The 57,671-nt window shown below is 37.1% G+C and carries 52 protein-coding genes (2 of these 52 running past the window's edge); 35 read left to right on the plus strand and 17 right to left on the minus strand.

The window, feature by feature from the left end; genetic code table 11:
- Together IPJ80_07320 and radC are read right to left on the minus strand one after the other, a co-directional pair.
- On the minus strand, positions 1-225 hold the start of the coding sequence (locus IPJ80_07320; GenBank protein ID MBK7913295.1) for an ABC transporter ATP-binding protein. Its footprint begins 1,527 nt before the window's first position; 225 of the gene's 1,752 nt are visible here — the first part of the coding sequence; it begins with the start codon at positions 223-225; its stop codon lies beyond the left edge, outside the window.
- A gap of 336 nt (positions 226-561) precedes the next feature.
- On the minus strand, positions 562-1,269 hold the full coding sequence (gene radC / locus IPJ80_07325) for a DNA repair protein RadC (GenBank protein MBK7913296.1): 708 nt from the start codon (positions 1,267-1,269) through the stop codon (positions 562-564).
- A gap of 397 nt (positions 1,270-1,666) precedes the next feature.
- On the opposite strand from radC, the gene IPJ80_07330 reads away from it, so the two are divergent.
- From IPJ80_07330 to IPJ80_07365, 8 genes are all read left to right on the plus strand, one after another.
- Positions 1,667-2,179, plus strand: coding sequence for a hypothetical protein (locus IPJ80_07330; GenBank protein MBK7913297.1), 513 nt, complete (start codon positions 1,667-1,669; stop codon positions 2,177-2,179).
- 7 nt (positions 2,180-2,186) lie between these two features.
- A complete protein-coding gene (gene rnr / locus IPJ80_07335; GenBank protein ID MBK7913298.1) occupies positions 2,187-4,346 on the plus strand; it encodes a ribonuclease R in 2,160 nt (719 codons plus the stop codon).
- Between the two features lie 442 nt (positions 4,347-4,788).
- Positions 4,789-5,592, plus strand: coding sequence for a glycogen/starch synthase (locus IPJ80_07340; GenBank protein MBK7913299.1), 804 nt, complete (start codon positions 4,789-4,791; stop codon positions 5,590-5,592).
- Positions 5,593-5,619: 27 nt separating this feature from the next.
- A complete protein-coding gene (locus IPJ80_07345) occupies positions 5,620-6,987 on the plus strand; it encodes a DUF4270 family protein (protein ID MBK7913300.1) in 1,368 nt (455 codons plus the stop codon).
- A gap of 29 nt (positions 6,988-7,016) precedes the next feature.
- Positions 7,017-8,858 carry a glutamine--fructose-6-phosphate transaminase (isomerizing) gene (gene glmS, locus IPJ80_07350; protein MBK7913301.1) on the plus strand — a complete coding sequence of 614 codons (1,842 nt, stop codon included), beginning with the start codon at positions 7,017-7,019 and terminating at the stop codon, positions 8,856-8,858.
- Between the two features lie 6 nt (positions 8,859-8,864).
- Positions 8,865-9,557 (plus strand): DUF4290 domain-containing protein, encoded by a 693-nt coding sequence (locus tag IPJ80_07355; protein MBK7913302.1) that lies wholly within the window; start codon positions 8,865-8,867, stop codon positions 9,555-9,557.
- A gap of 10 nt (positions 9,558-9,567) precedes the next feature.
- Entirely contained in the window at positions 9,568-10,545 is a 978-nt protein-coding gene (locus tag IPJ80_07360) for a KpsF/GutQ family sugar-phosphate isomerase (protein MBK7913303.1), read from the plus strand.
- Positions 10,545-11,222 carry a rhomboid family intramembrane serine protease gene (locus IPJ80_07365; GenBank protein MBK7913304.1) on the plus strand — a complete coding sequence of 226 codons (678 nt, stop codon included), beginning with the start codon at positions 10,545-10,547 and terminating at the stop codon, positions 11,220-11,222. Before IPJ80_07360 ends, IPJ80_07365 begins: the two co-directional genes overlap by 1 nt.
- A 115-nt stretch (positions 11,223-11,337) precedes the next feature.
- Here IPJ80_07365 and IPJ80_07370 read toward each other — a convergent pair whose 3' ends face one another.
- A complete protein-coding gene (locus IPJ80_07370; protein MBK7913305.1) occupies positions 11,338-13,089 on the minus strand; it encodes a PKD domain-containing protein in 1,752 nt (583 codons plus the stop codon).
- Positions 13,090-13,600: 511 nt separating this feature from the next.
- Here IPJ80_07370 and ligA point away from each other — a divergent pair.
- Together ligA and IPJ80_07380 are read left to right on the plus strand one after the other, a co-directional pair.
- Complete coding sequence (gene ligA / locus IPJ80_07375; protein ID MBK7913306.1) at positions 13,601-15,796, plus strand: NAD-dependent DNA ligase LigA; 2,196 nt, start codon at positions 13,601-13,603, stop codon at positions 15,794-15,796.
- Positions 15,797-15,810: 14 nt separating this feature from the next.
- On the plus strand, positions 15,811-19,461 hold the full coding sequence (locus IPJ80_07380) for a T9SS type A sorting domain-containing protein (GenBank protein MBK7913307.1): 3,651 nt from the start codon (positions 15,811-15,813) through the stop codon (positions 19,459-19,461).
- A gap of 57 nt (positions 19,462-19,518) precedes the next feature.
- Here the strand turns inward: IPJ80_07380 and IPJ80_07385 are convergent, their stop codons facing one another.
- The 5 genes from IPJ80_07385 to pheS all read right to left on the minus strand — a co-directional run bounded on the left by IPJ80_07385 (position 19,519) and on the right by pheS (position 25,102).
- Positions 19,519-20,112 carry a DUF4230 domain-containing protein gene (locus IPJ80_07385; protein MBK7913308.1) on the minus strand — a complete coding sequence of 198 codons (594 nt, stop codon included), beginning with the start codon at positions 20,110-20,112 and terminating at the stop codon, positions 19,519-19,521.
- Positions 20,113-20,919 carry a DUF3108 domain-containing protein gene (locus IPJ80_07390; protein MBK7913309.1) on the minus strand — a complete coding sequence of 269 codons (807 nt, stop codon included), beginning with the start codon at positions 20,917-20,919 and terminating at the stop codon, positions 20,113-20,115.
- A gap of 135 nt (positions 20,920-21,054) precedes the next feature.
- Positions 21,055-22,440 (minus strand): transglycosylase SLT domain-containing protein, encoded by a 1,386-nt coding sequence (locus IPJ80_07395; protein ID MBK7913310.1) that lies wholly within the window; start codon positions 22,438-22,440, stop codon positions 21,055-21,057.
- 289 nt (positions 22,441-22,729) lie between these two features.
- On the minus strand, positions 22,730-24,064 hold the full coding sequence (locus IPJ80_07400) for a histidine--tRNA ligase (GenBank protein MBK7913311.1): 1,335 nt from the start codon (positions 24,062-24,064) through the stop codon (positions 22,730-22,732).
- A 15-nt stretch (positions 24,065-24,079) separates the two neighbouring features.
- Positions 24,080-25,102, minus strand: a complete 1,023-nt coding sequence (pheS, locus tag IPJ80_07405) for a phenylalanine--tRNA ligase subunit alpha (protein ID MBK7913312.1) — start codon at positions 25,100-25,102, stop codon at positions 24,080-24,082.
- Positions 25,103-25,166: 64 nt separating this feature from the next.
- Here pheS and IPJ80_07410 point away from each other — a divergent pair, with 64 nt between their 5' ends.
- A complete protein-coding gene (locus IPJ80_07410) occupies positions 25,167-26,450 on the plus strand; it encodes an O-antigen ligase family protein (GenBank protein MBK7913313.1) in 1,284 nt (427 codons plus the stop codon).
- Between the two features lie 67 nt (positions 26,451-26,517).
- Here the strand turns inward: IPJ80_07410 and IPJ80_07415 are convergent, their stop codons facing one another.
- The 3 genes from IPJ80_07415 to IPJ80_07425 are packed head-to-tail and all read right to left on the minus strand — an operon-like array spanning position 26,518 to position 29,044.
- Positions 26,518-26,811, minus strand: coding sequence for a hypothetical protein (locus IPJ80_07415; protein ID MBK7913314.1), 294 nt, complete (start codon positions 26,809-26,811; stop codon positions 26,518-26,520).
- A gap of 28 nt (positions 26,812-26,839) precedes the next feature.
- A complete protein-coding gene (locus tag IPJ80_07420) occupies positions 26,840-28,147 on the minus strand; it encodes an ester cyclase (protein MBK7913315.1) in 1,308 nt (435 codons plus the stop codon).
- A 27-nt stretch (positions 28,148-28,174) separates the two neighbouring features.
- The gene (locus IPJ80_07425; GenBank protein ID MBK7913316.1) at positions 28,175-29,044 is read right to left on the minus strand and encodes a nuclear transport factor 2 family protein; all 870 of its coding nucleotides are present in this window, start codon (positions 29,042-29,044) and stop codon (positions 28,175-28,177) included.
- 203 nt (positions 29,045-29,247) lie between these two features.
- Here IPJ80_07425 and IPJ80_07430 point away from each other — a divergent pair, with 203 nt between their 5' ends.
- The 18 genes from IPJ80_07430 (at position 29,248) to IPJ80_07515 (ending at position 48,171) form a co-directional block, all read left to right on the plus strand.
- Complete coding sequence (locus tag IPJ80_07430) at positions 29,248-29,664, plus strand: SET domain-containing protein-lysine N-methyltransferase (protein ID MBK7913317.1); 417 nt, start codon at positions 29,248-29,250, stop codon at positions 29,662-29,664.
- Between the two features lie 103 nt (positions 29,665-29,767).
- Positions 29,768-30,844, plus strand: a complete 1,077-nt coding sequence (locus IPJ80_07435) for a hypothetical protein (protein ID MBK7913318.1) — start codon at positions 29,768-29,770, stop codon at positions 30,842-30,844.
- A 29-nt stretch (positions 30,845-30,873) separates the two neighbouring features.
- A complete protein-coding gene (locus IPJ80_07440; GenBank protein ID MBK7913319.1) occupies positions 30,874-31,410 on the plus strand; it encodes an ArsR family transcriptional regulator in 537 nt (178 codons plus the stop codon).
- A 2-nt stretch (positions 31,411-31,412) separates the two neighbouring features.
- Positions 31,413-32,702: a nucleotide sugar dehydrogenase gene (locus IPJ80_07445; protein ID MBK7913320.1), complete on the plus strand. Its 1,290-nt coding sequence runs from the start codon at positions 31,413-31,415 to the stop codon at positions 32,700-32,702.
- 12 nt (positions 32,703-32,714) lie between these two features.
- A complete protein-coding gene (locus IPJ80_07450; GenBank protein ID MBK7913321.1) occupies positions 32,715-34,019 on the plus strand; it encodes a UDP-glucose/GDP-mannose dehydrogenase family protein in 1,305 nt (434 codons plus the stop codon).
- Positions 34,020-34,046: 27 nt separating this feature from the next.
- Positions 34,047-35,177, plus strand: coding sequence for a DegT/DnrJ/EryC1/StrS family aminotransferase (locus IPJ80_07455; GenBank protein MBK7913322.1), 1,131 nt, complete (start codon positions 34,047-34,049; stop codon positions 35,175-35,177).
- A gap of 3 nt (positions 35,178-35,180) precedes the next feature.
- On the plus strand, positions 35,181-35,756 hold the full coding sequence (locus tag IPJ80_07460; protein MBK7913323.1) for an N-acetyltransferase: 576 nt from the start codon (positions 35,181-35,183) through the stop codon (positions 35,754-35,756).
- Positions 35,753-36,688, plus strand: coding sequence for a Gfo/Idh/MocA family oxidoreductase (locus IPJ80_07465; GenBank protein MBK7913324.1), 936 nt, complete (start codon positions 35,753-35,755; stop codon positions 36,686-36,688). Before IPJ80_07460 ends, IPJ80_07465 begins: the two co-directional genes overlap by 4 nt.
- Positions 36,689-36,694: 6 nt before the next feature.
- Positions 36,695-37,696 (plus strand): N-acetylneuraminate synthase family protein, encoded by a 1,002-nt coding sequence (locus IPJ80_07470; protein ID MBK7913325.1) that lies wholly within the window; start codon positions 36,695-36,697, stop codon positions 37,694-37,696.
- Complete coding sequence (neuC, locus tag IPJ80_07475; protein MBK7913326.1) at positions 37,686-38,852, plus strand: UDP-N-acetylglucosamine 2-epimerase (hydrolyzing); 1,167 nt, start codon at positions 37,686-37,688, stop codon at positions 38,850-38,852. Before IPJ80_07470 ends, neuC begins: the two co-directional genes overlap by 11 nt.
- Positions 38,849-39,802 carry a hypothetical protein gene (locus IPJ80_07480; protein MBK7913327.1) on the plus strand — a complete coding sequence of 318 codons (954 nt, stop codon included), beginning with the start codon at positions 38,849-38,851 and terminating at the stop codon, positions 39,800-39,802. Before neuC ends, IPJ80_07480 begins: the two co-directional genes overlap by 4 nt.
- 1 nt (position 39,803) lies before the next feature.
- Complete coding sequence (locus IPJ80_07485) at positions 39,804-40,499, plus strand: acylneuraminate cytidylyltransferase family protein (GenBank protein MBK7913328.1); 696 nt, start codon at positions 39,804-39,806, stop codon at positions 40,497-40,499.
- A complete protein-coding gene (locus IPJ80_07490; protein MBK7913329.1) occupies positions 40,496-42,598 on the plus strand; it encodes a bi-domain-containing oxidoreductase in 2,103 nt (700 codons plus the stop codon). The genes IPJ80_07485 and IPJ80_07490 overlap by 4 nt, the downstream gene beginning before the upstream one ends.
- A gap of 9 nt (positions 42,599-42,607) precedes the next feature.
- Positions 42,608-43,699 carry a UDP-N-acetylglucosamine 2-epimerase (non-hydrolyzing) gene (wecB, locus tag IPJ80_07495; protein ID MBK7913330.1) on the plus strand — a complete coding sequence of 364 codons (1,092 nt, stop codon included), beginning with the start codon at positions 42,608-42,610 and terminating at the stop codon, positions 43,697-43,699.
- A 10-nt stretch (positions 43,700-43,709) separates the two neighbouring features.
- Positions 43,710-45,299 carry an alginate lyase family protein gene (locus IPJ80_07500; protein ID MBK7913331.1) on the plus strand — a complete coding sequence of 530 codons (1,590 nt, stop codon included), beginning with the start codon at positions 43,710-43,712 and terminating at the stop codon, positions 45,297-45,299.
- Positions 45,296-46,480, plus strand: coding sequence for a glycosyltransferase WbuB (locus IPJ80_07505; GenBank protein ID MBK7913332.1), 1,185 nt, complete (start codon positions 45,296-45,298; stop codon positions 46,478-46,480). Before IPJ80_07500 ends, IPJ80_07505 begins: the two co-directional genes overlap by 4 nt.
- Positions 46,467-47,600: a glycosyltransferase family 4 protein gene (locus tag IPJ80_07510; protein ID MBK7913333.1), complete on the plus strand. Its 1,134-nt coding sequence runs from the start codon at positions 46,467-46,469 to the stop codon at positions 47,598-47,600. Before IPJ80_07505 ends, IPJ80_07510 begins: the two co-directional genes overlap by 14 nt.
- A gap of 10 nt (positions 47,601-47,610) precedes the next feature.
- On the plus strand, positions 47,611-48,171 hold the full coding sequence (locus tag IPJ80_07515; GenBank protein MBK7913334.1) for a hypothetical protein: 561 nt from the start codon (positions 47,611-47,613) through the stop codon (positions 48,169-48,171).
- Here the strand turns inward: IPJ80_07515 and gmk are convergent.
- The gene (gmk, locus tag IPJ80_07520; GenBank protein ID MBK7913335.1) at positions 48,152-48,739 is read right to left on the minus strand and encodes a guanylate kinase; all 588 of its coding nucleotides are present in this window, start codon (positions 48,737-48,739) and stop codon (positions 48,152-48,154) included. The two genes, IPJ80_07515 and gmk, sit on opposite strands and share 20 nt — an antisense overlap.
- Entirely contained in the window at positions 48,736-49,641 is a 906-nt protein-coding gene (locus IPJ80_07525) for a YicC family protein (protein ID MBK7913336.1), read from the minus strand. Before IPJ80_07525 ends, gmk begins: the two co-directional genes overlap by 4 nt.
- A gap of 186 nt (positions 49,642-49,827) precedes the next feature.
- Between IPJ80_07525 and IPJ80_07530 the strand changes: the two genes are divergently transcribed.
- The 5 genes from IPJ80_07530 (at position 49,828) to phbB (ending at position 54,888) form a co-directional block, all read left to right on the plus strand.
- Positions 49,828-50,154, plus strand: coding sequence for an integration host factor subunit beta (locus tag IPJ80_07530; GenBank protein ID MBK7913337.1), 327 nt, complete (start codon positions 49,828-49,830; stop codon positions 50,152-50,154).
- Positions 50,154-50,927: a hypothetical protein gene (locus IPJ80_07535; protein MBK7913338.1), complete on the plus strand. Its 774-nt coding sequence runs from the start codon at positions 50,154-50,156 to the stop codon at positions 50,925-50,927. The genes IPJ80_07530 and IPJ80_07535 overlap by 1 nt, the downstream gene beginning before the upstream one ends.
- A gap of 395 nt (positions 50,928-51,322) precedes the next feature.
- Entirely contained in the window at positions 51,323-52,876 is a 1,554-nt protein-coding gene (locus IPJ80_07540) for an Rne/Rng family ribonuclease (protein ID MBK7913339.1), read from the plus strand.
- A gap of 58 nt (positions 52,877-52,934) precedes the next feature.
- Complete coding sequence (locus IPJ80_07545; protein ID MBK7913340.1) at positions 52,935-54,026, plus strand: hypothetical protein; 1,092 nt, start codon at positions 52,935-52,937, stop codon at positions 54,024-54,026.
- A 106-nt stretch (positions 54,027-54,132) separates the two neighbouring features.
- Positions 54,133-54,888 carry an acetoacetyl-CoA reductase gene (phbB, locus tag IPJ80_07550; protein MBK7913341.1) on the plus strand — a complete coding sequence of 252 codons (756 nt, stop codon included), beginning with the start codon at positions 54,133-54,135 and terminating at the stop codon, positions 54,886-54,888.
- A 235-nt stretch (positions 54,889-55,123) separates the two neighbouring features.
- Here phbB and IPJ80_07555 read toward each other — a convergent pair whose 3' ends face one another.
- Both IPJ80_07555 and IPJ80_07560 read right to left on the minus strand, forming a co-directional pair.
- The gene (locus IPJ80_07555; protein MBK7913342.1) at positions 55,124-55,630 is read right to left on the minus strand and encodes a DUF1905 domain-containing protein; all 507 of its coding nucleotides are present in this window, start codon (positions 55,628-55,630) and stop codon (positions 55,124-55,126) included.
- Positions 55,617-56,003 carry a hypothetical protein gene (locus tag IPJ80_07560; protein ID MBK7913343.1) on the minus strand — a complete coding sequence of 129 codons (387 nt, stop codon included), beginning with the start codon at positions 56,001-56,003 and terminating at the stop codon, positions 55,617-55,619. Before IPJ80_07560 ends, IPJ80_07555 begins: the two co-directional genes overlap by 14 nt.
- Before the next feature lie 178 nt (positions 56,004-56,181).
- Between IPJ80_07560 and IPJ80_07565 the strand changes: the two genes are divergently transcribed.
- A complete protein-coding gene (locus tag IPJ80_07565; protein MBK7913344.1) occupies positions 56,182-56,526 on the plus strand; it encodes a single-stranded DNA-binding protein in 345 nt (114 codons plus the stop codon).
- Positions 56,527-57,031: 505 nt separating this feature from the next.
- Here IPJ80_07565 and IPJ80_07570 read toward each other — a convergent pair.
- The gene (locus IPJ80_07570) at positions 57,032-57,520 is read right to left on the minus strand and encodes a gliding motility lipoprotein GldH (protein ID MBK7913345.1); all 489 of its coding nucleotides are present in this window, start codon (positions 57,518-57,520) and stop codon (positions 57,032-57,034) included.
- Positions 57,521-57,531: 11 nt separating this feature from the next.
- Positions 57,532-57,671, minus strand: partial view of a molecular chaperone DnaJ gene (gene dnaJ / locus IPJ80_07575; protein ID MBK7913346.1) — the 3' end only. Its footprint extends 1,027 nt past the window's final position; the window shows 140 of its 1,167 coding nt (coding positions 1,028-1,167); the start codon falls outside the window, past its right edge — the gene reads right to left on this strand; its stop codon occupies positions 57,532-57,534.

Raw genomic sequence — 57,671 nt, forward strand, 5'->3', positions numbered from 1 at the left:
TAAAAATGTCAGACTGGCCAGCGCTCCCAAATACCACAGCGAAATACGCTTTAATCCTTCCAGATCACGTACCATAATGTGATCATCTACCATCACATTGGCCAAATAGGGCAAGTAGGCATTGAGAGGAGCCATGATGATTGCAATAAGTGCAGAAACCCAGAACAGTAGCCTGTAGGGCTTTACAAAAACAAGCAATCTTTTAAGCGTATTGAAACCGGTCATGTCATTGAATCCTATATTAATGCGAATTGGAAGAAATGGTTTAAATATATGATTTGTTGAAAGGTAAAATGTAGAATAATTCTGAGTGATCCTTAATAAACCAGAAAATTTCAAGCAATGGGATGCTCTTTAATTCAATAAACAATTTATATTTTTTGAAAAAGTAGTTTAAAAAGTTGACCAGGATGTGATTTTAATTTATACGATGGGAATCAAATTTCTACATGCGAAGTTAACTTTAAATCTTATTCAAATTTCGTTTTATTAAAAAGAGTTTGGCTAATAAATTTAGTGAGTATGATAGTTTAAGTGGATTTAGAAATTCAGTTCAATTTATTACAACATTCCTTCATCTGCAAAACTATAATACGTATCTTCTGTAACGATTAAATGATCCATAACCTGGATGTCGAGCAATTGTCCGGCAGATTTTAATTTTTTAGTCAGTTCGAGATCCTGATTGCTGGGTCGCGTGGAACCGGAAGGATGATTGTGTACTAAGATCACTCCGCAGGCTTTAATGTCAAGTGCCCGGCTAAAAATAAGTCGTGGATCTGCTACGGTGCCGGTAATGCCTCCTTTTGAAATATTTTCAACGGACATAATTTTATTGGCACGATTGAGGTAAAGGATCCAAAATTCTTCATGACCCAGATCCTGCATTTTTAATCGAATGACATCATAAGCTTGACGACTTGCTGCAATGACTTGTTTATCCTGAAACAAACTTTCCTGTCTTCTTCTTCCCAACTCCAGAGCTGCTTCTATCACCAATGCTTTTACTTTTCCAATGCCTTTGTATTTGCACAATCGATCAACCCCCAGTTTACTTAATTCCGTAAGGTCTTGTTTACAGGAATCCATGATATTTCTGGCTAAATCCAATGCATTTTCACCACCACTTCCCGAACCAATTAGAATAGCAAGCAATTCCGAATGACTTAATGCCGATTTTCCTTTCTCCAACAATTTTTCTCGTGGTCGGTCATCTGTTGCCCAATGTTTTATGGATTGGGTCAAGCTTGTTTTAGGGTTTTTACTCATAATCAAAATGTAAATTTATTTTTAATGAGCTCGCTTGCGTAGTCACTTTATTAAACCAGCATGTTTATTTATTAGATTCGGCATGTTATTTATTTAAGAATTTTAATGGATGCATTGTATGAAAGGAATAGTTAAAAGTTGATTGATCTAAATGGTACAGATTAATTACAATTTAGTTTTACAATTTTTCTAAGGCATCTCGGTTGAGGATTTGAATAAGTAGTTTCCGAAGGCGTCTCGGTTGAGCATTTCTATAAGTAGTTTCCGATGGCGTCCCCGCCGAGGATTTGAAGAGAATTAAATTGAATGAATTTGAAAAAGTTTGAATGGAGCTGCGAAGTCATAATAAAATGAATCTTTAGCAAGCCTCCAAACTTCTTGCTATCTTTGCAATTAAATGAGTCAGTCGATTTCCCCATTTGCAGATTTGTTGAGTTACTTTCCAAAAGCTGAGTTGCCACTTACGATTCAATACTCAGATCATCATCAGTTTAGTAAAGCCAACGACGATTTGCCGGATCCTTTGCTTCAACAATTTATTTTCCCAAATCTGGATTTTGAAGTGGATGAGTTTTCTGAATTCCTGCCCTGTCTGCAATTTGAATCCGTAAAAGGCATACATACCCTGGTTTTGTGGACAGCCCGATTGATGCGGTATTCGTTTTATCTGATCAATTTTGACGAACAGGGAAGGTTTTTACATTTACAGGAAATTGCAGGTTTTTATACCGAAGACGATCAGCTGATTAACAAAATGGCCCATATTGATGTTACTGGTCATATATACATCCTGGAAGGAACGCTCGATGATTCACATCATGAAGTTAATCCGGTTCATACAAAAAAATGGATGCTCGAATTTTTGCCCGATGGAAACCTTCGAAAATCTGAAGTCAATTTAGAATTATAAATAACCCATGAAAAAAAAATCAGGGAAACCCTTAAAATCAAAAAAAGCAGCGAAAACTCCTCAAAATCAATTACGCGAACGTATTTTAATTTTCTTCCAGCTTAATAGCACTAAAAAATTTACAGCTTTTCAAATTGCTAAAAAACTTAAAGTTAAAGACATTCGTTTTTTATTAGAGCAACTGGATACGCTGGTTGAGAAAAAACAAATTAAACACAGCGCCAATCAAAAATACGCTGCCTTAAGTTCGGCCGCATCAAAAGGTGACTCCAAATCTTCCACTAAAGTTTTTTCAGGATATGTGGACATGGCACGTGCCGGATTTGCTTATATTATTTGTCAGGATGAAGTACACGATGTGTATGTAAATCAAAAACATTTAAACGGGGCTGAAGACGGAGATCTGGTTAAAGTAGAATTGCTTCCGGGTCGTCGGGTCAAACCAGATGGTAAAATCATTGAAATCATCACCCGTTCGCGGACACAGTTGATTGGTGTGGTGCGTTTTTACAATCATCGTGCCATAGCATTTGCTCAAGCCGGTAAAAAACTGATAGAGGTTTTGGTTCATATCCCTCGTAACATTCCAGTAGAGGAATTTGATCGGGTTGTGATTGCAATTACCAAATACAAAGAGAAGTCACGTGATTTATTGGAAGGGAATGTTATCCGAAATCTGGGTAAAGAAACTTCCAATGATATTGAGATGCAAAGCATTTTGGTAGACAAAGGATTTCCACTGGATTGGTCAGAAGCTTTACTAACGGCCGCTGATAAAATTTCACCAGAAATAAGCTTGCACAGTTATCGCAAAGATTTTCGTTCGGTGACCACATTCACCATCGATCCATTTGACGCAAAAGATTTTGACGATGCATTGTCTGTACAAAAAAATAAACAGGGACATTGGGAAATTGGAGTACACATTGCCGATGTCAGTCATTATGTTGAAGAACATTCTGCACTCGACAAGGAAGCGTTGCGAAGAGGAAATTCAGTTTACCTGGTAGATCGTGTTTTGCCAATGTTGCCCGAAAAATTATCCAATAATTTATGTTCGCTGCGACCAAAGGAAGATAAGTATACTTTTTCTGTTGTATTTACATTGGATGAAAAATTTAATATCATAGGTCATTGGATTGGGAAAACCTTGATTCATTCAAACCATCGTTTTACATATGAGGAAGTACAGGAAATTTTAGATGGGAAACAGGGTCCCTATCAAAAAGAATTGCATTTACTGAATACCCTGGCAATGCATATTCGCAAAGAACGTATGGCACATGGATCGATAGACTTTGATTCCGTAGAAGTGAAATTTAAACTGGATGCTCATGGAAATCCTTTAGAGTTATTAATCAAAGAACGCAAGCCGGCGCATATGTTGATCGAAGAATTTATGCTGCTTGCCAATAAATACGTTGCTTTATTTATCGCTCAAAAAAACAAGGAAAAACCCATTCCGTTTGTTTATCGGATTCATGATAAACCGGATCCTGGAAAATTGGAAGAACTTGGTCATTTTGCGCTTGAAATGGGATTGAAACTTGACTTTAGCAGTCCCAAAAAAATTTCACAGTCTATCAATAAAATTTCAGAAGCAGCTCAAAAGAATGAAGTATTTAAAATTCTGCAACCGCTTGCAATCCGCTCGATGGCCAAAGCAGAATACAGTCCGCACAATATTGGACACTATGGACTCGCATTTCCATTCTACAGTCATTTTACCTCACCCATTCGCCGGTATGCTGATTTGTTGGTGCATCGCTTGTTATATGCGAATTTAGAAACGAGTTACAGGGCAGAACCCGATCTATTGCATCGTCAATGTTTGCATATCTCCAATCAAGAACGAAAGGCTATGGAAGCTGAACGCGCATCCACCCGATACTTTCAGGTAGTGTTTTTAAAAGATCGCGTAGGTGAGTTGTTTGATGGAAGAATAATTGGAATGAATGAACGTGGATTTTATATTGAATTGGAAGGCAGTCACTGCGAAGGTTTTTTACCAATTAATCAGTTAGATAACGACATAGAAATTCATAAAAGCAGGTTTAAAGCATCCTCCTCTTATATTACCAAGGCTTGGAAAATTGGCGATAAATTAAAAGTTAAATTGGTTGCCGCAGACCTGGATCAGAAAGAACTCTTGTTGTCAATTATTTAAAATTTAAATAGTTGATAGGTGTTAGTTGTTAGTTGATAGGGGGTAGTTGATAGGTGTTAGTAGGAGCAAAATGCCATCAGCCTCCTTCCCCAACAGCTTAACAGTCTAACAGCCTTCCAGCCTTCCAGCCCTCCAGCCCCAAAATTAGTAGTTAGCAGTCAGTATTCAGCAGTCAAAAATTTAAAAATGCTCAACATACCAAGACCCTCCTCCCTAACAGTCTAACAGTCTAACAGTCTAACAGTCTAACAGCCCTCCAGCCCTCCCAGCCCTCTAGCCCTCCAGCCCTCTTCCCTTCACCAATTTTCCTTTTTTTTAATCCGTTTATTTATTATAAAAAATTGAAATTCAATAACTTAATTAATCTAACGGAGTATATTAAGCACTTTTCTGCTAAAAATTTTGTACCTTTGCACTCCTTTTGAAGAATTAAGCTTATCGTATGAGTAAAAACAGGATTCTCTTTATTACCCAGGAAATGGAGCCTTATCTGGATCTTTCAGGCATTGGCTCTTTGATCCAGAAATTGCCGGCTTATGCGCAAGACAGTGGGATGGAGATCCGGATATTAATGCCGCGTTTTGGCACCATCAACGAGCGAAGACATCGATTGCATGAAGTGGTGCGACTTTCAGGAATGAATATTATCATAAATGATGATGATTTTGCCTTAATTATCAAAGTGGCTTCTTTGCCAGGTTCCAGGATTCAGGTTTACTTTTTGGACAATGACGAGTTTTTCAAACGCAAAACCGTTTTTGAAGATGAAGAAGGAAAATTATACGACGACAATCAGGATCGGATGATTTTCTTTTGTAAAGGCGCCCTTGAAACTGTAAAAAAGTTTGGCTGGCCACCGGATGTGGTTCATTGCCATGGTTGGATGACCAGTTTGATCCCGTTTTACCTTAAGACAAGTTACAAAAACGATCCTGTTTTTAAACATTCAAAAGTCGTATTGTCAGTCTACGATCAAATCATTGAAAAAAGCTTTACAGAAGACTTTTTAACCAAAGCAGCCATTAATAATTTAAAACCCGAGCAATTGCTGGCATTTAAAAATGGCACAGGCATTACGCTCGATAAAGGGGCCATTCAATATGCTGATGGCATCATTCAGGGAAGCCAATCTATCAGCGATGCCCTTAGTACATCCATTCAAAGTACTGAAAAACCTTTTATTAAAACAACGGAAGAAGAATTTTTACCTTCTTACATCGATTTTTACAAGAATCTGATTCATTAAACCGTTAATTCAGAATAGCTTTTAATAATGACCGGTAAATTATCTCGAGGATTCATGCTTTTATCCGGAGTATGGATTCTATTAACGTCTTGCAACGAAATCGATCCTTTTGGTTCAGACCTTCTCAATTCAGCATGGATTGATGCAAAAGGTATTGATACATTTCATATTCAGGCAGGACCTGCAGATCCGGATTCAATTATCAGCTATCGTGTGATGTCTACCCTGGGTTTGTCAGGATTTCAAGACATTTCATTTCCTTTGGGCGTAATGAATGATCCATTGTTTGGGAAAGTAGAGGCTGGATTTGGAAGTCAATTGCGCATCATAGCCAGTAAGAACCTGGATTTTTTAACCAGTACGGTGGATTCTGTGGTGATTTCACTCCGTTACGATACCAGTACATTTTATGGTTATAATGCAACTCCGGCTACCGTCAGGGTGTATCCATTAAGCCAGCCGTATTCAACATCATCGACCTATTACAGCAATTACCTTCCGGGTTATGATAAATCAAATGTGCTGGGGGAACTGAAAGACTTCATTCCTAACAAAAAAGATAGTCTCTCGATTTTGGAAGATACTTTCAAACTTCAATTGTATCCGCAACTCCGATTTCGGTTAGACTCTGGAGCGTTCATGAAAATATTGAGGTCCTTTGCCGATACCATTTATTTTACTACGGACAGCTTCAGCAAATCGTTTAATGGAATCGCTGTAGTTTGTGAATCAGGAGATGGAATCATGTCGGTGCTGCCACAGCACGCTGATAGTAAAATAACGGTGTATTATCATTATTCAACTGATACGGTTCAATCAAAGCGTGAATTCTATATGAGCAGCTTTGCTGCAAAAACGCCATTTTATAAAATTGATAACCAGGCAACCGTTGCTGCCAATTGTTTGAATGGAAGTATTTTGGGAGACAGTCTCTTGTGTATGCAAGGATTTACAGGAAGGGATATCCGTTTAAAAATTCCGTATGACAGTGCGTGGAAAGGAAAATTTATCAATTACGCAGTTTTACATTTGACCGTTGACGATCAACCAGGAGATGACCGAACCAACTTTCCGCTTCCAAAATTGTTAGAAGTTTTTGATATCAGCAGTGGTACGAAGGTAGCTATTGATGATGTGGCATTGGGTTTGAATACAACAACAACTTATACCCGTATCTTTGGAGGAAATCCAATTTCGACTGTGCAGGATGGAAAAACGGTTTATAGTTATAAAATGAACATTACCAGACATTTTCAAAAATCTTTAAAGGCAAAGAAAGATCTGGATTTGGTAATTAGCCCATTGTTTAAACTGGAGTCAGCAGGACGCCTCTTTTTTAAAGGCCCCGGAGCGACCCAAAATCCGGCAAAATTGATTTTAACCTATTCTGAATAAGATTAAAACACATTATATTTACATGTAATATGTGTGGAATTATTGCATATCTTGGAGATAAGAATTCCTATCCAATACTTTTGGAAGGGCTGCGCCGGCTTGAATACAGGGGCTATGACTCTGCAGGCATCGCGCTTTTAGATGGCGAATTGTCTGTTTATAAGAAAAAGGGGAAGGTTCAGGAATTGGCCGATCTCACAGAAAATAAAGGCCTCTACGCAACCATCGGAATGGGTCATACCCGTTGGGCTACTCACGGCAAACCGGATGACATCAATGCGCATCCACATTTTTCAGGTAACAATCGCCTGGCCATCATCCACAATGGCATTATTGAAAATTATGCCACACTTAAAGAGGCACTCACTCGATTGGGTCATCGCTTTGAAAGTGAAACTGACACCGAAGTACTCATCCATTTAATAGAAGAATTTCAAAATCGCGACAGTTTGCCGTTGGAAGAAGCTGTTCGCAAAGCACTCAATAAAGTGGTGGGCGCATATGCCATTGTAGTCATTGATAAAAATGATCCCAATAAATTGGTAGGTGCCCGAAAATCAAGTCCGCTGGTAATTGGTTTGGGTGATAAGGATTTATTTATAGCATCGGATGCAACACCGATCATTCAATATACCAACAAAGTCGTCTATCTCAATGATGAGGAAATTGCGGTTTTGACTCGTGACAAAGGATTGGAAATTTCAACCCTCAGCAACGATGAATTACAGGAACCTGTAATCCATGAATTGGACATGAGCATGGATCAATTGGAGAAAGGTGGGTATGAGCATTTTATGTTGAAAGAAATCTACCAACAATCTCAAACCATTTCTGATTGCATGCGGGGTCGACTGAATGCAATTGAAGGTTGGGTGCGCTTGGGAGGACTTGAAGAACACATCAATCGGATCAATAAAGCCAATCGTATCATCATTGCAGCCTGTGGTACGTCCTGGCATAGTGCATTAATTGGAGAATATTTAATTGAAGACCTCGCGCGAATTCCGGTTGAAGTAGAATATGCTTCAGAATTTCGTTATAGAAATCCAATACTCACAGATAAAGATGTGGTTCTTGTCATTTCTCAATCCGGAGAAACTGCAGACACGCTGGCTGCGGCCGAACTGGCCAAAGAGAAAGGAGCCCTTGTTTATGGTATTGTCAATGTAGTTGGCTCGTCCATTGCACGCATCACGCATGCTGGTTCTTACATCCACTGTGGTCCTGAAATTGGCGTTGCATCTACAAAAGCATTTACAGGCCAGGTGACTTTACTTACCTTGATGTCTTTGGTTTTAGGTCAACGCAACGGCAGTTTATCCAATTCCTATTACCACCAGTTGATTGCAGAATTAGCGAGCATTCCAGATAAGGTTGAAAAAGTACTGGCATCCAATGAAAAAATTAAATACCTGGCTGGAGAAATTAAAAATACAAACAACACCCTATACCTCGGAAGAGGATATAATTTTCCAGTTGCATTGGAAGGTGCTTTGAAGTTGAAGGAAATTTCTTACATCCACGCAGAAGGCTATCCGGCAGCAGAAATGAAGCATGGACCCATTGCCCTGATCGATGAAAACATGCCGGTGATTGTGATTGCAACCAATGTCAGTGCTTATGAAAAAATTGTTTCCAATATCATGGAAGTCAAAGCACGTAAAGGCATTGTCATTGCCATTGTTACAGAAGGCGATGTTGAAATTAAACGCATTGCAGATCATTTTATAGAAATTCCAAGCACCATAGATCCTTTGACACCTTTGTTGTCTGTGATTCCATTGCAATTATTATCATATCATGTAGCGGTTATGCGCCAATGTGATGTAGATCAACCAAGAAACTTAGCTAAATCTGTTACAGTCGAATAAAAATTTATGACGAATCCTAATATTCAGTTTGCATACAATACGTCCCAAACCGAACTCATTATGCCGGAGTACGGTCGTAATGTGCAAGATCTGATTGTACATTGTAAAAAAATCGAAGATCCAATTTACAGACAATCTTTTGCAGAAGAAATAATCAACCTGATGCAAATTATGACTCCATACAATCGGAATTTTGATGAACACAGACGAAAATTATGGCATCATTTTTTTCGGATCGCCAGTTATGATATTGATGTTACAACACCTTATGGAGATAAGCCCAGCGCAGATCTTGATAAATTAAAACCTGAAAGAGTACCTTATCCGGTTCCTGCAGATCGTTACAGACATTACGGCAATTATGTAAATACGCTGATTAAAAAAGCCATGGAAATGGAAGCCGGTCCGAAACGCGATGAGTTTTCTCAAATCATTGGTTCGTATATGAAAATGGCATTTAAAAACTGGAACCGGGAACATTACGTCAGTGACGAATTAATAAAAAGTGATTTGTTAAACATGTCAAATGGGCAATTGACCATTGACGAAAGTGTACAATTTAATACACTGGCTAATTCTGCCGTAAAAAGTCAGCGCAGAGTGTATAAAGGAATGAATAAACAGAATTACCGAAATAAGAAGAACAATAACTACCGGGGAAAATCTAACAACAATAACAACAACAAACGCAGGCCTTGATTTTTAAATCATGTTGAATCCCGAACAACAAGATACCGTCCTGCAAGCAGCCCAAAACTGCATTGATATTGAAGCACAAGTTGTAACAGATCTTAAAAAGCAAATTCAAGAATCATTTATTCAATGTGTTCAGCTTATTTATGAATGCAGCGGCCGATTGGTAGTTACCGGAATTGGTAAATCTGCTATTATCGGACAAAAAATGGTAGCCACTTTTAATTCAACCGGTACCCCGGCTATTTTTATGCATGCGGCGGATGCCATTCACGGTGATTTAGGTATGATTCGACCTGAAGACATTGTACTCTGCATTTCTAAAAGTGGAGAAACACCTGAAATTAAAGTTTTATTACCCCTGGTTAAAAATCTAGGTTCTCAATTGATTGCAATGGTTTCAAATGCACAATCCAGTTTAGCACAACAAGCCAATCTGGTTATTTGGATACCGGTCGACAAAGAAGCTGAACCCAATAACCTGGCGCCAACGGCCAGCACAACTGCTCAAATGGTTATGGGCGATGCACTTGCAGTTTCATTGCTTGCCTTGCGCGGATTTACGCCCATGGATTTCGCGCAATTTCATCCGGGAGGATCCTTGGGAAAGCAATTGTATTTAAAAGTAAAAGATGTTTATCCCTTGCACGAAAAACCAGCGGTATTTGAACATACCGGATTGAATGACGTGATTTTGGAAATGACATCCAAGCGATTGGGCATGACGGCTGTGTTAAATCAAGAAAATAAATTGGTGGGCATCATCACAGATGGAGATTTAAGGCGCATGTTACAAAAAACAAGTTCTATGGAATCTTTGCAAGCCAAAGATATTATGTCGGTAAATCCAGTTCGCATTGCACCGGATGCATTGGCCGTAGAAGCTTTTAAAGTATTGAAAGATAGAAACATCACCCAGGTTATCGTTGCAGACGACGATCGGTATTTAGGAGTGATCCACATTCATGATTTAATAAAAGAAGGCATCATCTAATGTTTTTTCCAATTGGTGACGACAATGTACAAGGAGGTTACAAGCCTTTGTTTTCTTATACACTGATCCTGGTCAATGTATTGGTTTTTCTATTTGAGTTTAGCTTGCAGCAAGATGCAGCTGAAGCAATGGTTGTTGAGTTTGGATCGATCCCCCTGGAAATTAGTTCGGGGCAGGATCTATACACCTTATTGACTTCTATGTTTATGCATGGCGGCTGGATGCACCTGATTGGTAACATGTTGTTTTTATGGGTCTTTGCGGACAACATCGAAGCTGTGGTTGGAACCTTTAATTTTATTTTATTTTATATGCTTGGAGGCATTGCTGCTGCGCTCATACATGTCTTGACAAATCCCTACAGTGAATTGCCCATGATCGGGGCCAGCGGAGCGATCTCAGCGGTAATGGGAGCCTATCTGGTCATGTTTCCGGCATCACGCATCCGGGTTTGGATTTTATTTTTGTTTACCTCAGCCTATGTGCCGGCCTTATTTTTTCTGGGTATTTGGATCGCACAACAAATGGTTGCTGGATTTGGCTCATTGGGACTCAACACCGAAGAAGGAGGCACTGCATGGTTTGCCCACATTGGAGGATTTGCATTTGGACTCATAGTGGGTTTATTTGCAAGACGCAATTACAGAAAACGTTATAAATATCATGAGGAAGAATAAGTTCTTATCTCAATTTTAAATACCGTTTTTTAATCTACCCTCAATTCATTTCGTATCTGAGTCAGGTTTATTTGACAAGTGCTTGAATATTTTACATTCATACAACATAGAAGCATTACAATCTATTAATAGTTTTTGTCAATATCAATTTGCCATTTTCGAGGATAGAAATAAAATAGATACCCGGTAACAAATCATCCATTTCTAGTTTGTTTGCGCCTTGATACAATTTAACAGACTTTAGTTCCAAACCCATTTGATTGTAAATATGCGCCGTCATATTTTGAGGATTGTAATAGTTGATTTTGATTTCAAGAAATTCTTTACAAGGATTGGGTGCTAATAAGACACTTGATTTGATATCGATTTGAATGTCGCTTCCTTCAGTTCCAACCGGACCAATTTGAATGTCTTTGCATAAAGTATCTGAACCGTGTTTATTTTTTGCAATCAGACAAACAGGATACAATCCATTTTTTGTAAAAGTATGATCCGGATTTTTTAATCTACTGGAATTATTGCCACTGGCGGGATCTCCAAAATTCCAGGTCCATTCTAAGATATTGGCATAACTCAAATCTGTAAAATCAAAGCGAAGGTAATTACTGCTATCCTGTGCATACCTCCATCGGGCAACTGCTGATTTATTAATGCCCAGGGTATCGCAGGGACTGTCATCCCAATCGAAGATTCTAAAATGTGGAAAATTGGGCATGGATTGAAAATACGTGGAGGGCAATAATATATCGTGTTGTTTTAAGTTGCATGCTTTTCCGGGTACATCCGGGTTGTGAATGACATGTAGGAAATTGGTCTCGCTGTTGGTAATCCCGTAAATTTTATGATCCGGACCGAGCATTAATTGGTAAAATGTTGACTGAAAAGTGAATGGTAATTTATATAAATCAGTGGAATCAATTAAGAAATGTGAATTAGGAATATCATTTGATTCCAGATTGTATTGATATAAACCAAAATTTGCAGCAATATAAAGTAGTTTACTATTAGGAGAGAAACAAACACCACGGGGATAAAATCGATTATCATCGGGAGGAGGATTTAATGCATTATAGTCTGTTAATAAACCGGTACATCTGTCAAACTTAAACAAATTGATTCCATTATATTCTGATACCAAGGCATACCATTTACCATCGGGAGAAAAAGCAGCTTGTGCGGTCCAATATTGATGCGTCCAGGTATTGCCAATGGCTTGTTTTAATGGACCGAATATTCCATCTGGAGTAAATAGGTATTTGATAATATTATTACTAGAAGATTGATGTAACAATATCCACCAATCGCGACCATTACCGTGTCTAATTGCTTGCATACCTTGTGTAACTAAGATTGAATCAACTAATTTGCTTTTATATATTATTTGAAAAGTAGAATCACTATTCTGATTGATTTTTGTTTCATAAATTAATCCTGGGGTAGCATTTTCTAGCCGACCTGTATGAATTAAATGAAATACATCAAAATTAAATCCCGGCAATATTAAGACCGAATTTCTTGAAGGATAACCAGATTTTGAATTCTGACAATAGTCCAAATCGAACGAACCTGGATTTAAATTAGCGCTATTCAATATATACTTATGGTTTTTATCAAACAAAGCACAATTATTTGTATATAATATTAAACTACCCAAATCGTCACTAATTGTTGAGCATTCCTCAAAACTCATATTTAAATTAAAATACTTAGTAATAGGAGGATTATAACTAAAGTCCAATGAACTTCCACCAAAATAATCAGCAGGTCTATTAGGAAATCGTCCAAATAACCAAATATTATCTTGCATATCTTGAGCTAGAATAACATTGCAAAGTGTAAGTAAAACAAATAATCCTGAATATTTCATAAACATTGATTTAATAATGGCTTGTATTTATTTGTATTATTAGCTCGGCATGACAGTAAATTAAAATTATTGGTTCATCAATTTATTTACACGTTGTGTTTCATTGTAAAAATTTGAATTTATTTAAAAATGCACCACAATGCAATTCATTTAAAATTAATCAATGATTTTGAGATTCATTTAAATCATTTAAAATCAATACACGGTCTTGGGAAACGGTACTATTTATAGATTTAATCCTATTGTCAGAACGTATAACCAGGTCATTTGTGATATTTGTCTTTGAAATCGAAACTATTTTAGATAATTTCATTTTCAAAGTTAAACAAAACCCAATTTATTATTTAGGGCTTTCCTAATATTATAAAAAGTATAATGTGTATTGAAAACAGTAATTTTCTTATTGTAGATTATTTCAAGGCAAATCAAATTCCATTTAAATTTTTTCAAGGCTATTGGATTGAATTTTGCATTTCCTTTATTTCCTATCTTTGACCACCCAATTCTTCGTATGCATTATTCAGCAGCAGAAATACAGAAGCTGGTTCAACAAACCAAGCAATTCTTACAATCAAAGTCCATTTCTGAATTAGCAGAACTGGATTCGCTTCGGAACGTCATTCGTTTTCATGAATGGCAGTATTATGTTCAAGACAATCCGCTAATCGCTGATTATGAATACGACCTCCTTTATAAATTACTGGAATACACAGAATCGCAACATCCGGATTGGCTGACCTCGGATTCACCTACTCAAAGGGTATCGAGTGATCTGGTTGATCAGTTTCAGTCGGTAGAACATCTGAATCCGATGTTGTCTTTGGAAAATTCATACAATGCAGAGGATCTTCAGGATTTTGATCAGCGTGTTCGCAAATTATGTGGTCTGGATTCAGAATCTCCCCTGGCATATTTTGCCGAACCAAAGTTTGATGGCGGCAGCATTGCCGTCATTTATGAAAATGATTATTTGGTTCGTGCTGCAACACGGGGTGATGGAATTAAAGGAGAAGAAATTACCAACAATGCACGGACCATTCGTTCCCTTCCATTGAAAGCGGCATTCTCAAAGTACGGAATCTATAAAGCAGAACTTCGGGGTGAAGCAGTTATCAGCAAATCAAAATTTGAAAAAATAAATGCTGCGCGTGAAACAGAAGGACAGGCACTGCTTGCAAATCCACGCAATGCAGCAACCGGTGTGTTGCGTGTTAAAGATTCTTCAGAAACTGCCAATCGTGGATTGGATGTATTTATTTTTCAGATGGCCTACGCTGTAGATTCTAACAATGAAAATGTGTTGTTTAATCAAAAACAACATTCTGACTGGATGCAGATTTTGGATGCACTTGGTTTTAAAGTTTCTCTGCATGAACGGAAAGTTTGCAATCAGATTCAAGATGTGATTGCTTATATCAATCAATGGACGGAGAAACGGGATCAATATGCTTATGACATTGATGGAGTCGTTGTAAAAGTAAATGAACTTCGATTGCAGGACCAATGCGGTGCTACCTCACATCATCCCCGATGGGCCGTTGCTCATAAATTTCAAGCCAAGCAGGCAACTTCGCGTTTGCTTACCATAGAATTTCAGGTTGGAAAAATTGGCAGCATCACTCCCGTTGCAAAAATCGAACCCGTCCAATTAGCAGGAGTGACCGTGTCTTCTGTGTCGCTTCACAATGAAGATTTTATTACCGCCCGGGATATCCGCTATGGAGACCAGGTACTTGTTGAACGAGCGGGTGATGTCATCCCTTATATTGTGAAAGCATTTCCTGAGCTGCGTACCGGACAAGAAAAACCCATTCAATTTCCAAAAGAATGTCCATCGTGCAAAACCACTTTAATCAGGGAAGAAGAAGAAGCTGCCTGGCGTTGTCCAAATTTTTTCTGTGAAGCTCAGATCGTGCAACGATTAATCCACCATGTTTCTAAAGACGCAATGGACATCGATGGATTGGGTAAATCACTCATCGAACGATTTTTTGATTTGAAATGGATTCGCCAAATGGATGATATTTATAAATTGGACTACAAAGCAATTGCGCAATTGGAAGGAATGGGTGAGAAGTCAGCAGAAAAATTGCGGATTTCTATTGAAAAGGCGAAACACAATCCCATTCATCGCTTATTACACAGTTTGTGTATCCATCATTTAGGAAAAAAAGTCAGCAAATTGATTGCGGAACATCTACCCAATGTATTGGACCTGGAACATTGGCCTTTGGAAAAATACATGGCCATTAAAGATGTTGGTCCGGTAGTAGGTCAAAACATCATTCGCTTTTTTGAAAATCCGAAAAATGTGACCATGCTCCGGGAAATGGAATCTTTGGGGGTAAACATGGTTCAAACAGACGAAGATAGACCCAGACAGTTTTCATCGGATTCTCCTTTTGCCGGTAAGACCATCTTATTTACCGGCACCTTGAGCCAAATGGATCGCAAGGAAGCCCAGGATTTGGCTGAAAAAGCTGGAGCCAAGACCTTGTCGGCTGTAAGTTCAAATCTCAATATCCTGGTGGTTGGGGAGAATGCTGGTTCAAAGTTGACAAAAGCCAGGGCATTGGGCACTGTTGAAATACTAACGGAAGCAGAATTTTTAGAAAAATCCGTGCAAACTAGGCGATTTTTTGGGATAAAATTGAAAATCAGCGCCAACGTTTCCCTAATTTGTGCGTTATATAATACCATACAGTAGGTAATCCTTCAACAATGAAAACAAGATTTTTACTCCTCATCAGCTTATTGAGCTTGGCGAGCTTTATTCAAGCTCAAAATACATTCTGGAATCGCTCCAATACGAAACCCGCGTTAAGCAGTGGCAGTGATTGGAATAAATTGGAACATGTCCAGTTTTTTGAATTAAATCACGATGGATTTCGTCAATTTCTAATTCATCAGGTTCCTCTTGAATCCAATGCTTCTCATGCAGTTCCGATTCAATTGCCTTTTCCGGATGGCAGCCTGCATACCTTTTACATTCAGGAATCTCCTGTAATGGAGCAGGGCCTGGCTGATAAATATCCTGAAATAAAAACTTATAAAGGAAGTGATGGCAGCCATTACATGCGGATGTCTATTTCTCCTTACAGTTTTCAGGCGTATATCCTCACAGAGCAAGGCGATGTAGTTATCGAAGCTTATGACAGGAGTAATTTAAATGGTTATGGGGTATTTTATTCCAATGACCTGCGATTAAATGATCCAGTCCAATTGAGTTGTGGTACAAAGGATATCACCGAAGTGAAAGCACCCGTTGATCCACAAGTCGAACAAAAATTACAATCCAGAACCGGGGGCATTTTGGGCACTCCGGTTGAATTAAAAACCTACCGATTGGCTTTAACCTGCACGGGAGATTGGGGAGGACGTGGCGATTTAGGTGGAGGAACCCTTGCCCTGGCATTGGACAAAATGGTTGCTTCCTTATCATTGATCAATGCCGTTTATGAAAAAGATGTAGCGGTGCATTTAAATTTAATTGCATCCAATGATCGCTTGATTTATTTAGACGGGAATGCAGACCCTTACCCACAGCCTACCATGGGGGGGGCTACTTTGGGAATTAACACCAGCATCATCAATGCTAAAATTCCAAGATCAGCTTATGACATTGGTCATATCTATACCATTGGCTGTACTGATGTTGGGGGCATTGCATTTTTAGGATGCGTGTGCAACGACAACAAAGGGGGTGGCGTGACCTGTTGGTATACTTCCGACATTGCATATGTCAGTCAACGAATCACCTGCCATGAAATGGGCCATCAATTCAATGCTTCGCATACCTTCTCCAATTGCAATGGAAATGAATCAGGCACTTCGTACGAGCCTGGAAGTGGTACAACCATAATGTCTTATAGTGGCTTGTGTGGTGCTGGATTGAATGTAGAACCAGGCAACGGACCACATCCTAATTTTTTCCATGTAAACAGCGTCGAACGCATATACAATTTTACAAGAAATGAAATTGGTTCGTGTGGTACTACCACACCTGCAAACAACAGTTTTCCTCAACCAGAAATACTATTTCCTTCCGGACTTTATATCCCAATCAGAACTCCGTTTAAATTGAGTGGAAGGGCTACCGATATGGAAAACGATGCCATGACTTACAATTGGGAACAGTACGATGCAGGAGGTTATGGTCCTATGTTGGGTGAACCCTCTTTGACCGAAGAAGGACCTTTGTTTAAATCCATTTTCCCCAATAATAATCCCATTCGGATTGTGCCGGTTTGGAATACCATTCTTACCAAAGCAAATTTTGAGCGTACTGAAGTTTTGCCTACTGTTGACAGACAAATTACATTCCGGTTTACGGTAAGAGACAATCATCCAGGTGCAGGAGCTACTACCTGGAAACAAATTGGATTTAATGCGTTGGAATCAGCCGGGCCTTTTGCAGTTGTTTTTCCAAATGAATCTACTTTAGATACACTTTATACCGATTTATGCAATAAGGTACGTTGGGATGTTGCAAATACTGATAAATCGTTGGTGAACTGTAAGAAAGTAAATGTTTATTTGATGCCCAACCGAACCAATCCGGATAATTTAATTCCATTGGCATTAAATACGGACAATGATGGAGAAGAATTGGTTACAATTCCTGATTCATTAATTGGTTCTTCACGAGCACGAATCTTGGTTGAATCTGTAGGAAATATTTTCTTTGATGTTTCTGATCAAGATATTCGGATTCGCAGTTCGGTATCTCCAAAACTTTTATTTGGTGTTGCACCCAAATCGTTAAGAGTTTGTGTTCCTACCAAAACTGATATTTTGGTTCAATCATGTGCAGCAAAGATTTCCGGCAGCATGCAGATTTTTGTTGAAAGTGGATTACCGGATAATGCGAGCTATCGTTTTGATCAATCGTCATTTGATGTCAATGGATCAAATGTCTTGCATCTGGATTTTACCAATGTAGTTGCATCAGGAATCAACACATTGGTTATTGCGGCCATCACACCCAATGGAGACACCTTAAGAGAATCCATTGAATTGGATTTAGTCAGCGTGGATTACACAGCGGTAAAAACAATTTATCCTGCTGATGGACTTTCAGGTTTGGCTCAATCTATTGAATTCAAATGGAATCCCAGCGTGAATGCAGAATCCTATAATTTGGAAATTGCCACTTCACCTGTGTTTGGAAATACAATTGTTTACACATTAAAAGGAATTAAAGGTTCGACCTTTAAACCAAATTTTTTCTTTGAAGAAAACAAATTATACTACTGGCGAATCATTCCTGTAAATCGCTGCGGTGATGGTGGACCAACAACACCGGCTGCATTTCATACAATCAATAAAGCATGTATTGAAACGGATTATATAGGAAATGTGATTAGTTTAAAAGCAAACAGAACCGGAACCATGATGCTTACCATACCCGATGCAGGATTTATCAGCGATGTCAACGTGAAAAATTTTGAAGCCACTGCAGTGGGTATAAATAGTGTGAGCCTCACTCTGGTTAGCCCCTTTGGCACTAAAGTAAAATTATTTGATAAAAATTGCGGTGTTACCAGCAATTTTGATTGCAGCTTTGATGACGATGCTTCAGTTACTTTATTGGCAGGAGGTTGTCCGCCCGTTCAAGGAAAACTGATCCAGCCTTTAGAATCCTTAAGTAAATTTATTGGTGAAAATAAAAAAGGAGATTGGCGGATTGAACTGGCAACCGATAATTTTCTATCAGGCTTGGCAGAATTTAATAATTTCAAATTAGATATTTGCTCGGATCTCATTGTAAACAATCCATTCAATTTAAATAATTTGGGTTTGTATTTGAATGCAGGCGAAACCAAAGGCATTGGTTTGGATTTGTTGCAATCACAGGACATTGATAATACCGCAGACCAATTGGTTTATACCATTGTAGCTAAAACGCAACGGGGAGATTTATTATTAAACGGACAGCCTTTGGATTACGGATCCAGGTTTACACAAAAAGATATTGATGATGGCAAATTAAGTTATCATCACCTGGGTGCTGATATGGAAATTGATGGCTTCTTATTTACTGTTGAAGATGGAGCCGGTGGTTGGTATGGCACGGATTATTTTAAAATACAAATTGGAGCCGTAGCAACAGACGATAAAACACTTGATCCGGGATTGCTGGTGTATCCAAATCCAACCCAGGGGCAGTTGCAGATTTCAACCAATGAAATTTTAGATAAAACGGCTCGACTCCGATTGATTAATTTACAAGGACAAGTGATCCTTAATCGTTCGATGGCCAATTCAAAAGCAGAACAAATTAGTATTCAAAATTTAACCGATGGCATTTACATATTGGAAATAAAATCTGATAAGTACTTTGCTACTAAAAAGGTGGTGTTGAAGAAATAGGTTTCAATTTATTTTCTTTATAAAAAAGCACAAGGATTTAATACTTCTTGTGCTTTTTTAATTTAGAGGAACTATTTTTTTATTGGGGTGTAAATTTAATTTCCAACCAATACCTTTTGCCAAATCATCCATAAGTTGGATCATTTCATTTCGTTTTGACGAACAGCGATTGAGTAAATCACTTTGTTGAGCCTTTTGACGGATAAACGATTTTGCATTTTCCTCCAGTCCGCTGAGTTCTTCCGGTTTAAAATAATTGAAGCTGCCTTGTTGCAGATCAAAGTAATCCATGGTATGTTCGATGCTGATAATGACTGGGGTCGTATCCAGATAAAAATGAACCGTCTTCGTGTTTTCGTCCAACACCAATCTGGAGGAATCCATATCGATGCCTGCATGTACGGTGGCTTGTACCCGAATCATAGCAATTTTGCGAAACGGACTTAAATCAAACCAGGTGTAGTCTTTGTGATTGATGATTTCATTAAACTGGGCTTCAACATAAACCACTTTAAAAACGTCTTTGATGCGTTCTAATAAAATGCTTTGATCTGTTTTAGAGATACTGTTTGTGTTCTTGTAATTATTTCCAATGTAAAACCCAAGTCCGACAAGACAAAGGGAAATAAAAATATAAAAAAGGTATTTCAATTATTTGAGTTTCGCTGAAAAGGGATATTTCAGATTTTCGTATGAAGCCAAAATTCCTTTCACTGAACCGACCACGAGTGGAGATTCCATGAGAACGGGTAATTTGTTTGAATCATTAGCCACCCAAAAATTCATTTGCACCCCTTCATCAAATACATTTCCCGAAATCACATCTCCAATTGCATGAATGGTTTTATAAGTTCCACTTTCTTTAACTTTAAATCCCGGATCCTCTTTTTGATATTTCAGGTTTAATTCGTATTTGGTGTTATCCAGGATGATTTTAAAAGCAGTTGATTTATTATTTTGAAATGATTTTAAGTCAATATTTCGCAGATAATACATACTTGAAATCATATCATAATAATTTCCATCTAAATCAATCTCGGAAGTTTTTGTATTGTTAAAGCTTCGACCTGTTGAACTATAGGCTTTATGATTGGGATAATCAAAAACAATTTTTTCATAATGTCTGTAATTGCCCTGATGGATTTCCCGAATGTATAATTTAGGAAGGCCGGTTGTCTTATCTATATACGAGTGATATTTATCCCGCACTTTATAAAACCATTCATAGGAAGCATAGGTTTTACCGGTTACTTCGATGTGATAGGAATCGGGTTCGTCTTTGATTTCAAATACTACCTCTCCTGCTGTCAACCAGACGAAATTCCAGTTGTAGAAAATCTTATAAACCAATTTCTCACCCGTACTAAATGCAAAGCCTGAAGCATCGGATGCTGGCCTGAATGACCAAAATCCGAGGGCTGAAATTATTAAGAGGACTATAAAGATCCGTAGTTTCATTTCAATCAGGGCTTTAAACCATATAACAATAGCAGGCCGTAATAATTGCTTGCGCTATCAAATTTAACAAATAATAAATGAAAAGGCTGCGTTGTAAACTGAATTTCCTGAAAAAAGGATGCACGAATTTGCGTCTTAATCCTTGCTTAAGCTGGGTTCAAGGCCCAAAACATTTGATTTGGACGGGTAGATTTTTAGAACGGTACCCGTTAATAGTTCCTTTGACGGATTTAGTTCATTCCAGCTCAGGAGGTCTTCCAATTCAACCTGATAGAAGTCGGCGATTTCCGAAAGGGATTCCCGTGTCTTTACCAGATGGCGAAGTAATTGCTGGTTTGAATCCTTTTTATAATCGGTCTTTTTTTTAATATCTTTAATAGAAGCAGACTCAAATGCCAGATTTATTGAACTTGGATTTTGAATGGAGATGTTGTCTGGTGAAAAAATAAAAGGCCTGTTGAAGGATATGATTTCATGATCAGGCATTGCATCTTCCATCAGTCGTGCTTCATCCAAAACAGGATTAAATTTATTTTGAAAGCGGTAATAATCTACAAATTCAACCATCAGGCTATCCGGTAAACTGACGGATGAACCGCTGTTTAATCCGGGAATGCTAAATCGTTTGTAGGATGGATTGAGACTTAGAAACAGCTCTTTCTTAATGCTGGTTTTCTTAAATAAATCCCGAAGATTGACTTCCTTATAAATTTTAGCAAAGGTTATTTTTTCGTCTGGAAATTCTTCGATAACCGGTACAATGTTATGTTCCGGGTAATATTTCATAAAGTAACTGGCGCCAATAAAAGCCGGTACAAAGAGTTGTGTTTGGCGTGGTAAAAGCTTTTTAATTCCCCAAAAGTCAGTGGCTTTACTGGATTCGAGTAAATCTTTTACCTTGTATTCCCCACAGTTGTAGGCAGCTATGACCAAAGACCAGTCATTAAACATGGCATACAAATTTTTAAAATACAGGGCAGCTGCCTGAGTTGCTAAAACAGGATCTAAGCGTTGGTCCACCTTAGCATCAACCCGTAATTTAAGGATCCGGGCCGTTGCGGGCATTAATTGCCAGATTCCTGCAGCCCCAACGTAGGATTTTGCATCCAGCTGGAGTGCAGATTCTACAATGGTCAGGTATTTAAGGTCAGTTGGAAGGTTGTTTTCGGTAAAAATCCGGTCAATCAACGGAAAATAGTTTTCAGTCCGTTTAAGGATTTCGAGGGTAGCTGCCTTATTTCGGCCAACAAATCGTTTAACCTGATCCAGCACATCCTCTTCAATACGGAGGGAGACCAGACAGTCCATGGACTCCAGGCGTGAGCGTACTTCCTCTTCGTAAAATTCAGGTTTATTTCCAAGCAAACTCAATATTCCTGTAGCCTTCAACCCCTGATGGGAATTGGCATTGTGCGATAATAGCACAAACAGGAATACAATGAATATGGATGAAAGCTTGTTCATGGAAAAATGCCGTAATTTCTTAAATCGAACCGTAGTCCCTTCTTCGATCGTATACAAATATAATCAAATACATATACTTAACCGCAGAAGGATCACAAAGGTACGAATATTATTGAAAACGAAACGTTAACACGCTAAATATAATGTTAATATATATTATAATTATATTTAATATGTTTTTAGTTCTGCTCTTATAAACTTCAGAATCCGTGGTTTTAGTGTGTTTGAAGAAATATTTAAGACATTTTTAGGAATTCAAAATGTATGTGTTTGTTTCGAGAGAAACCTGCTAGGTTTGAGACCCCGGAAATCCCAATTAAAAATGATTTCGGTGCTTCAAATTAAATTATTGGGCAATGTAATTGGCAAGCATATCAAAAGAAACACGTTCCTGAACTCCAGTGAACTGATTTTTTACAAGGGCTGTGTGGCTTTGGCGTTCTTCTTCTCCAATGATAATCACATAAGGTACTGCCAATTTTTCAGCATGCGAAAATTGTTTTTTAATCTTGGTTGGTTCCGGATAAACTTCAACAGGTATCCCAAAAGAACGAATGCTTCCAGCACATTCAAAAGCTACTTGTAAACAAGCTTCATCCAAACTAATAAAGAGTGCTCGCACTGCCTGGGAAATTTCTATCGGAAATAAATTTTGTTCTTCTAAAACGTCGTAAATCCGATCTGCTCCAAAGGAAATGCCGACTCCGGATACATCTGGCAATCCAAATACTTCGGTCAGATTATCATAGCGTCCTCCACCCCCAAGACTGCCCATTTTGACTGTGGTGGGTAATACTTCAAAAATACAGCCGGTATAATAACTTAAACCACGCGCAAGTGAAGCTGAAAATTTTAAAGTTTGACCGTAGGAATAGTTTGAATTAAAAGCAAGGATTTTTTGAAGTTCGTTTTTACCATGAATGGCAAGCTCATTAAAATTAAAATCTTCTAAATTATCTGATGCGGTAATTTTTAAAATCCAGTCTGCTTGATCCGCTGCAATGCCCAATTGCATCAGATTTTTTTTGACTTCTTCTGGTCCGATTTTATCCAATTTGTCTAATTCAAGCGTCATGTTCATGAATTGATCAATGCAACCTGCTTGACTGGCTACTCCTTCCAATATTTTGCGATGATTAAAAACGATGTTGACCGGAATTTTTAAAGTGCTAAAGACCTGATCATAAATTTGAATTAATTCTGCTTCGTAGAGCAGGGAGTTTGACCCAACGACATCGGCATCGCATTGATAGAATTCACGGTATCGCCCGCGCTGCGGTCGATCGGCTCGCCAAACGGGCTGGATTTGATATCGTTTGAATGGAAAATGAATGCTGTTTTGATTCATAGCAACCACCCGTGCAAAGGGAACGGTTAAATCATACCGGAGTCCTTTTTCTGAAATAAATGGTAGGAGTTTATTTGAATTTTTTTCTTGGACAAATTCTTCCGGAGCATCTTTTAAATAATCTCCGCTGTTCACTATTTTAAATAATAACTTGTCTCCTTCATCACCGTATTTTCCAGTCAGTGTGCTTAAGTTTTCCATGGCCGGAGTTTCCAGAGCCTGATAAGCATAATTTTTAAAAACGGATTCAATCGTTTGAAAAATAAACTTCCTTCGATTGGCCTGTAAGGGTAAAAAATCACGGGTACCTTTTGCTAAAGAAGGTTTTTTCATGTTGATGAATCTTAATTAAAACTGATTTAAAAAGCGTTGATCATTTTCAAAGAAATAGCGGATGTCAGGAATTTTATGAAGCAACATCGCCTGGCGTTCGATTCCCATTCCGAAGGCAAAACCGGAATATACATCCGGGTCAATTCCACAATTGCTCAGTACAGCCGGATCGACCATGCCGCAACCCAGAATTTCCAGCCAACCGGTTCCTTTAGTGATCCGGTAATCGGTTTCGTCTTTAAGTCCCCAGTAGATATCCATTTCAGCAGAGGGCTCTGTAAAAGGAAAATACGAGGGTCGAAGTCGCATACGGACCTCAGGCCCATACATTTCTTTGGCAAAAAAGAGTAAAGTTTGCTTGAGATCGGCCATGCTGATGTTCTTATCAATATATAAACCTTCAACTTGATGAAACTGGCAATGCGAGCGGGCAGAGATGGTTTCATTGCGATAAACCCGTCCGGGAGCTAAAATTCGGATGGGAGGTTGGTTTTGCTCCATATACCGGGTTTGGACAGAGGAGGTATGGGTTCGGAGCAGCATATTTCCAAAATCGCGGAGGTAGTAGGTATCCTGCATATCCCTGGCCGGGTGGTCATCCGGTGTATTTAGGGCTGTAAAATTGTGCCAGTCATCTTCAATTTCACGATCTTCTACGATTTCAAAGCCAATTTTATTAAAAATGCCAACAATTCGTTCCAAAACTTGAGAAATCGGATGCCTGGTACCATTTGACATTAATTGTACCGGCAAACTTAAATCTAACTTGGATGCTTCGGAGGTAGTAGCAGCTGTCTTGAGGTCTTTAAATGATTCAAACCGTTCTTCGGCCAGGATTTTCGCTTCATTGACCAATTGGCCGTATTCTTTTTTTAATTCGTTGGGGATTTTGCCAATTCCGGCAAATAGAGGTTTTATCAAATTTTTTGATCCAAGAAACTGGATTCGGAATTGTTCAAGACTGGCTGCATCTTTTATTTCAAAAGACTGAATAGCTTCGATCATCCGTTTTATTTCTGCAAACCAATCCTGCGACATTGTAATTACATTTGTCGCGCAAAGGTAACTGATAAGCAAGACAATCAAAAGTTTAGCCCTTCGAATGCAAAGCTTCCTCAACTTCTTTAAAAGTCCCCGGTCTATCTCTTATGTATTTACACTGGGAATGTTATTATTTGCCATTGGAATCAGTTGGTCGCCGGCTTTACTTTCAATTGCTGTAATGATTTTAAGTATTTTGATTTTATTTCAATACGATGAAAGCAAATCCAGAATTGGCTGGAATCGTAGCTTCCTCCAAAATTTAGATAAGTTATTTCAAGAACCTTACTTAATCTGTTACCTGCTCTTTTTTGGAACTTGCATGCTGTCCGGACTCTGGTCTGAATCTTTAAAAGATTGGTATTGGTTTTCCAGAATGCTCTTGCCTTTTTTATTATTACCAATTGCATTTTATATGCATGGGAATTTAAGCAAGGATCAATGGTATTTAATTTTATATGTATTTGTGCTATCCATATTTTCTTACTCAATTTCTATTTGCATTGATTACTTCAGGCATTTTGAGGCCTATAATCTTGATTTATTAAAAGGCAAACCCATTATAAACAAGATCTCACACATTCGATTTAGTATGCTGATTGCTATCAATGCCCTATTGTGTTTTCATCTGTATCTAAAATCTGCTGGTTATCGCTATCGATTTGAAAAATATCTTGCACTGGCTTTGTTTGTTTATTTTTTCATCTTCATTCATTTAATTTCAGTCAAAACAGGAATAGCCGGCATGTACCTGGCGCTTAGCTATTATTTGATTGCGGAATTTAAAAAACAAAAAATTTGGAATACCCTCATACCTGCATTTGGAATGATCCTGTTGATCGTCTTGGCATTTATTTTTATTCCGAGTTTGCAAAATAAATTTTATTACAGCATTTGGCAAATAGGAGAATGGTCCCGGGGAAAATGGATATTATATTCTGATTTAGAACGACTGGTTTCCTGGCAAATGGGTTTGGAACTCATTAAACACGATCCATTTTTTGGTAGCGGAATCGGAGACCTCTACCAGGCCACTAGAAATACATATTTGGAATGCTTTGGATTTGAACAAGGAAAACTTCCACACAATCAATTTTTATTTAGTTGGGCGTTTACCGGAATTTTTGGATTGGTTTCATTACTCGGTATCATTTTCTACAGTGTGTTTCAAAAATCATGGCATAAAAACGATTTGATTATGAGCATTCAGGTAGTTTTAATATTCTCCTTTTTGTTTGAATATACTCTGGGTACACAAATGGGATGTGGTATGTTTGTATTTATGAGTCTTGCCTCCTGGGCCTGGATCCGTTTTGAGGGGAATTCAGAAGCAAAATCAAAGTAAAAATAAAATGAGGCCCGTGGACCTCATTTTATTTAAATTGCTTAAAAAATTACAATATGAAAAATCCTTATTTCATTATGTTCATCAAACCTTTCTGAAGTTCTTCCTGATTCATAACCGGTTGAAATTCTACCCGCGCATTAAAATTGGAAAACATGAGTTCGCCAATAGGTGGTATTTCTGATGAATCTTTCATATCAAAGAAAATGTACATGGTGCGTTGACCTCCATCGGCAGTAAAATAGGCTGCTTCTGGTTTGGTAAGTTCCATAAGTTTTCCAACAATAGTTGGTAGGCGTCCTTCAGAAAGGGCTTTATTGGAAGCGTTCACTTCCAGAGAACATCGTAGCATGGTACGCATGGCATTTGAATTTAAATGGTAAATAAAATTATTTTTTGGATTTCATTTTTGGTTTTTGTAATTGCTCGTTAAATGCAGCAGTGTCAAATTCTACTCTGCCGGATTCAATTTTATTATTCTTATCGAATGTATATACAGCCAACCATCCGAGTTTAATCTTGTTATTGGTGGCAGGTTTTCCCATAAATTTTCCTGTATTGGTTCCACTTAAAGTACCGCGAATTGTTAGTTTGTTTCCGGATATTATTATTTCGTCTAAATTGCGGTGAACGTCCGGCATTCCTGCTTTGAATGCTGAGATCCTAAGTTTGGTATCTTCAAGTGAACTTTCGTGATTTCCAAAATAGCTGGTTCCCACCGGATTCCAAAAACTTGCAAATTTGTTTACATCTCCGGCATCAGCAGCTTGCATCAGTTCATGAATGATTCTTTCTTTTTCAGCATTTGAATTGACACCCACCATCAGCTGAGCATCAAATGATTTACCATCAAATTGTACAAAACGGTTTTTAATTTTGCCCATATCATCTAGTTCATCCAAGACTAAAAAAGGAAGATTTACTTTATTTCCGGTTGGAGGACTTCCCATCATACTGCCGGTATTGGTCCCTTTAAAAATACCTTTTGTGGTTACATATTTACCATCAGTAATGAGTTCGGTGATTTCGTGTTTCATATCCGGAAAAGCTGTTTTTTGTGCGGAGAGTATTCCAATAAATGCTTGAATGGGTGAGGGTGCTGCCACAAAAGGATTCATAATCGTAAAATCTGATGCACAATAATCAGAGAATTGTGTGGTATTGCCGGCATCCATTAAAGCAAACAGTTTCCGAACAGTTTTTTCAGCCCGCATTTTGGGATCTGCATTTCCGGCTAAAAGTTGGCTTTCCAAAAGTTTTTGATCAAATTGAGTGGTAAGTGATTTGATTTTTCCTTTTCCGTTTAACTCAAACAATACGGTAATGGGCACATTTACTTTATTGTCTGTTGCTGCTTGTCCAAACATAGCTCCTTTGTTTGTTCCAGTAAATGTTCCGCGCACAGCTACCCAATTGTCATCTGCAAACCAATAACTGATCGCATGTTTCATGTCCGGATAGGCCGCTTTTAAAGTTTGGCCAACTGCTTTCCAGGCCTTTTTCACAAATGGATTTGGAGAAAAAGGAGCAATGGCCTGAAAGTCCTCGGTTAATAAATTTTCAACTGCTTCAAAATTTCCTTCATCAAGGAATGAAAAATATTCACTTACTATTTTACCTGCTTTCTTTTCCTGAGCAAGCATGCTTAGGGTACTTAAAAAAAGTACCATAATCAAATTGACAATTTTTAATTTCATGATATTTTAATTCTTAATTTTTAATTCTTAATTCTTAATTTCAACAGCCATACCATCCATTCCTTTGAAATAGCTCAATTTACCATTAGTGGCTTTGAATTGGTGTGCATAGCTGTCACTGTAATTTTTCTTATTAGATGCATTGGTATAATTTACATCTACTTTTATAAATACGTCATCACCATCTGCTAAGAACCTGCTGGGTTGAAATTTACTATACTTTATTTTGCCATTTAATTCTGTAAAAAATTTACTTACTTCTTCTTTGCCTTTAAAGGTTCTGATTTTAGAATCAAACGTACGATCGTGAATTTCAAACGTGATGTCATCATTGCAAAGGGCTAATAAACCTGGAATATCTCCTTTGCCAAAAGCTTCATAAGCTGCAGTTACCAGCATGGTATTTGGATTGTTTAAAAAGCCATATCCAATTTGACTCAGCGATGCATTTGGATTCGCACTCCAATGTGAATTGCATTTTCCTTCTGCATTTAATGTGATGATATCCATGTCATGAACATCTATTTTTTTATTGGTAGCAGGAAAATTCATAAAATTTCCAGTATTTGTACCTGTTAAATGAATTTGTAAAAAATAGCGATTGGGTCCAGCTGGAACAATAGATTGAATTTCAAACTTGGTATCTGGAAATGCATCCAGGAATACTTTGTATTGGGCGATGCTTGCTTCAATTCCTTTTATGGGTTCCGGGCCCAAAGCAAGTTCGGTATAGTCTGCGCTGCACAAAGCAGCAAATGCAGTAAAATCTTTTTGCATGATCGCGGCATATGCTTTTCGGATATTAGCTTCATCTCTGGTAAGATTGGAAGGTCCGGAACAAGCATTAAACAGTAGTATTCCGGAAATGAAGTAAGCTAAACAAGTACTGGTTTTCATTTTTTTTGTTTTAAATTTATTAGAAATATTAAGGTTTAGATGGATCATTTAAAATGAGCATTTAAATTGAAGGTATTTACGGAGTAATAATCATCTTGGATTTTGGATTTTTAAAACAAGCTTTGGTTTTTTATATTCCCTTGGTTTAAAACACTATTAAATCAATTGGATGTTTGAGTTAAAATTATTTGTAATCTTGCAGCATGTCAGCGCAAAAACTAGGATTATTAAAAGAATTGGAGAGCAATACCTTCGTCCGAATTTTACCATCTGCAATTCACGGCATCGGGGTATTTGCAATCAAGCCCATTCCAAAAGCATGCAGAGATTTTTTTTCTAAAGAGGAAGGGGAATGGACTGAATTGAGTTTCGAAGAAGTTGCAGACTTGCCGGAGTCGTCCCGAACCTTAATTGAAACTTATTGTCTATTTAATGAAACTCATTATTATGTGCCAAGCAAAGGATTTAAAGCTATGGACTTAAGTTTGTTTTTAAATCACAGCACAGAACCCAATATTAAATCCGTTAATGACGGACTTGAATTTGAGTCGCTTCGAGCTATTGAAGTTGGGGAAGAACTATTGATTGACTATGGCACCATTGTAACTTCTGACGAATAATTGGAAGGATCTGTTGAATGGGATAAAGCTACCACTTCATGTGGATAAATAAATTACGGGCTTCTACAAATTAAACTATTTTTGCATATGAATTTACCTATGCATGAATCAAAACAAGCCACAAGCTCCATCAGCTGATTATAGTACGATTAAAGACCTTGTTTTGAATGTTCGGCGCTATTTGGATGAATTTCGGCATCATCGAAAGCTGTGTTATGCATTTTTAGCGGTTGGATTGCTTTATGGTTTTTGGTTTTATTGGTCTAACCCAAAAATTTATGAAGCAGAGCTTAGTTTTATGTTGAATGAAGATCAAAACCAAGCAGGAGGACTCAGTGCCGTTTTAAGTGAATTTGGCGGATTGTTAGGTTCGCATGGAGATGAGGTCAATCTTCAAAAAATATTGGAGCTTGGTAAATCCAGAAATATAGCAGAAAAAGTCTTTTTTGATTCCTGCACTGTATTTGGGAAATCCGATTTTCTTGCAAATCACTTGATTAAAGAATTAGAAACGCATGGAAAATGGGGGGCCAAGGCATATTATTTCATTGAGAACCCATTAAAAGGATTTCAGTTTAAGCATCAACAAGTCGAAGTTTTTACCAGACTTGAAAATGCTGCCTTAAAACAATTGCATGCTTTGTTTTTATCAATGCTCACTACAGCGGTCAGTGAGAAAACAAGCATCATGAAACTTAATGTTCAGTGCACGGATGAGATGCTCGCTTATGAATTGGCAAATCGCCTGTTTGACAAAATGAGCCAGTTTTACATCAATAAAACCATTGAAAAACAGAAACAGACCTACGATGATTTGGCTTCTAAGACAGATTCACTCCGAAAACTCCTCCACAATAAACAATATGGACTGGCAGATTTGAAGGATAGTTACCGCGCAACCTGGCTACTTAAAGAAGAGGTCCCCAAGACAATTCTGGATCAGGATATTAAAATGTTACAACTTATATATGGGGAGGCATTAAAAAACAAGGAAATTGCCTCCTATGCCTTAGATCACAAGACCCCATTTATCCAAGCCATAGACTTACCCATTATGCCATTGAAAGTCAGTCGTTTAATTTTAGTTAAGTCCTTGATATTAGGGGCATTATACGGAATGTTATTGGCTTCAGTCCTCATTTTTGTTCGAAAATTCTACCAAGAGAGTATTCAAAATTAATCAAGAATGAGTAATTTTGTTGCTCAAATATGATTGAGGTTTTAATTTCTTCGAAAACCAGAATAAAGCTGTTGTTGAAGTTTTTTCTCAATAGCAGAAATACCACTTATTTGCGAAGTCTGGAATCTGAATTTGGAGAATCCAGCAATGGCATCCGACTGGAATTAAACCGGCTTGAAAAAGCAGGCCTGTTGTCCAGTGAAACCAAAGGAAATCGAAAGTACTTTAAAGCAAATACGGGTCATCCTTTATTCGATGAAATTCACAATATCTTATTGAAGCATTTAGGTATTGATCAGATTACTGAAAAAGTAATTGAGCGGCTTGGGGCAGTTGAAGAAGTTTACCTGACGGGTGATTTTAGTAAAGGGAAAGACAGTGAGATCATTGATTTAATCATAATGGGCCGTCCGGATAAAGAATATTTAGTTCAATTAGTAGACAAAGTTGAACAATTGATTCATCGCAAAATTCGTTTTTTGCTTTTTGAAAATAGAAGTGATAAAGCCATGTTCAAAATTTTAAAAGATGAAGAACCTTTATTGTTGTGGTCTGCAAAAGTTTAGATATGTATCAGGAATTATTAAATAAAGAAAAAAAATTAGCAGTTATAGGACTTGGATATGTAGGGTTGCCGCTCGCATTGAGCTTTGCAAAGAAATTTAAGGTAATCGGGTTTGATATCAATGAGGAACGGATCGAAATGATGAAGAAACACATGGATCCATCCAGAGAGTTAAGTGCAGATGCATTTAAAGATGCAGATATTGAATTTACAGATTCATTGGATATTCTTCGCCAGGCTCATTTTTATATTGTTGCAGTGCCTACACCAGTTGATGAACACAAAGTTCCGGATTTAAAACCGATACTTGGAGCATCTAAAACGATTGGTAAAGTTTTAAAAGAAGGAGATTATGTTATCTATGAATCTACCGTATATCCTGGGTGTACGGAAGAAGATTGTTTGCCTATTTTAGAGAAAGGTTCCAACTTAGTCTGCGGAATACATTTTAAAATAGGATATTCTCCGGAGCGCATCAATCCGGGTGATAAGACCCGAACACTGGAATCCATTTTAAAAATTGTATCAGGCAATGATGCAGAAGCATTGGATGAAATTGCTAAAGTTTACGGTGCAATTATTCAAGCAGGAATTTATAAAGCATCCAGCATTAAAGTTGCAGAAGCTGCAAAAGTTATAGAGAACAGTCAGCGTGACTTAAACATTTCATTTATGAATGAGCTGGCTATGATTTTTGACCGGATGGGGATTGATACACACGAGGTACTTGAAGCAGCTGGAACCAAATGGAATTTTCTGAAATTTTCACCTGGATTGGTTGGAGGTCATTGTATCGGAGTGGATCCATATTATCTTTTACATAAATCAAAACAACTGGGTTATGATCCGGAAGTTATTTTAAGCGGACGCAGAATCAATGACAGGATGCCTGCATTTATTGCAAAAAAATTGGTTCAGCTTTTAATAGGAAAGGGTAAAAATCCAAGCAATTGCAAAGTACTGATCAGTGGCATTACATTTAAAGAAAATGTATCAGATATCCGGAATTCCAAAGTTGCCGATTTGTATGATGAATTGCGTGGATATTCTGTGCAGGTAGATGTAAATGATCCCTATGCTGATCCAAATGAAGTGAAACATGAATATGGTATACAGATTAAAAAAACGCCTGATACGGATTATGATGCAGTTGTAGTAGCAGTTGCACATCAGGATTACAAAAATCTTGATATGAGTTTTTTTAAAAATCTGATGAAATCAGATCCGGTATTGGTTGACTTGAAAGGGCTTTATCCAAACCCTGGAAATGGGATGACCTATTGGAGATTATAATAAATTATTAAAATGAATATCAGCATCATAGGTACAGGATATGTAGGATTGGTTACAGGGACTTGTTTTTCAGAAACAGGAAATCAAGTGATTTGCGTAGATATAAATGCTAAAAAAGTTGAAGACTTAAAGAATGGCAAAATTCCAATTTTTGAACCCGGCCTGGAGACTTTATTTGAGCGAAATGTGGAAGAGGGTCGATTGAAATTTACGACAAGTCTTCAAGAAGCAGTGCAACATGCAGAAATCCTTTTTTTGGCACTCCCAACTCCACAGGGAGAAGATGGCGCTGCTGATTTAAGTTATGTGTTGCAAGCGAGTTCGGACATTGCAAAACTTATCACAAAATATACGGTGCTCGTTAATAAAAGTACCGTTCCGGTTGGAACAGCAGAAAAAGTGATTGAATTATTGGCAACTCAATTGGATCAAAAGCTCTTTGATGTTGTTTCAAACCCGGAATTTTTAAGGGAAGGAGTTGCTGTAGAAGATTTTATGAAACCGGATCGAGTTGTAATTGGGAGTAGTTCAACTAGAGCCAGAGATAAGATGACGGAATTGTATGAACCTTTTGTTCGACAGGGAAATCCCATCTTTCACATGGATTTACGAAGTGCAGAATTGACTAAATATGCTGCTAATGCATATCTGGCAACCCGTATCAGTTTTATGAATGAAATTGCCAATCTATGCGAACAAACGGGAGCCAATGTCGATATGGTTCGCATGGGCATGGGAAGTGACAATCGGATTGGGAAGCGATTTTTATTTCCGGGAGTTGGATATGGTGGATCTTGTTTTCCAAAAGATGTGACAGCATTACATCAAACTGCTGAACAACATCAATATCCATTCAGGATTTTAAAAGCTGTCATGGATGTAAATAAATCACAAAAGAAAATTCTTAGCAATAAAATTTTAAATCATTTTGAAAATCATTTGAAAGGTAGAAAAATTGCCTTTTGGGGATTGGCGTTTAAACCCAATACCGATGACATTCGGGAAGCTCCGGCTTTAGAGATTATAAGTGATTTGTTAGCTGCCGGTGCAAATATCAGCGTATACGATCCGGAAGCAACCCATCATGTAAAACAGGTATTTGGAGAAAAAATACATTATGCAAAAGATATGTATGAAGCCATTCAGGATGCAGATGCATTGGCATTAGTTACTGAATGGAATGTTTTTCGATCACCCGATTTTGATAAAATGAAGAATGGGATGAAATTGCCTGTCATTTTTGATGGCCGAAATGTTTTTGAACACAGTAAAATGGCCGAATTGGGTTTTAAATATTACAGTATTGGAAGACATTAATATATAAACAAAAAAATATTCGATAGTATGAAATTGCACATGGTAGATTTAGGAACCCAGTATGCTAAGATCAAACCGGAAGTAGATGCTTCCATTCAGGAAGTTTTGGATTCAAGTATATTTATTGGTGGACCGGTAGTAAATGCTTTTAAAACTAATTTAGAAAATTATTTAGGAGTAAAACATGTGATTCCTTGTGCAAATGGAACGGATGCTTTGCAAATTGCATTGATGGCACTTGGTCTGCAACCCGGAGATGAAGTAATACTCCCGGCATTTACTTATGTGGCAACTGCAGAAGTTATTGCCTTGTTGCGATTGGTTCCCGTCATGGTCGATGTGAATTTAAATGATTTTAACATCCAGCTGGATGAAATCAAAAAAAATATAGGACCTAAAACCAAAGCCATTGTGCCAGTCCATTTGTTTGGTCAATCCTCACAAATGGAAGAAATAATGGCCATCGCTAAAGAGCATAACTTGTATGTTGTTGAAGACAATGCTCAAGCTATTGGTTCTGATTATTATAACCAAAACGGAACGAAACAGAAAGCAGGAACCATTGGACATATTGGTTGCACTTCTTTTTTTCCATCAAAAAATCTTGGATGTTATGGTGATGGAGGTGCAATGTTTACCAATGATGACGCATTGGCAGAGCAAATTCGGATGATAGCCAATCACGGTCAGGGATCTGTAAGGTATTATCATGATGTCGTCGGTGTGAATTCAAGATTAGATGCCATTCAGGCAGCCATCCTTAATGTAAAATTAAAATATTTAAATTCCTATGCAAAAGCCCGGGTTGCTGTAGCAGATTATTATGATGCTGGTTTTAAAGAACTTCCGATGCTTATTACACCCTATCGAGCAAAGCATTCAAGCCATGTATTTCATCAATATACCATGCGAATCACCAATGGAAAGCGTGATGAATTAAAAGCTTATTTGGATTCAATTCAAATCCCCAATGCAATTTATTATCCTGTACCGCTGTATGAACAAAAGGCATATAAAGCTTTTAAAGGAAATGTAAACCAATTGGCTATCACAGAAATATTATGCAAGGAAGTACTTTCGTTGCCTATGCATACTGAATTGAATAATGAAATGCTTGATTATATAATTAATCACGTCAAAAAATTTTTAACTTCTTAAATTATGGGAGGCTATTTTGCGCATCCAACTGCAGTAATTGATGCAGATTGCTCAATAGGTGATGGAACCAAGATCTGGCATTTTTCACATATTATGTCCAATTGTATCATTGGAAAAAATTGCAACCTGGGACAGAATGTAGTGATTTCACCCGGTGTCGAATTGGGTCCTAATGTAAAAGTGCAAAACAATGTTTCAATATATACCGGTGTGATTTGTGAAGAGGATGTTTTTTTAGGACCTTCGATGGTTTTCACTAATGTAATCAATCCAAGATCCGCTGTAAACCGGAGGGATCAATATTTAAAAACACGGGTTAAGCGCGGAGCATCTATTGGTGCGAATGCTACCATCGTATGTGGAAATGACATTGGTGAATATGCATTTATCGGAGCGGGCGCAGTAGTAACCAAAGAAGTACCCGATTATGCACTGGTGATTGGAAATCCTGCGAGACAAACAGGTTGGATGAGTTCATATGGTCACAAATTACAGTTTGATCGTGATGGAATTGCTGTTTGTCCGGAATCAGGAGAGCGCTATAAATTGGAAGACCGAAAAGTTATAAAATTATCATGAAACGATTTGCATTGATCGGTGCCGGTGGTTACGTTGCACCCAGGCATATGAAGGCCATTAAGGAAACTGGACACACAATGATTGCTGCTATGGATAAAAATGATTCCGTTGGAATCATGGACTCTTATTTTCCTGAAGCTGATTTTTTTACTGAATTTGAACGATTTGACCGGCATCTCTATAAGTTAAAACGCAAAGGAGAAGGGATGGACTATTTGTCTGTATGTTCTCCAAATTATTTGCACGATGCACACATTCGTTTTGGATTGCGTATGGGAGCAGATGTAATTTGTGAGAAACCCTTGGTGTTAAATCCATGGAATATAGATGCTTTAAAAGAGATGGAATCAGAAACAGGTCAGAAAGTCAATACGATCTTGCAATTAAGAGTGCATCCCAAGGTAATTGAATTGAGAACGAAACTATTAAGCGAAGTTTATAGTAAGAAGCATCAGGTAGATCTAATTTATATTACATCCCGTGGAAAGTGGTATCATTCGTCCTGGAAAGGGGATATCAGTAAATCAGGTGGAATCGCGACTAACATTGGAGTTCATTTTTATGATTTACTTTCCTGGCTATTTGGTGAAGTTAAACAAAATATAGTCCATTTAATAACTGAAGATCGGGTGGCCGGAATGATAGAATACGAACGTGCAAATGTTCGTTATTTTTTAAGTATCAATGAAAATGCATTGCCAGATACAATTCGGGCCAGCGGAAAGAAAACCTATCGTTGCTTAGAAATTAATGGTTCGGAATTTGAATTTAGTGAAGGATTTACTGATTTGCATACATTATCTTATCAGGAAATTTTAAATGGTAACGGATTTGGTTTAGAGGAATCCAGAGCTTCTATTCAAACGGTTTATGAGATTCGAAACAAGCAAGCCATTGGATTGGTTGGTGATTATCATCCATTAGCTAAATAAATTAAAATGAAAACCCAACTCATTGCTGAAATTGCTCAAGCGCACGATGGTAGTTTGGGAATTTTACATTCATTTATTGATGCCCTGGCAGAAACGGGTGTTCAAACAATAAAATTTCAGATCCATAATGCTGAAGCAGAGAGCAGTGAATTTGAAAAATTTAGAATTCCTTTTTCTTATGTTGATAAGACCCGTAAAGATTATTGGAAGCGGATGGAATTTAGTTTCGAGCAATGGCAGGATATTAAAAGACATGTGGAAGAAAATGACATGGAATTTTTAGCAACGCCCTTTTCAATTGCTGCAGTCGAAATGCTTGAAAGGCTCCAAGTAAACCGGTATAAAGTTGGTTCGGGGGATGTTAGTAATTTATTATTGCTTGATCGGATTGCACAAACCGGAAAACCCATACTTCTTTCGAGTGGTATGAGTGATTGGAAGGAATTGGAGCATTCCGTAAATTTTTTAAAAGCATTTCAATCTGAGCTTAGTGTAATGCAATGCACGAGTTTGTATCCTTGTCCACCGGAAAAAACTGGTTTGCATTTGATACCGGAAATGAAACAACGTTTTGGGGTGCCGGTTGGTTATTCTGATCATTCCGGAACCATTTATGCTGGAACTTGCGCAGTCGCATTAGGAGCTGAATTATTGGAATTTCACGTTTGTTTTGACAAACGCATGTTTGGTCCCGATGCAATTGCCTCATTAACTATTGAAGAAGTTGGACAATTGGTGGAGTCTGTAGAATTTGTTGAAAACGCTTGCATACAAACAGGATTAAAAGATGCTTCCGATCAATTCAATGAAATGCGAACTTTGTTTGGTAAGTCGCTTGCAACCAGAAAGCAATTGGATGCCGGCCATGTAATACTAAAATCAGATTTAGAAAGCAAAAAACCTGCAGGATATGGAATTCCAACTTCTGAATTCCAAAAATTAATTGGTAAAAAATTAATTCATGGCTTGCATGCTAATCAATTTATAAACTGGTCCGATGTCGAATAAAGAAATACGCAAAATTTGCGTGGTTATAACAGCAAGACCTAGTTACAGCAGGATTAAATCGGCTTTGACTGCCATTCAAAATCATAAGGATCTTGAATTGCAATTGGTGGTGGCAGCATCTGCCCTACTGGACCGATATGGTAAAGCATTTGAATACATCGAACAAGATGGATTTCGCATTGCTGCTAAAGTTTTTAATGTACTGGAAGGCGAAAATCTTACAGCACAAGCTAAAACAACGGGCTTGGGAATTCTTGAACTTGCAACAGTGTTTGAAAATCTTAAACCCGATGCGGTTGTCACAATTGCTGATCGATTTGAAACTATGGCTACTGCAGTTGCTGCAAGTTATATGAACATTCCTTTAATTCATATACAAGGTGGAGAAGTAACAGGAAGCATTGATGAAAAAGTTAGACACGCAATTACAAAACTTGCAGACCTTCATTTAGTAGCATCTGAAGATGCCTACCAGCGTGTGATTAAATTGGGAGAATCAGTAGAATCCGTAGTCGTAACAGGCTGTCCTTCTTTGGATATTGCATTAGATGTTATACAACAAGAAACATGCATTTTTGATCCATTATCAAAATATGGTGGAGTCGGGACCGATCGGTTTAATCCGGATGATTTTGTAGTTGTATTGCAACATCCAGTCACAACAGAATATCATGAAGCGCGTTCACAAATTGAAATCAGCTTACAAGCCATTAAAGCTTTAGACAAATCCTGTCTGTGGTTTTGGCCAAATGTTGATGCAGGTTCAGATGGAACATCTAAAGGAATTCGGGCGTTTCGAGAAAAGTATCCCGATTCTAAGATCCATTTCTTTAAAAATATGGAACCCGCGGATTTTTTAAGGCTTTTATTATCGTGTAAATGCCTGATTGGAAATTCAAGTGTGGGCATCCGTGAAAGTTCGTTTTTAGGAATTCCAGTAGTAGATATCGGAAGCAGACAAGCAGGACGGTCACGTGGGGCCAATGTCTTACATGTTGAATACAACCAGGAAGAAATAGTAAAGGCAATCCAATTCCAGATAAATCATGGCAAGTATAAACCGGAATTTATTTATGGAGATGGGAAAGCTGGTGTTCGAATTGCAGAAGCTTTAGCGAGCTTGCCGCTTACATTTGATAAAAAAATCAGCTATTGAATTTAAAATTAAAACCGGTAGTGTGGGTAGCTGAACCAAACGAACTAGCTATCAAAAGCAAACAATTGTTGGAATTGAAATTTGACGTGGTTTATCAAAAAATAACTGCTTCAGATTTAAAACAGGTGTTTGCGCAATGCGATGTATTATTTTTTAAACTTGCTTTTAGAATTCATGAAAGCAATTTAGATCCTCATCAACGATGTAAAATTATTGCGACTCCTGTCACTGGATTGGATCATATTGACCTGACAGCATGTAATAGAAATAATATTCGGGTCATTAGTTTAAAAGGAGCAACTGATTTTTTAAAAGGAATTCGTGCAACTGCAGAGCATACAATGGCTTTGATGTTGTGTTTAATACGGAATATTGTTCCGGCAGCAAACCATGTAAGTTCAAATCAATTTAACAGGAATGCATTCAAGGGAACTGAATTATACCAAAAGACTTTGGGCATCATTGGCTACGGTCGATTGGGAAAAATTGTGGCAGAGTATGCCATTGCTTTTGATATGAAAATTTGTTGTTTTGAAATCGATGAATCAAAACACATCCATCATAATAAGATTCAATTTTGTGAATTAGATACTTTGTTAGCCGAGTCAGATATTATTAGCATACACATTGATTTGAATGAAGGAAATGAAGGATTTATTAATAAAGCGTTCTTTTCTAAGATAAAAAAAGGAGCTTTTCTGATCAACACGTCTAGAGGAAATCTTGTCATTGAAGAGGATCTCGTTGATGCTTTGACATCAGGTCATCTTGCAGGTGCTGCATTGGATGTGGTGAGAAATGAACCTGAAATTCAATTCAATGATCCCTTGTATCATTATCAGAAACAGCATGATAATTTGATTATCACACCGCATATAGGAGGATTAACAGTAGAATCCTCGGAAAAAACGGAGGCATATATTATTGATCAAATCATAGCAAGTTTTTGATATGAGTAAAGTATTAGGCATCGTTCCCGCCCGTTCTGGATCAAAAAGAGTCCCTGGAAAAAATATGCGCTTGCTTAATGGAAAACCCTTGTTAAGTTATGCATTGGATGCTGCTTTAAATTCCAAAAAATTGACAGCAATTGCTGTAAGTTCTGATGATGAAACCATCTTGAATTCTGCAGGACAGTATCATTCAAAAATACTTTGCATTCAAAGACCCGAATCTCTATCCACGGATCAATCCACCGCACTGGAATACACGCAGCATGCACTGGATTTTCTGGAAAAACATAATTCCTTACATTTTGATCTTATTGTCATCATTCAGGTTACCAGTCCTTTTACAATAAGTGACGACATTGATTCAGTTATTGAATGCCTTGAAGCTAGCAAAGCCGATTGTGCAGCAAGCGTCAGAAGGGTCCCGCATGACCTTCATCCTATTAAATTTAAACGAATCGAACACGGATTATTAGTTCCTTTGGTGGAAGCAGAAAATGGTCGTATGGCAGCCCATCAATTAGAGCCCGTGTATGTTCGGAATGGGGCTGTTTATGCATCAAGGATTGAGTTGATTCAAAAAAACCAATTATTAAATGAAAACTGTGCCGCTTTTATAATGCCTGACGAACGTTCGTTAGATATTAATACAGAAATGGATTTGCGATTTGCCCAATTTTTAATGCAGTCATTATGAAGTTATTAATGCAAAGTCTTAAATCCGGTGAAACATTTTTTGAAGAAATTCCAAAACCGGTAGCAGGTAAAAATTTTGTACTTGTAGAGTCTGTGTGTTCTTTAGTTTCTCCCGGCACGGAGCGAATGCTGGTACAATTTGGAAAGTCAAATTGGATCCAAAAAATAGCACAACAACCTGAAAAATTTAAACAGTTGGTTCAAAAAATTCAAACCGACGGTTTTCTTAATACGTATAAAGCAGTTGAAGCTAAATTGGACCAGGCAATTCCATTGGGATATTCAAATGTTGGAATTATTCGGGAAGTTGGTGCTGGTGTCCATGAATTTAAAATTGGAGATCGAGTTGTTTGCAACGGATTTCACTCGGAATATAATGTCATTTCTAAAAATTTATGCGCCAAAATACCGGATTCTGTTTCAAATGAAGATGCTGCAATGACCTTGCTTGCTGCAATTGCTTTGCAAGGAATCCGGTTGGCTGATGTTGAGTTGGGAGAACGGGTCGTAGTCATGGGTTTGGGTTTGATTGGCTTGTTGGCGTGTCAGATTCTAAAAGCCAATGGATGTGAGGTAATTGGTATGGATGTTTCTAATGATTCTATAGAACTAGCCCGACAATTCGGCATACGGGCATTGAATAGCAGCATCCACAAACCAGGAGAATTATTTCAATCTGAATTTAAAGGAATAGGAGCAGATGCGGTGATCATAACAGCAAGTGCAAAACAAGATTTGATTAATGATGCTGCAGCATTGTGCAGAATACGTGGTCGGATCATTTTAATCGGTCTTGTTGGAAATGAAATCAGCCGTGATTTGTTTTATAAAAAAGAACTTACTTTTCAAGTAGCATGCAGTTATGGTCCCGGAAGATATGATCCAGAATTCGAGGATAAAGCAATCGATTACCCCATTGGCTTTGTAAGATGGACTGAGAAGCGCAATATGGAAGCAATCCTGCAATTGATGGAACAGGGTCAACTGCAATTAAGTCCACTAGTGAAACAACGCGTTTCCTTTGATCAAGTGATCCAATCGTATTATACGAATTTAGATCAATTGAAATATGCTAATTTAATTGATTACCAAACTGGGAGTCCTTTAAAAGATCGTCAGACAATTTTTTTGAATTCAGATCAAGATCGCAAAGGTCCATTCAGAATTGGGGTGATTGGTTCTGGGAATTTTTGTTCATCCATTATTTTGCCGGAACTTAAAAAATTTCCAGTTGAATTGATCACATTATGCAGCAGTCGCCCCAATGCAGGTCAACTTGCAAAAAAATTTGGATTCCAAAATATCAGTTCTGAACTGGATGCTGTGATTCTAAATCCAGACATTAATTTAGTGATCATAGCAAACAGACACCACGCTCATGCCAGTTTGATTATTAAATGTCTGGAAGCCGGAAAACAAGTGTTTGTTGAAAAACCGCTGTGCATCGTAAGAGAAGATCTTAATAAAATTCAGACTTCCTATAATGACAATAGCAGACTTGCTATAGGTTATAACAGACGATTTGCGCCAACAATTACCAAGGTTTGCAATTTAATTAAAGGAGTCGAAAACCAATTGAGTATAAATTATGTAATTAATGCCGGATATATTGATCCAAAGCATTGGGTACAGGATCCTGAAATTGGAGGAGGAAGAATACTTGGTGAAGTTTGTCATTTTATTGACCTCTGTAATTTCCTTACAAAATCTAATGTAATTGCTTTGAATACAATCTCCATGGGTAGAGAAACAAGTAGTCAGTTAGCAGATACCTTGAGCATCCAATTGAAATATGCAAATGGGAGCATAGCAACCATACAATATCTGAGCAATGGGTCGAAGCAACTAGAGAAAGAAACTATTCAAGTATTTTTTACAAATAAAGTAATTGAACTCCATAATTTTAAACGAATCAGAAATTTTGGAATTAGTTCTCCATTTAATTTATTTCAAACACAAGATAAAGGCTATTACCATCAATTCAAGGAATTGTTCAATCCTGATTCTGATTATTTTAATAAAAAGTATTTTAAAGAAGTATGCCATGTTAGTACCTTGTGTTTTGATATCATTGATCAACTTCAAGGAAAGAATCAATAGATGCGTCCAATGAAAATTATACAAGTGGTGGGTGCACGGCCAAATTTTATGAAGGTCGCTCCTTTACATAAAGCGCTGAAAGCATGGCCTGGCATCGAATCTATTATAGTTCACACCGGTCAGCATTTTGATAAGCAAATGAGCACGGTATTTTTTGAACAACTTGCTTTACCCAAACCTGATTTTTATTTAGGTGTAACAGGAGGATCTCACACCAAGATGACAGCAGAAATCATGCTTGCTTTTGAACATGTTTTGGAGCAGGTTCAACCGGATCTAATTGTTGTGGTGGGAGACGTTACATCTACCATTGCTTGTGCCTTAACAGCCGTAAGATTGGGTATTCCGGTCGCGCATGTAGAAGCTGGACTTCGCAGCAATGATCCTACCATGCCTGAGGAAATAAATAGAATTCTGACAGATCGTTTGAGTGAATATTTATTTACGACCGAGGCTTCTGCAACCATTAATCTGATACAAGAAAACATTCCTCAACAAAAAATTCATTTTGTAGGAAATTGTATGATTGATTCTTTGCATTATTATTTACCTAAAGCAATTTCTTTGCAAACTCCTCTTTCCTACAACTTGGGAAATAAAGAATTTGCAATAATGACGATGCATCGTCCATCCAACGTTGACGATCAAAACGGATTAAAGAAAATGCTTGAATTAATTGTTGAATTGTGCAAGCGTTTTCCATTGGTATTTCCTGTTCATCCGCGGACCCGGAAAAACATGGAACGATTTCAATTGCTTGAGCAATTTAATTCCATTACAAACCTGATTATTACAGAGCCTCTTGCATACCTCGAATTTATTAGTTTGATGAATGCATGTAGTTTGATTTTAACAGATTCAGGGGGAATTCAAGAAGAGTCTACTTATTTGCAAATTCCATGTTTAACATTTAGAAAAACAACTGAGCGTCCAGTGACTGTTGAAATTGGGACTAATATTCTGATAGATGATCTTGATGTAAAAAATGCACTTTATTATGTGGATCAAATTCGTTCTGGAAATTTAAAAAAAGGACAGATACCGGATTTATGGGATGGTCATGCAGCTGAGCGAATTGCAAAGATTCTTGTAAGTGTTTAAATTCAGACGATTGATCAAAATAGCACTTTTATATATTCATACACTTCGCTTTTTAAAATTCAGGCAAATTTATTATCAGCTGCATTATCGCATCAAGTGGACTTTATTTTATAGAATTTCGAATTATAAGAAATGGGATTTATTGAAGTTGGACTTCAAATCCATTTCATACCCTTATGTATATTGTGGAAATCAGTCCATCCGGCATTTAAGCTTTGATTTACTAAATCAAACCAAAGAATTTGAAAGTGCAGTAGATTGGAATTTTTCTGAATATGGAAAACTCTGGAATTATCACTTGCAATACATGGACTATATATTGGATGATTCCATTCCAATAAGTCAGCGAAGCGATTTACTAAAAGACATTTCCAATCATATTCTCAAGGGGAGGTTAAAATTGGAACCTTATCCTGTTTCACGACGTATCTTCAGTAGTTTGCTTTTTATTAATAATTACAGTCAGGACACAGATCCATGCTGTGCTTTGGCATTAAAGCGTCAGGTACATTTTTTGGAGACAAATCTGGAATATCATTTGGATGCCAATCATTTGCTTGAAAATTTTATGGCACTTTGCTTTGCTTTTTGTTATTTGAACGAGAAAGGGAGGTTTGATTTTTATTATATAAAACTATTAGAACAACTTGAGCAGCAAATTTTAAGGGATGGAGCGCATTTTGAGAAAAGCCCTGGTTACCATTTACATATTCTATACCGTCTTTTGTTAATTTATCAAACTGCAGAAGTTTATTTTAATACGCAAACTGATTTAAACAAGCTAAGCAATTTCATTTCAAAAATGGTTTCATGGGCTGATCAAATGATGCTGCATCAATCAAATTTTCCATTATTTAATGACTCTACTTATGGACAAAATCCAGACTACAGTCAATTGCAATCCATTTGGAAACGATTGGATGCTTCATTTAAGGAAATTGAATTGAGTGAAAGCGGATACAGGAAATTGCAACAAGATGATTTTTGTGTAATTGTAAATTGTGGAAATGTCATACCTACTTTTCAACCCGGACATATCCATACAGATATGTTGCATTTGGTCCTCTATTATAAAGACAAGGCGATCCTTGTAGATAGTGGCATTTCGACGTATGAAAACAATTCGATTAGACTGTTTGAGAAATCAACCGCTTCACACAACACAATTTGTTATGAGAATGAGAATCAATCGCAGATTTGGGGTGCATTCAGAATGGCAAAACGAGCAAAGATACAGCTAATTTCTTTTACAAAAAATTCTCTTGAAGCCAGGGTTTTATGGCATAATGGATTTCAACACACGCGTAAAATTTTGTTGACTGAAAATTGTTTATGTATTGTAGATAGTGTTGTACCTTTGAACAGAAAATTTAAATCAACAATAGCCAATTTTCATTTTGATGCAGGGATTCAAATAGTACCTATTGAAACAGAATGGTACATTCAGGAACTTGGATTGAGAATTAATTTTGAAGGATCCCATCAAAGCGAGTTAGTTCCATTTGAACAGGCTGTTGATTTTAATTCGAAATTGGATAGCACGAAGTTAGCCGTTCAGTTTGAGGAAACACTTGTAACATATTTTAAACTAATTTCTTGAAGCATATTCTATATTTGAGTTATTACTATGAACCGGATCTAAGTGCCGGCTCTTTTCGTAATACCTATCTTGCTAAAACGCTGTCAAAGTGTCTCACAGAGTTTACACACATTCATCTTATTTGTACCCACCCCAACCGATATGCATCTCATGATAAAAAAGTCCCGGATGTTGAAGAACATGGAAATTTAACAATTTACCGGATTCATGTACCACAACATCATAACCGTTTTTTTAAACAGTTGATTTCATTTTATTATTATCAGCGGGGTGTTTGGAAACTTTTAAGAAAAATTAAATTTCATACGATTTTTGTTTCGTCTTCTAAATTATTTACTGCGCATTTGGCATATAGAATTTCCAAGAAAACCATGGCACCTTATTATTTAGATTTAAGGGATTTGTTTTCAGAGAATCTGGCTGAATTTATCCCTTATCCGAGGTTAGCAAATGCCATCAGCAAGTTTGTTCGAAATAAGTTTGAAATTCCAACTTTAATGCATGCTAAGCATATCAGCATTAACTCAGAAGGATTTCGTGACAGTATTCCAAAGACCTATAGAGGGAATATCAGCTTTTTCCCAAATGGCATAGATGATCTTTTTTATGGATGGTCTCAAAACACAGAACTATCTACAAAAAGAATGATCGTAACCTATGCCGGAAACATTGGAGAAGCTCAAGCTCTTCACAAGATTATTCCGCCTTTGGCAGACTATTTAAAAGGAAGCCATACATTCCAGATTATTGGTGATGGTTCAGCCAAGCATAAATTGGAAGCTGAAATTGAGCGGTTTGGTTTAAAAAACATAATTATAATACCTCCGGTTGAACGCAAACAACTTCTACATTACTACTGCAACTCACATTATCTATTTTTACATTTAAACGATTATAAATCACTTGAAAAAGTGCTTCCATCTAAATTGTTTGAATATGGGGGTGGAAATGTACCAATCATCGCAGGGGTTTCTGGGGTAGCTAAGAAATTCATGGAAGAAGAACTCAAAGAGAACATTTTTATATTTGAACCTTGCAACTTTCCTATGATTAAAGATTACATGGAAATGCATCCGTACACAATTAAATTTCGAATGGAATTTATTAAAAAGTACAACCGTCAATATATTACCTATATGATGACCGAATCCATCTTAGCTGAATTTTATGGTCACCGATGATAAGCTGTGCGTAGCGGTTCTTGCTAATTCTTCGTGGAATATTTTTAATTTTCGAAAAACACTGATTCAATTTCTAGCAGATCAAAATTATCGGGTAATAGTAATCGCACCGGAGGATGAATATACAAAGTTTATTATAAGTTGGAAGAACATTGAATACATTCCAATTAAGCATCTAAATGCCAAATCGCGCAATCCGTTTCAGGATTTTCTATTGGTATTTGAATATTTTAAACTATTGAAGCTTTATAAACCTGCCTTGATTTTACCACATACGATCAAGCCGAATATTTATTCTAGTTTGGCTGCAAGATGGCTCAACATTTCAACCGTTTCAAGCCTAACTGGTTTAGGCACTGTTTTCATTCGAGATACATTTGTGAATAGGATCATACAGAAGTTTTATCATTGGGCATTATCAGGCAACAAGTATCTTTTGTTTCATAATCATTTAGATCGTAACGAGTGGTGTCAAAGAAGTTTATTTCCAATTTCCAAAACTTTTATTATTCCGGGCAGTGGCGTTGATTTGAATCGTTTTAAACCTGATCCAGTAAATATCAATTCAAGGCAATTTATTTTTTTATATTTAGGAAGGCTTCATCCGGACAAAGGAATCAGAGAATTTTTACTTGCTGCTAAAATTTTATCTCAGGAACAAGCAAACCTGCGTTTTTGGGTTGCAGGTGATTTGCTTGAAGCAGATTATAAAAATGGCTATGAGGAAATTGTCCATTTACTACATTCAATTCCAAAGCTTGATTACCTGGGAAAGCAATCTGAAGTTGCAACTTTATTGAAGCAGGTTCATTTTGTGGTCTTGCCTACCTATCGGGAAGGGATGTCCAGATCTTTGATGGAAGCAATGGCGATGTGTAAACCAGTTATTGCTTCGAATGTCGCAGGAGTCAATGAATTGATTACAGATGGGGTGGAAGGATTCTTAGTTCCCGCCAAAGATATTCAATCGCTTTCCAATGCGATGGTACGCATGTCTCAGCTTGCAGACGAGCAATATAAATCAATGGGTGCAGCAGGTCGCCTTAAAATTGAATCATTTTATTCCAATCAAAAGGTCTGTGAAGCATATTCAGAATTATTTTTGAAAGTATTTCATTAAGGAAAATCAATTGAGCCGCAAGATTTATATAAAAAACCGTCGATACTATCAAAACAGACTCAAACATATTTTGAAATATATTTCTGTTGAAAATGCTTCAGTGCTTGATTTAGCTTGTGGTGAAATGCTTCTATATAAATTGGAAGGTCCGCGAATGAAATCCTATTTAGGACTTGATCAGATGGACTTTCAACAGCATGCATTTTTTATTCAGGCTGATATTCTGGACGAAACAGTGACCACAGATTTAAAGTTTGATCTTATTTTTTTATTGGGATTACTGGATCATATTGATTTCAATCAAAAAATCAAATTGCTAGCTAAATACAAACATCAGTTTGAAAAAACCTTTGTTATTAGCCAATTTAATGAAGCTGCCTGGTTTTTTAAAAAGAGAAATCCTGTGAAAGCTTCTGTAGATTTAAATACCTATTTTCAAAATTTAACAATTCAATCCATTTACTTAGTTAAGCTACCCATTTTGCCCTTGGTTTGGGATGTTACAAATGCACCCGATTGGATTAAAAAAAATTGCACGGAAAAGATTGCACTTATTTCAAGGGAGTCTTGACAAAATCCGAGACAATTTGATGAATTATTGATTGGGCTAATTCCAGTTTATCATTCGAGATGACGTAATCAAAATATTTTGCATATTCAAGTTCATCTTGCGCTTTTAATAAACGCCTTTCTAAACTTTCAGCAGTTTCTGTACCTCTCAAAATAAGACGTTGTTTCAAAGTTTCGATACTGGAAGCTTTAACATAAATAGAAAGAATGTTTTCTTTAAAATTGGATTCTATTACATGAGCACCTTTTACATCGATATCAAACAAGGCGATTTTATTTAAAGACCAGATCCGTTCAAGTTCTGACAATAAGGTGCCATAATATTGACCGGGATATACTTCCTGAAATTCTAAAAATTCCTGTTGCTGTATTGAATTTTGAAATTGCTGTTGTGAATAAAAATAGTAATTAACACCATGAGTTTCACCGATTCTTGGAGGCCGGGTGGTGGCAGAAACCGAAAATACTAATTGATCGAATTGTTTTAATAAATAATTGGCAAGGGTCGTTTTGCCTGAACCGGATGGTGCCGTGAGTATGATAATTTTACCGGCCAATTTTGAAATCATAAAACATTAGCCATTTGTTCCTTTATTTTTTCCAGTTCGTCTTTCATATTGACTACTAATTTCTGAATTGGGGAAAATTGTGCTTTAGAACCTAAGGTATTAATTTCCCTTCCAATTTCCTGAGTAATAAAATTGAGTTTTCTGGATTTTTGTGTAGACTCTTTATTAATTTCTTCTAAAAAGTATTCGCAGTGTTGTCGAAGTCTAACTTTTTCTTCAGTGATATCCAACCGTTCGAGGTAGTAAAGCAATTCCTGTTCAAATCGATTCATGTCAATATTTTCACCTTCAAAATTTGTTCGAAGGGATTTTAACAATTTTTCTTTTAAGATAACAAATCGTTTGGGATCTTCTTTTTCAACTGCTTCTAATTGATCTAAAATACTTTTAATTCGGAAAACCATGTCATTTGCAATAATGGTCCCTTCGATCGAACGAAAATCGTTGAGTTTTTCAATGGCTTCAAACAGTAAATCCAATACATAGTTATACTCTTCTTTACTGATCAGCGTATCCTGTGACATAATGACATTGGGAAATTTCATTATGGCATTCAGAATATCCGAATGGCTCAGGTCGATATGAGTGGAAAGTGCTTGAATTTGATTGTAAAAATTCAGAAACAAATTCTTGTTGATGGCAAATTCCTCTTCACCCCCTTTAGAGTCTACTGAAATACTGAGATCCATTTTACCCCGAATCACCCGGTCATTGAGAATTTTGCGTAAATCGAGCTCATGCTGGCGGTAGCTATTTGGAATTTTAAGTCTAAAATCGTTTACTTTAGAATTGACGCAGCGTATTTCAATAATAATCTCTTTGCCTTGTAAATGGCCTTTCGAATTTCCAAAACCGGTCATAGACATTAACATAAGCAAAAATTGAAGGGCAAAGGTAGCCATATATTTAAAAATACCCCATTTAAGCCCATTTTGCTGGAAAACTTCCCGCTATCTGATTGATATAGAAAAAGTTACAAAATATTTTTGTGAAAATAAACGGGATAAATGTTTCTAAAACCGAAAAAATTGCGAAATTTGCCACGCTCTTTGAGAGCCATTATTCATAACTGTCTAAATATCAAGCAAATGAGAAAAGCTGATCTGGTAGCATTGATCTCTGAAAAATCAGGTGTTCCGAAGGTGGACGTATTAGTTTCACTTGAAATGTTTTTTAAAGAAGTTAAACAGTCATTAGCTCAGGGAGAAAATGTCTATATCAGAGGTTTTGGTTCTTTTGTTGTTAAGAAAAGAGCAAAAAAGATCGGTCGTCACATTAAAAAGAATGTTGCGATTGAAATTCCAGAACATTTTATACCGTCATTCAAACCTGCCAAAATCTTTGTTGACCATGTAAAATTGGGCAAAGAACCGGAAGGACATGAATACGAAGAAGATGAAAACGACGATCATTAATGATCAATACGCCGTTTAGACTGGGAGCCGTTTTTGCTGTGCTGTTACTCCTGGTTTATTTTGGATTCCACACAGTTTCGCCGGATATCCGGCAAGCTTCGAATTCAAGAGACGGTAAACTTGAAATCACAGGGTTTGAAAATATCGAACGTGCGGTATTTCAAAAACTGAACGCCAATCAGAAAGCTGAATTGGAGCAATTGAATAAACAAATAAGTCAAGCTGACAATGAACCTGATCAATTGAATGTTCTCAAAAAAATATCAGGATTTTGGTATGATTTAAATGAATTTGCACTAGCCGGTTCTTATGCTCAAAAAGTAGCGGTTCTGGAAAAATCTGATACCGCCTGGCAAATTGCAGGAACTACATTTCTGTATGGTTTAGAAGGAGATGCAGATTTAAAAACCAGGCAGTTTTGTCAACAGTCAGCAATTCATTGTTTGGAGCAAGCCATTTCTATTAAACCAGATGAACCTGCTTACCAAATTTATCAGGCTTTGGCTTATGTAAAGCTTCCAGGAGAAGAACCTATGAAAGGCATCAAAATGTTGCTGAATCTGGAGGGCAAATATCCTGATTACGATCCTCTTCAATTGCAATTGGTAGAATTGGGAATTCAAACCGGACAATTTGAAAAAGCAAAAAGCAGGTTGGAAAAATTATTGGTGAAAACGCCTGAAAATCCAAGGGCTAATTGCTTAATGATTGAAGTACTCCAACAATTGAATCAAATAGAATTAATAGATAAATATAAAATATACTGTAAATAAATAATTATGCCTTGCGGTAAAAAAAGAAAAAGACATAAAATCGCTACCCACAAAAGGAAAAAGCGATTGAGAAAGAACAGGCACAAGAAGAAGAACAGGTAGATTTTTACTCTGCGGGACTTAGGTATTTTCTTGAGAAAGAATGTATTGGATTCTGCGAATCCCATTCCCTATAATTAAAAATTTACTCTTGTAAAATCTTTTGATTTTAGAGATTACCTGTTTTATTAACCCTTGAACCGAAAATTATTCTTATTGCTAATGCTTTAGCTCATAATTTTTCTATCATGGTTTGTAGATCAAGCCATGATCTAAAGGATTAGCAATAATTATGGGATTCCAATTTGCCTCTTCTTCTCTTGTAATCCACCGGGTTTCGCATCATTGATAGGATGATGGAAAAAGAATTAATTATCTCCGCCCAACAGGGATCGGTAGAAATTGCGCTGGTTGAAGACAAAAAACTAGTTGAACTTCATAAACAGAAGTCCAATACCCAATACAATGTTGGGGATATCTTCCTTGGGCAGATTAAAAAGCTAATGCCTGGCCTCAACGCAGCATTTGTTGATATTGGCCATAAGAAAGAATCGTTTTTACATTATACCGATATGGGACCCCTGTTCAATTCAGTGGTCAATTACACCAAAGATGCAGTAGATGGAAAATATACTGCCAACCTGCTCGACAGTTTTGAACTGCAACCTGAAATTCAAAAAAACGGAAAGGTTTCTCAAATCACAGACAAACGTGTCAATTTATTGGTTCAAATTTTAAAGGAGCCCATTTCTACCAAAGGACACCGACTTACTTGTGAGATTACCATTCCGGGAAGATTTTTGGTTTTGACACCCTTCAATAATTCCATTGCAATTTCTAAGAAAATTGCCAATCCGGATGAACGAAATCGCTTGTTTCATGTCATTGAGTCCATTCGTCCTAAAAACTTTGGGGTTGTAGTCCGCACAGCTGCAGAAGGTAAAAAAGTAGCAGAAATGCATGAAGAAATTAACATGCTTTGCGAAAAATGGAAAACACTTCACGGACAATTGCTGCATGCAAAAGCTCCTATGAAATTGTTGAGTGAATTGGATAAAGCAACCAGCATCATTCGTGATTTACTCAATACCAGTTTTACCAAAATTGTAGTCAACGATCGGGATATTTATGAGGGAATTAAAATTTACCTCGAAAATAACCTTCCTGAAAAATCAGACATTGTCCAATTGTATAAAGGAAGTAAACCCATATTTGATCATTACGGGATCAAACGACAAATCAAAGCTGCATTTGGAACAACAGCAACTTTGAGTAGCGGAGCCTATATTGTCATTGAACATACAGAAGCCATGCACGTCATTGACGTCAACAGCGGTCCAAAATCCCAGCGATTGGATCAGGAAACAGCTGCAATCCAGGTAAATATGGAAGCTGCAGAAGAAATTGCACGTCAATTGCGATTACGAGATATTGGTGGCTTGATTGTCATTGACTTTATTGACATGAAAAGCAATGAAAACAAAAGTGAACTTTACAATGCCATGCGGAAATGCATGGAATCCGATCGATCCCAACACACCATTTTACCATTAAGTAAATTTGGTTTAATGCAAATTACCCGGCAACGGGAACGCCAGGAATTAAAACTGGATACTTCGGAGACTTGTCCGTCTTGCGGAGGATCCGGTAAGGTCAATGCATCCATTTTTGTAGTTGATACCATTGAAAAAGATCTTCATTTCATATTAAGTACCAGACCAACCAAACAATTGGTTTTGGAAGTTCATCCCTATGTTGCAGCTTTTTTGAAGCGCGGAATTTGGAATTATAGAATGAAGTGGTATTTTAAATACTATAAGAACATTAAAATTATGGAAAATCAGGATCTGCCAATGATAGCATTTAAATTTTACGATGGGCCGGATGAAGAAATCCGATTGAAAGGTTAATACTCTTTTCACACGATTCCCACTCGATCCTGTTATATTTACAGTTCATTCCTTCTAAATGGCCAACATCCAAACGGTATTAATTTGTCCGCAACATTGGGGTTTAGGCCATGTAACCCGTACGATACCAGTAATCAATTATTTTATTGAAAAAAATTACCGGGTCATTCTGGCTTCCTCCGGTGCAGGATCAGATTTGCTGCGAATGGAGTTTCCGCAACACAAGGTATTGGAATTGCCAGATTATGGTATTCGATATCCATTCAATAGCATGTATCTGAATATTGGCTATCAAATGCTTCAAATGCATTGGGCAATCCTACGTGAACACTTTGCCATCAGAAAAATTTGTAAACAGGAGCAAATTGATCTCATTGTTTCAGATGCAAGATTGGGTGCGTTTCAATTTGGAAAACGCTCCATCATCATTGCACATCACTTACATTTTTCATTAGGATTTAAATTTATTGAATGGTGTTGTGATACCTGGATGAAATTATTTTATGATCGCTTCGATCAACTCTGGATCCCGGATGTAGAAGGCCCTGTAAATCTTTCAGGTGAATTGGCCCATTTGTATCGAGGTAAGAATAGATACTTTGTAGGATTACTCAGCCGCTTTAAAAAGCTGGAGCGAGAAAAAATATACGACCTTACATTTATGTTGTCGGGACCAGAACCGCAACGTAGTTTCCTGGAATCAATAATATTGCAGCAGCTTAAAGAGGTACCTTATGAAAAAGCAATTTTAATAAGGGGCACTCAAAATGGACCTATATTGGATGAGCTGGTTCAAAAGCAAAACCCGAATTTGATTATTAAATCCTTGGTCAAAGGTGTAGAATTAAATGAAATTATGTGTGCATCTAAAATGTTAGTATGCCGTTCAGGTTATTCAACTTTATTGGATTTAGCTGTTATTCAGACACGGGCTATATTAATTCCAACTCCTGGACAGCCTGAACAGGAGTATTTGTCTGAAGAGTTGATGAAAAAAAAACTGTATTATTCTGTGCAGCAAGATGCATTAAATTTAAAGGAAGATATTAAGCAGCTTGATAAATTTACCTGTAACTTACATATTGATGAAGCACTTAGTTTGGAACAACGACTCGATCCACTTATAAAGAAAATTGAATCAAATGGATGAAAGTATAAAATTTATTTTCGAATGAATGATTTTCCGGAATGCAAAGGACTATTCTGGTATAAAATAAAGACAATTCTATTTTTTAATTACACATAAATTTTTAAGTATGAGTTTTAAAGAAGTAAAAGATAAAAACATCGCGCTGGTTACTGGAGCAACCGGAGGATTGGGTACGGCCATGTGTCAAAAATTATTGGATGATGGGTTTTTTGTGGTAGCGAATTACCGCAATGAAGAGACTGCAACCCGATGGCATGATAAGAATTTGGCATTGGGTTATGATTGTGCAATGGTCAAAGGCGATGTAACCTCTTTTGATGAAGTAGGGGATATGGTGCGCTCAATCAAAGAACAATATGGCCCGGTTGCGGTATTAATCAATAATGCCGGGATTACCCGGGATACGCCGATTTGGAAAATGCAATTAAGTCAATGGCAGGAAGTTATTAATACTAATTTAAACAGTGCGTTTTATTGTGTGCGTCATGTCATTGAAGATATGATAGCCAAAGGTTATGGAAGGATTATAAATATTTCTTCAGTAAACGGTCAACGCGGACAGTTTGGACAAACAAATTATTCGGCTGCTAAAGCAGGGATGCATGGATTTACAAAATCATTGGCAATGGAAGTAGCTAAAAAGGGGATTACTGTCAATACCATTTCACCCGGATACATAGCCACCGATATGGTCATGGCTGTTCGGGAAGAAGTGCGTAATAAAATTGTCGAACAAATACCCATGGGACGTTTGGGAGGTACAGAAGAAATTGCTCACTTAGTATCATTTCTGGCTTCAGAAAAATCTGCTTACATCACGGGAGCGAATTATGCTATCAATGGAGGGCAACATGTTTATTAATTACGAATTATGGGAGCGAAGCGGACATCCCGCGTACTTGCGGGATGAATTATTAATTTTTAATTAAGAATTATGGGAGCGTAACTTGCATCCCGAATACACATGGGACGAAATCTACGTGTGTTTTTTAATATCAACCAAGACTTTGTAAAACATTTGGAATGCAATAGGAAGTGTTGAATATTTATAGAGCGAATTGCTTTGTATATTTTTGTATTAAATTCAATTTCGCAATTTACAAATCCTTCTTTCTGGAACGTATCATTTCTGGATAAGACTGTTTTTGGATTAAGGCATTGATGGCTTCAGCAATTCGTTGTTGACGGGTGTTGGATGTTTTTGCGCTTTCGATCCATTTGCTAAAATAATTTTGATGGGATCGGGTCAGGGTTTTAAAAAAAACAGCGGCTGCCGGTTCGATTTCAAGGCATTCCTGAAAATCGGCATTTAAGCTGTATTCAGTTGGATCGTACTCGATGTTAACGGAAAGTACATCCCCCTGCTTTTTTCGAATGGCTTTGCGAATGTTGTTATTGAGAGGAAGTATAAAATTGCCTTCACCCATTGGGAGTATATTGAATCCTTCAAATGGAAACTGGTCTAAGGAACCTTTTATGCGAAATGATTTGCGAACTCCCGGATTTATTTTTTCTGCAACTGCATGTGGTATGTTTATATAGGTCCATCCGGTTTTTTCACCTTGTTTTTTAAATTTTTCGATGATTGCTTTAAAATGATGCATGCAATTTAATTTTTCGGAGCAGCAAATTTTTTATTTGCACCTCTTCTTCATTTGTACAAAGGTAAGCAAAGTCATAGCATACAAAATAATTGTGAATACCCCGCAAGCGTTTGATTTGTGTGAAGTAATTAAAATTAAATCCGAGTTCGGCTAATTGCTCTTTTTTTAGTTTAATCGAACCATACCTTAAAAACAAGGATTCCAGGATTTTGCGATTTTTTATTAGGATGCGATTGATGTGTCGAATGGACTGCATCATTTGGGAGTACTGATGGTTGTTAAAACTACTGCGACAATGGTCATCGCAAAATTTTTTATCGGGTCTTCCCAATAAAATGGCTCCACATTGGAGACAGGATCTCGGTGTGCTCATAGGTGTTTATTTAAAACAAATATACTGGTTTCAATGAAACCCGGCAATTTTATCCGTTTGTAATCGGGTATTTTCGGAATTAGATGTTTATTACGCTGCATAATTAAATTGGGCTTCACATTTTTACATCCGGTACCGGACCAAACTTATTTTTAATTATTATCAAAAAAATTCAACTATGAACAACCTAAGAAACAGCGTACGGCTGATTGGAAATCTGGGTTCTAACCCGGAAGTAAAATCCCTGGAAAAGGGAAATAAAGTAGCTCGTTTTTCTATTGCTACCAATGATACGTATACCGATAAAGACGGTAAAAAAGTAACCGATACCCAATGGCACAATATTGTAGCCTGGGGTAAGTCGGCCGAACTGGTAGAAGAATATCTCAGCAAAGGCAGCGAAATTGCATTAGAGGGTAAATTAACTTCCAGATCCTATGAAGCTAAGGATGGAGAGAAAAAGTACTTTACCGAAATTGTAATGGCAGAAATGGTGATGTTGGGTAAAAAACCAACGGCCTGATCTATTCATTGTAATTTCTCCTGGAATAAAGAAACATGCTATCCTGTGTTTCTTTATTCTGGGATGCAATCAAAATACAAAGTGAATGCCTACCACGTAAACTGTACAGAATTTTAGTTTTATTACAGTATGATTAAATTTCAGATTGTATTCTTTATTTGATTGAATGGAATATGCAATAGTGGCTATTTGAATTTAAGCATTGAATTCAATTCAAAAATTGAAGTATTAACCAAGGCGCCATTTTAAATTTCGGCGGGGAATTAAAAGTCTAATAGAATCCTTTTTCAAAAAGTATTTTTACCGCAGGCATTGTCTTTCGTTGGTTGAGTATATAAAAAAGCGTTTTGATTGCGATTTAGGGAATTCTGAATTGCAAAAGAATTTAAAGAGAAATCTGGGTATAAATAGGAATTTAAACCCTCCATTTAAATCAATCGAAGTCACATATAAATTTGTATTTAAAATGATTGGGTGTGGAAGTAATAGTAGTTTATTAGAGTTTCTAATTGCTTTTAGAAACTTCTAATTCAAAAGATGAAATCCCTTTCACGGATTGATCTCTACCATATTGACTCAGCGAAATTTGATAATTGCCAATAAATGGAAACTTAAATCTTTGAAGTAAACTAATTTCAGTATTGCATTTTGTACCAGAACAGTGTCCGGTTGGTTTGCCGGAATTGTCAAACAATTCCAAACTGATAATTTGTTCTTTTTGGCTTTGATCCGGAAATCCTGTTGTGCTTTTTACGTAAAGATTTTGATATTCCATATCCATGGAATGTTTTAATGTAAGATTTAATTGATACCAGCTTGCAGTATCCTGAACCTGCCAGTTGAATGTTAAAATTTGAGCACTGTCCCATTCATTATTGTCAATCTGGATTTCATTTTTATAAATCACAGCTTGATTGCATGCAGAAAATAAGCCAAGAATTGCAAGCAATGGAAAAAATGAGTATTTAAAATAATGGAACGATTTACAATACATGATTTGGATCACTAGCTGAAATACTCTTTCATTCGTTCGTAAAAACTTTTTTCGTCTTTACCAGGATGTGGTTTAAAGTTTGGATGGCTGCGGAGTTTTTCGAGGATGGATTTTTCTTCTGAAGTAAGATCCTTTGGTGTCCAAATGGTAA

It is taken from the genome of Saprospiraceae bacterium, assembly GCA_016714025.1.
In the GTDB taxonomy this organism is placed as follows: domain Bacteria; phylum Bacteroidota; class Bacteroidia; order Chitinophagales; family Saprospiraceae; genus Vicinibacter.

Excerpts from the sequence above, each read along its gene's own strand:
- rnr (MBK7913298.1), top strand. The coding sequence starts at position 2,187 with ATGAAAAAAAAATCAGGGAAACCCTTAAAATCAAAAAAAGCAGCGAAA.
- IPJ80_07510 (MBK7913333.1), top strand. The coding sequence starts at position 46,467 with ATGGTCACCGATGATAAGCTGTGCGTAGCGGTTCTTGCTAATTCTTCG.
- IPJ80_07400 (MBK7913311.1), bottom strand. The coding sequence starts at position 24,064 with ATGAAAAAACCTTCTTTAGCAAAAGGTACCCGTGATTTTTTACCCTTA.
- IPJ80_07470 (MBK7913325.1), top strand. The coding sequence starts at position 36,695 with ATGAAAACCCAACTCATTGCTGAAATTGCTCAAGCGCACGATGGTAGT.
- IPJ80_07485 (MBK7913328.1), top strand. The coding sequence starts at position 39,804 with ATGAGTAAAGTATTAGGCATCGTTCCCGCCCGTTCTGGATCAAAAAGA.
- IPJ80_07440 (MBK7913319.1), top strand. The coding sequence starts at position 30,874 with ATGATTGAGGTTTTAATTTCTTCGAAAACCAGAATAAAGCTGTTGTTG.
- IPJ80_07355 (MBK7913302.1), top strand. The coding sequence starts at position 8,865 with ATGACGAATCCTAATATTCAGTTTGCATACAATACGTCCCAAACCGAA.
- gmk (MBK7913335.1), bottom strand. The coding sequence starts at position 48,739 with ATGATTTCAAAATTGGCCGGTAAAATTATCATACTCACGGCACCATCC.
- ligA (MBK7913306.1), top strand. The coding sequence starts at position 13,601 with ATGCATTATTCAGCAGCAGAAATACAGAAGCTGGTTCAACAAACCAAG.
- IPJ80_07560 (MBK7913343.1), bottom strand. The coding sequence starts at position 56,003 with ATGAGCACACCGAGATCCTGTCTCCAATGTGGAGCCATTTTATTGGGA.
- IPJ80_07465 (MBK7913324.1), top strand. The coding sequence starts at position 35,753 with ATGAAACGATTTGCATTGATCGGTGCCGGTGGTTACGTTGCACCCAGG.
- phbB (MBK7913341.1), top strand. The coding sequence starts at position 54,133 with ATGAGTTTTAAAGAAGTAAAAGATAAAAACATCGCGCTGGTTACTGGA.
- IPJ80_07530 (MBK7913337.1), top strand. The coding sequence starts at position 49,828 with ATGAGAAAAGCTGATCTGGTAGCATTGATCTCTGAAAAATCAGGTGTT.
- IPJ80_07535 (MBK7913338.1), top strand. The coding sequence starts at position 50,154 with ATGATCAATACGCCGTTTAGACTGGGAGCCGTTTTTGCTGTGCTGTTA.
- neuC (MBK7913326.1), top strand. The coding sequence starts at position 37,686 with ATGTCGAATAAAGAAATACGCAAAATTTGCGTGGTTATAACAGCAAGA.
- IPJ80_07490 (MBK7913329.1), top strand. The coding sequence starts at position 40,496 with ATGAAGTTATTAATGCAAAGTCTTAAATCCGGTGAAACATTTTTTGAA.
- IPJ80_07450 (MBK7913321.1), top strand. The coding sequence starts at position 32,715 with ATGAATATCAGCATCATAGGTACAGGATATGTAGGATTGGTTACAGGG.
- IPJ80_07420 (MBK7913315.1), bottom strand. The coding sequence starts at position 28,147 with ATGAAATTAAAAATTGTCAATTTGATTATGGTACTTTTTTTAAGTACC.
- pheS (MBK7913312.1), bottom strand. The coding sequence starts at position 25,102 with ATGTCGCAGGATTGGTTTGCAGAAATAAAACGGATGATCGAAGCTATT.
- IPJ80_07425 (MBK7913316.1), bottom strand. The coding sequence starts at position 29,044 with ATGAAAACCAGTACTTGTTTAGCTTACTTCATTTCCGGAATACTACTG.
- IPJ80_07345 (MBK7913300.1), top strand. The coding sequence starts at position 5,620 with ATGACCGGTAAATTATCTCGAGGATTCATGCTTTTATCCGGAGTATGG.
- IPJ80_07390 (MBK7913309.1), bottom strand. The coding sequence starts at position 20,919 with ATGAAACTACGGATCTTTATAGTCCTCTTAATAATTTCAGCCCTCGGA.
- IPJ80_07360 (MBK7913303.1), top strand. The coding sequence starts at position 9,568 with ATGTTGAATCCCGAACAACAAGATACCGTCCTGCAAGCAGCCCAAAAC.
- glmS (MBK7913301.1), top strand. The coding sequence starts at position 7,017 with ATGTGTGGAATTATTGCATATCTTGGAGATAAGAATTCCTATCCAATA.
- IPJ80_07570 (MBK7913345.1), bottom strand. The coding sequence starts at position 57,520 with ATGTATTGTAAATCGTTCCATTATTTTAAATACTCATTTTTTCCATTG.
- IPJ80_07445 (MBK7913320.1), top strand. The coding sequence starts at position 31,413 with ATGTATCAGGAATTATTAAATAAAGAAAAAAAATTAGCAGTTATAGGA.
- IPJ80_07340 (MBK7913299.1), top strand. The coding sequence starts at position 4,789 with ATGAGTAAAAACAGGATTCTCTTTATTACCCAGGAAATGGAGCCTTAT.
- IPJ80_07555 (MBK7913342.1), bottom strand. The coding sequence starts at position 55,630 with ATGCATCATTTTAAAGCAATCATCGAAAAATTTAAAAAACAAGGTGAA.
- IPJ80_07540 (MBK7913339.1), top strand. The coding sequence starts at position 51,323 with ATGGAAAAAGAATTAATTATCTCCGCCCAACAGGGATCGGTAGAAATT.
- IPJ80_07380 (MBK7913307.1), top strand. The coding sequence starts at position 15,811 with ATGAAAACAAGATTTTTACTCCTCATCAGCTTATTGAGCTTGGCGAGC.
- IPJ80_07460 (MBK7913323.1), top strand. The coding sequence starts at position 35,181 with ATGGGAGGCTATTTTGCGCATCCAACTGCAGTAATTGATGCAGATTGC.
- IPJ80_07330 (MBK7913297.1), top strand. The coding sequence starts at position 1,667 with ATGAGTCAGTCGATTTCCCCATTTGCAGATTTGTTGAGTTACTTTCCA.
- IPJ80_07565 (MBK7913344.1), top strand. The coding sequence starts at position 56,182 with ATGAACAACCTAAGAAACAGCGTACGGCTGATTGGAAATCTGGGTTCT.
- IPJ80_07410 (MBK7913313.1), top strand. The coding sequence starts at position 25,167 with ATGCAAAGCTTCCTCAACTTCTTTAAAAGTCCCCGGTCTATCTCTTAT.
- IPJ80_07455 (MBK7913322.1), top strand. The coding sequence starts at position 34,047 with ATGAAATTGCACATGGTAGATTTAGGAACCCAGTATGCTAAGATCAAA.
- IPJ80_07545 (MBK7913340.1), top strand. The coding sequence starts at position 52,935 with ATGGCCAACATCCAAACGGTATTAATTTGTCCGCAACATTGGGGTTTA.
- IPJ80_07365 (MBK7913304.1), top strand. The coding sequence starts at position 10,545 with ATGTTTTTTCCAATTGGTGACGACAATGTACAAGGAGGTTACAAGCCT.
- IPJ80_07435 (MBK7913318.1), top strand. The coding sequence starts at position 29,768 with ATGAATCAAAACAAGCCACAAGCTCCATCAGCTGATTATAGTACGATT.
- IPJ80_07525 (MBK7913336.1), bottom strand. The coding sequence starts at position 49,641 with ATGGCTACCTTTGCCCTTCAATTTTTGCTTATGTTAATGTCTATGACC.
- radC (MBK7913296.1), bottom strand. The coding sequence starts at position 1,269 with ATGAGTAAAAACCCTAAAACAAGCTTGACCCAATCCATAAAACATTGG.
- wecB (MBK7913330.1), top strand. The coding sequence starts at position 42,608 with ATGAAAATTATACAAGTGGTGGGTGCACGGCCAAATTTTATGAAGGTC.
- IPJ80_07430 (MBK7913317.1), top strand. The coding sequence starts at position 29,248 with ATGTCAGCGCAAAAACTAGGATTATTAAAAGAATTGGAGAGCAATACC.
- IPJ80_07370 (MBK7913305.1), bottom strand. The coding sequence starts at position 13,089 with ATGAAATATTCAGGATTATTTGTTTTACTTACACTTTGCAATGTTATT.
- IPJ80_07415 (MBK7913314.1), bottom strand. The coding sequence starts at position 26,811 with ATGCGTACCATGCTACGATGTTCTCTGGAAGTGAACGCTTCCAATAAA.